Annotated in this window: 56 protein-coding genes and 2 pseudogenes (1 of these 58 cut by a window edge); 32 read left to right on the top strand and 26 right to left on the bottom strand. The window is 69.5% G+C overall.

Going from position 1 to position 53953, the window contains the following annotated elements; genetic code table 11:
- The 4 genes in view from Ahu01nite_RS02810 to Ahu01nite_RS02795 are tightly spaced (each overlapping or abutting the next) and all read right to left on the bottom strand, a layout consistent with a single transcriptional unit that may run on beyond the window.
- A protein-coding gene (locus tag Ahu01nite_RS02810; RefSeq protein ID WP_203834761.1) for a glycosyltransferase family 2 protein crosses the window boundary here: on the bottom strand, positions 1-821 show its 5' portion. It extends 274 nt beyond the left edge of the window; 821 of the gene's 1095 nt are visible here — the first part of the coding sequence; it begins with the start codon at positions 819-821; its stop codon lies off the left edge, out of view.
- On the bottom strand, positions 818-1681 hold the full coding sequence (locus Ahu01nite_RS02805; RefSeq protein ID WP_203834760.1) for a carotenoid biosynthesis protein: 864 nt from the start codon (positions 1679-1681) through the stop codon (positions 818-820). The genes Ahu01nite_RS02810 and Ahu01nite_RS02805 overlap by 4 nt, the downstream gene beginning before the upstream one ends.
- Positions 1668-2249 (bottom strand): GNAT family N-acetyltransferase, encoded by a 582-nt coding sequence (locus Ahu01nite_RS02800; RefSeq protein WP_203834759.1) that lies wholly within the window; start codon positions 2247-2249, stop codon positions 1668-1670. The genes Ahu01nite_RS02805 and Ahu01nite_RS02800 overlap by 14 nt, the downstream gene beginning before the upstream one ends.
- Positions 2246-2956, bottom strand: coding sequence for a monooxygenase (locus Ahu01nite_RS02795; RefSeq protein WP_203834758.1), 711 nt, complete (start codon positions 2954-2956; stop codon positions 2246-2248). The genes Ahu01nite_RS02800 and Ahu01nite_RS02795 overlap by 4 nt, the downstream gene beginning before the upstream one ends.
- 330 nt (positions 2957-3286) lie before the next feature.
- On the opposite strand from Ahu01nite_RS02795, the gene Ahu01nite_RS02790 reads away from it, so the two are divergent.
- Positions 3287-3871: a hypothetical protein gene (locus tag Ahu01nite_RS02790; RefSeq protein WP_239158603.1), complete on the top strand. Its 585-nt coding sequence runs from the start codon at positions 3287-3289 to the stop codon at positions 3869-3871.
- A gap of 86 nt (positions 3872-3957) precedes the next feature.
- Positions 3958-4161 carry a hypothetical protein gene (locus Ahu01nite_RS02785; protein ID WP_203834757.1) on the top strand — a complete coding sequence of 68 codons (204 nt, stop codon included), beginning with the start codon at positions 3958-3960 and terminating at the stop codon, positions 4159-4161.
- Here Ahu01nite_RS02785 and Ahu01nite_RS02780 read toward each other — a convergent pair.
- Positions 4158-5351 (bottom strand): MFS transporter, encoded by a 1194-nt coding sequence (locus Ahu01nite_RS02780; protein WP_203834756.1) that lies wholly within the window; start codon positions 5349-5351, stop codon positions 4158-4160. The two genes, Ahu01nite_RS02785 and Ahu01nite_RS02780, sit on opposite strands and share 4 nt — an antisense overlap.
- A 40-nt stretch (positions 5352-5391) precedes the next feature.
- Entirely contained in the window at positions 5392-5817 is a 426-nt protein-coding gene (locus Ahu01nite_RS02775; protein ID WP_203834755.1) for a MarR family winged helix-turn-helix transcriptional regulator, read from the bottom strand.
- Positions 5818-5867: 50 nt separating this feature from the next.
- On the opposite strand from Ahu01nite_RS02775, the gene Ahu01nite_RS02770 reads away from it, so the two are divergent.
- Both Ahu01nite_RS02770 and Ahu01nite_RS02765 read left to right on the top strand, forming a co-directional pair.
- Positions 5868-6788 carry an NADP-dependent oxidoreductase gene (locus Ahu01nite_RS02770; protein ID WP_203834754.1) on the top strand — a complete coding sequence of 307 codons (921 nt, stop codon included), beginning with the start codon at positions 5868-5870 and terminating at the stop codon, positions 6786-6788.
- Positions 6789-6806: 18 nt separating this feature from the next.
- Complete coding sequence (locus Ahu01nite_RS02765) at positions 6807-7418, top strand: DUF1345 domain-containing protein (RefSeq protein ID WP_203834753.1); 612 nt, start codon at positions 6807-6809, stop codon at positions 7416-7418.
- Here the strand turns inward: Ahu01nite_RS02765 and Ahu01nite_RS02760 are convergent.
- The gene (locus Ahu01nite_RS02760) at positions 7407-8213 is read right to left on the bottom strand and encodes an alpha/beta fold hydrolase (RefSeq protein WP_203834752.1); all 807 of its coding nucleotides are present in this window, start codon (positions 8211-8213) and stop codon (positions 7407-7409) included. The two genes, Ahu01nite_RS02765 and Ahu01nite_RS02760, sit on opposite strands and share 12 nt — an antisense overlap.
- A 25-nt stretch (positions 8214-8238) precedes the next feature.
- Here Ahu01nite_RS02760 and Ahu01nite_RS02755 point away from each other — a divergent pair, with 25 nt between their 5' ends.
- Genes Ahu01nite_RS02755 through Ahu01nite_RS02745 form a run of 3 tightly spaced genes read left to right on the top strand, consistent with a single transcriptional unit; the run spans position 8239 to position 10020 of the window.
- Positions 8239-8946, top strand: coding sequence for a TetR/AcrR family transcriptional regulator (locus tag Ahu01nite_RS02755; protein WP_203834751.1), 708 nt, complete (start codon positions 8239-8241; stop codon positions 8944-8946).
- Between the two features lie 4 nt (positions 8947-8950).
- Positions 8951-9418 carry a YbaK/EbsC family protein gene (locus Ahu01nite_RS02750; protein WP_203834750.1) on the top strand — a complete coding sequence of 156 codons (468 nt, stop codon included), beginning with the start codon at positions 8951-8953 and terminating at the stop codon, positions 9416-9418.
- Positions 9415-10020 carry a DUF6000 family protein gene (locus Ahu01nite_RS02745; RefSeq protein ID WP_203834749.1) on the top strand — a complete coding sequence of 202 codons (606 nt, stop codon included), beginning with the start codon at positions 9415-9417 and terminating at the stop codon, positions 10018-10020. The genes Ahu01nite_RS02750 and Ahu01nite_RS02745 overlap by 4 nt, the downstream gene beginning before the upstream one ends.
- 63 nt (positions 10021-10083) lie before the next feature.
- On the opposite strand, the gene Ahu01nite_RS02740 is transcribed toward Ahu01nite_RS02745, so the two are convergent.
- The 3 genes from Ahu01nite_RS02740 to Ahu01nite_RS02730 all read right to left on the bottom strand — a co-directional run bounded on the left by Ahu01nite_RS02740 (position 10084) and on the right by Ahu01nite_RS02730 (position 12725).
- Positions 10084-10431 carry an FMN-binding protein gene (locus tag Ahu01nite_RS02740; protein ID WP_307794507.1) on the bottom strand — a complete coding sequence of 116 codons (348 nt, stop codon included), beginning with the start codon at positions 10429-10431 and terminating at the stop codon, positions 10084-10086.
- 44 nt (positions 10432-10475) lie between these two features.
- Positions 10476-11813 (bottom strand): ferredoxin reductase family protein, encoded by a 1338-nt coding sequence (locus Ahu01nite_RS02735; protein WP_203834747.1) that lies wholly within the window; start codon positions 11811-11813, stop codon positions 10476-10478.
- A gap of 102 nt (positions 11814-11915) precedes the next feature.
- Entirely contained in the window at positions 11916-12725 is an 810-nt protein-coding gene (locus Ahu01nite_RS02730) for an SDR family NAD(P)-dependent oxidoreductase (RefSeq protein ID WP_239158579.1), read from the bottom strand.
- Between the two features lie 59 nt (positions 12726-12784).
- Between Ahu01nite_RS02730 and Ahu01nite_RS02725 the strand changes: the two genes are divergently transcribed.
- The 3 genes and pseudogenes from Ahu01nite_RS02725 to Ahu01nite_RS50135 form a co-directional block, all read left to right on the top strand.
- Positions 12785-14752, top strand: coding sequence for an APC family permease (locus tag Ahu01nite_RS02725; RefSeq protein WP_203834745.1), 1968 nt, complete (start codon positions 12785-12787; stop codon positions 14750-14752).
- Between the two features lie 57 nt (positions 14753-14809).
- Positions 14810-15130, top strand: coding sequence for a type II toxin-antitoxin system Phd/YefM family antitoxin (locus Ahu01nite_RS02720; protein WP_203834744.1), 321 nt, complete (start codon positions 14810-14812; stop codon positions 15128-15130).
- A 25-nt stretch (positions 15131-15155) separates the two neighbouring features.
- Positions 15156-15302: pseudogene (locus Ahu01nite_RS50135) on the top strand (DUF5959 family protein); the annotation flags it as partial.
- Here the strand turns inward: Ahu01nite_RS50135 and Ahu01nite_RS02715 are convergent.
- Entirely contained in the window at positions 15286-16443 is a 1158-nt protein-coding gene (locus Ahu01nite_RS02715; protein WP_203834743.1) for an epoxide hydrolase family protein, read from the bottom strand. The pseudogene Ahu01nite_RS50135 and the gene Ahu01nite_RS02715 sit on opposite strands and share 17 nt — an antisense overlap.
- A 2-nt stretch (positions 16444-16445) precedes the next feature.
- A complete protein-coding gene (locus Ahu01nite_RS02710; protein WP_203834742.1) occupies positions 16446-17033 on the bottom strand; it encodes a TetR/AcrR family transcriptional regulator in 588 nt (195 codons plus the stop codon).
- Positions 17034-17422: 389 nt separating this feature from the next.
- On the opposite strand from Ahu01nite_RS02710, the gene Ahu01nite_RS02705 reads away from it, so the two are divergent.
- A complete protein-coding gene (locus tag Ahu01nite_RS02705) occupies positions 17423-17887 on the top strand; it encodes a hypothetical protein (protein ID WP_203834741.1) in 465 nt (154 codons plus the stop codon).
- Between the two features lie 7 nt (positions 17888-17894).
- Here Ahu01nite_RS02705 and Ahu01nite_RS02700 read toward each other — a convergent pair whose 3' ends face one another.
- Positions 17895-18224, bottom strand: a complete 330-nt coding sequence (locus Ahu01nite_RS02700; RefSeq protein ID WP_203834740.1) for a winged helix-turn-helix transcriptional regulator — start codon at positions 18222-18224, stop codon at positions 17895-17897.
- 62 nt (positions 18225-18286) lie between these two features.
- Here Ahu01nite_RS02700 and Ahu01nite_RS02695 point away from each other — a divergent pair, with 62 nt between their 5' ends.
- Genes Ahu01nite_RS02695 through Ahu01nite_RS02680 form a run of 4 tightly spaced genes read left to right on the top strand, consistent with a single transcriptional unit; the run spans position 18287 to position 20673 of the window.
- Positions 18287-19117 carry an alpha/beta hydrolase gene (locus Ahu01nite_RS02695; protein WP_203834739.1) on the top strand — a complete coding sequence of 277 codons (831 nt, stop codon included), beginning with the start codon at positions 18287-18289 and terminating at the stop codon, positions 19115-19117.
- 10 nt (positions 19118-19127) lie between these two features.
- On the top strand, positions 19128-19952 hold the full coding sequence (locus Ahu01nite_RS02690; RefSeq protein WP_498370792.1) for a DUF72 domain-containing protein: 825 nt from the start codon (positions 19128-19130) through the stop codon (positions 19950-19952).
- Between the two features lie 18 nt (positions 19953-19970).
- Positions 19971-20294, top strand: coding sequence for a hypothetical protein (locus Ahu01nite_RS02685; protein ID WP_203834738.1), 324 nt, complete (start codon positions 19971-19973; stop codon positions 20292-20294).
- Positions 20263-20673: a hypothetical protein gene (locus Ahu01nite_RS02680; RefSeq protein ID WP_203834737.1), complete on the top strand. Its 411-nt coding sequence runs from the start codon at positions 20263-20265 to the stop codon at positions 20671-20673. The genes Ahu01nite_RS02685 and Ahu01nite_RS02680 overlap by 32 nt, the downstream gene beginning before the upstream one ends.
- Here the strand turns inward: Ahu01nite_RS02680 and Ahu01nite_RS02675 are convergent.
- From Ahu01nite_RS02675 to helR, 8 genes are read right to left on the bottom strand one after another with little or no spacing between them, the layout of a single operon-like run.
- A complete protein-coding gene (locus Ahu01nite_RS02675) occupies positions 20670-21308 on the bottom strand; it encodes a GNAT family protein (protein ID WP_203834736.1) in 639 nt (212 codons plus the stop codon). The genes Ahu01nite_RS02680 and Ahu01nite_RS02675 overlap by 4 nt on opposite strands.
- Positions 21305-22267 carry an SCO6745 family protein gene (locus Ahu01nite_RS02670; RefSeq protein ID WP_203834735.1) on the bottom strand — a complete coding sequence of 321 codons (963 nt, stop codon included), beginning with the start codon at positions 22265-22267 and terminating at the stop codon, positions 21305-21307. The genes Ahu01nite_RS02675 and Ahu01nite_RS02670 overlap by 4 nt, the downstream gene beginning before the upstream one ends.
- A 40-nt stretch (positions 22268-22307) precedes the next feature.
- A complete protein-coding gene (locus Ahu01nite_RS02665) occupies positions 22308-23201 on the bottom strand; it encodes a radical SAM protein (protein WP_239158577.1) in 894 nt (297 codons plus the stop codon).
- Positions 23156-23467, bottom strand: coding sequence for a hypothetical protein (locus Ahu01nite_RS50130; RefSeq protein ID WP_239158576.1), 312 nt, complete (start codon positions 23465-23467; stop codon positions 23156-23158). Before Ahu01nite_RS50130 ends, Ahu01nite_RS02665 begins: the two co-directional genes overlap by 46 nt.
- Before the next feature lie 16 nt (positions 23468-23483).
- Positions 23484-23888, bottom strand: a complete 405-nt coding sequence (gene sodN / locus Ahu01nite_RS02660) for a superoxide dismutase, Ni (protein ID WP_203834734.1) — start codon at positions 23886-23888, stop codon at positions 23484-23486.
- On the bottom strand, positions 23888-24406 hold the full coding sequence (locus Ahu01nite_RS02655) for a flavin reductase family protein (RefSeq protein ID WP_239158575.1): 519 nt from the start codon (positions 24404-24406) through the stop codon (positions 23888-23890). Before Ahu01nite_RS02655 ends, sodN begins: the two co-directional genes overlap by 1 nt.
- 56 nt (positions 24407-24462) lie before the next feature.
- Positions 24463-24915: a redox-sensitive transcriptional activator SoxR gene (soxR, locus tag Ahu01nite_RS02650; RefSeq protein WP_203834733.1), complete on the bottom strand. Its 453-nt coding sequence runs from the start codon at positions 24913-24915 to the stop codon at positions 24463-24465.
- Between the two features lie 17 nt (positions 24916-24932).
- Positions 24933-27068, bottom strand: coding sequence for an RNA polymerase recycling motor ATPase HelR (helR, locus tag Ahu01nite_RS02645; RefSeq protein WP_438874754.1), 2136 nt, complete (start codon positions 27066-27068; stop codon positions 24933-24935).
- A 256-nt stretch (positions 27069-27324) separates the two neighbouring features.
- On the opposite strand from helR, the gene Ahu01nite_RS02640 reads away from it, so the two are divergent.
- The 3 genes from Ahu01nite_RS02640 (at position 27325) to Ahu01nite_RS02630 (ending at position 30402) form a co-directional block, all read left to right on the top strand.
- Positions 27325-27840 carry a SigE family RNA polymerase sigma factor gene (locus Ahu01nite_RS02640; RefSeq protein ID WP_203834732.1) on the top strand — a complete coding sequence of 172 codons (516 nt, stop codon included), beginning with the start codon at positions 27325-27327 and terminating at the stop codon, positions 27838-27840.
- Positions 27837-29033, top strand: a complete 1197-nt coding sequence (locus tag Ahu01nite_RS02635) for a hypothetical protein (RefSeq protein WP_203834731.1) — start codon at positions 27837-27839, stop codon at positions 29031-29033. Before Ahu01nite_RS02640 ends, Ahu01nite_RS02635 begins: the two co-directional genes overlap by 4 nt.
- A gap of 97 nt (positions 29034-29130) precedes the next feature.
- Positions 29131-30402 (top strand): HNH endonuclease signature motif containing protein, encoded by a 1272-nt coding sequence (locus Ahu01nite_RS02630; RefSeq protein WP_203834730.1) that lies wholly within the window; start codon positions 29131-29133, stop codon positions 30400-30402.
- Positions 30403-30424: 22 nt separating this feature from the next.
- Here the strand turns inward: Ahu01nite_RS02630 and Ahu01nite_RS02625 are convergent, their stop codons facing one another.
- Positions 30425-30991: a TetR/AcrR family transcriptional regulator gene (locus Ahu01nite_RS02625; RefSeq protein ID WP_239158574.1), complete on the bottom strand. Its 567-nt coding sequence runs from the start codon at positions 30989-30991 to the stop codon at positions 30425-30427.
- Between the two features lie 117 nt (positions 30992-31108).
- Between Ahu01nite_RS02625 and budC the strand changes: the two genes are divergently transcribed.
- Both budC and Ahu01nite_RS02615 read left to right on the top strand, forming a co-directional pair.
- Positions 31109-31870: a meso-2,3-butanediol dehydrogenase gene (gene budC, locus Ahu01nite_RS02620; RefSeq protein WP_203834729.1), complete on the top strand. Its 762-nt coding sequence runs from the start codon at positions 31109-31111 to the stop codon at positions 31868-31870.
- 189 nt (positions 31871-32059) lie between these two features.
- On the top strand, positions 32060-33013 hold the full coding sequence (locus Ahu01nite_RS02615) for an alpha/beta hydrolase fold domain-containing protein (RefSeq protein WP_203834728.1): 954 nt from the start codon (positions 32060-32062) through the stop codon (positions 33011-33013).
- Between the two features lie 18 nt (positions 33014-33031).
- Here the strand turns inward: Ahu01nite_RS02615 and Ahu01nite_RS02610 are convergent, their stop codons facing one another.
- Genes Ahu01nite_RS02610 through Ahu01nite_RS02600 form a run of 3 tightly spaced genes read right to left on the bottom strand, consistent with a single transcriptional unit; the run spans position 33032 to position 36496 of the window.
- Complete coding sequence (locus tag Ahu01nite_RS02610; protein WP_203834936.1) at positions 33032-33661, bottom strand: TSUP family transporter; 630 nt, start codon at positions 33659-33661, stop codon at positions 33032-33034.
- Between the two features lie 38 nt (positions 33662-33699).
- On the bottom strand, positions 33700-34917 hold the full coding sequence (locus Ahu01nite_RS02605) for an MFS transporter (protein ID WP_239158572.1): 1218 nt from the start codon (positions 34915-34917) through the stop codon (positions 33700-33702).
- 7 nt (positions 34918-34924) lie between these two features.
- Positions 34925-36496 (bottom strand): NAD(P)-binding domain-containing protein, encoded by a 1572-nt coding sequence (locus tag Ahu01nite_RS02600; RefSeq protein WP_203834727.1) that lies wholly within the window; start codon positions 36494-36496, stop codon positions 34925-34927.
- 225 nt (positions 36497-36721) lie between these two features.
- On the opposite strand from Ahu01nite_RS02600, the gene Ahu01nite_RS52000 reads away from it, so the two are divergent.
- Genes Ahu01nite_RS52000 through Ahu01nite_RS02585 form a run of 3 tightly spaced genes read left to right on the top strand, consistent with a single transcriptional unit; the run spans position 36722 to position 39004 of the window.
- Complete coding sequence (locus Ahu01nite_RS52000) at positions 36722-37453, top strand: ArsR/SmtB family transcription factor (RefSeq protein ID WP_203834726.1); 732 nt, start codon at positions 36722-36724, stop codon at positions 37451-37453.
- A gap of 3 nt (positions 37454-37456) precedes the next feature.
- The gene (gene arsB / locus Ahu01nite_RS02590; RefSeq protein ID WP_203834725.1) at positions 37457-38563 is read left to right on the top strand and encodes an ACR3 family arsenite efflux transporter; all 1107 of its coding nucleotides are present in this window, start codon (positions 37457-37459) and stop codon (positions 38561-38563) included.
- Positions 38564-38602: 39 nt separating this feature from the next.
- The gene (locus Ahu01nite_RS02585; protein ID WP_203834724.1) at positions 38603-39004 is read left to right on the top strand and encodes an arsenate reductase ArsC; all 402 of its coding nucleotides are present in this window, start codon (positions 38603-38605) and stop codon (positions 39002-39004) included.
- Positions 39005-39011: 7 nt separating this feature from the next.
- Here Ahu01nite_RS02585 and Ahu01nite_RS02580 read toward each other — a convergent pair whose 3' ends face one another.
- Entirely contained in the window at positions 39012-39698 is a 687-nt protein-coding gene (locus Ahu01nite_RS02580; protein ID WP_203834723.1) for an SDR family NAD(P)-dependent oxidoreductase, read from the bottom strand.
- Positions 39699-39865: 167 nt separating this feature from the next.
- Between Ahu01nite_RS02580 and Ahu01nite_RS02575 the strand changes: the two genes are divergently transcribed.
- The 9 genes and pseudogenes from Ahu01nite_RS02575 (at position 39866) to Ahu01nite_RS02535 (ending at position 53859) form a co-directional block, all read left to right on the top strand.
- Positions 39866-40480: a TetR/AcrR family transcriptional regulator gene (locus Ahu01nite_RS02575; RefSeq protein ID WP_203834722.1), complete on the top strand. Its 615-nt coding sequence runs from the start codon at positions 39866-39868 to the stop codon at positions 40478-40480.
- An 838-nt stretch (positions 40481-41318) separates the two neighbouring features.
- Positions 41319-41777 (top strand): SAV_6107 family HEPN domain-containing protein, encoded by a 459-nt coding sequence (locus Ahu01nite_RS02570; RefSeq protein ID WP_203834721.1) that lies wholly within the window; start codon positions 41319-41321, stop codon positions 41775-41777.
- 289 nt (positions 41778-42066) lie between these two features.
- A pseudogene (imuA', locus tag Ahu01nite_RS51995) lies at positions 42067-42870 on the top strand (DnaE2-dependent mutagenesis accessory factor ImuA'); the annotation flags it as partial.
- A gap of 185 nt (positions 42871-43055) precedes the next feature.
- A complete protein-coding gene (locus tag Ahu01nite_RS02560) occupies positions 43056-44675 on the top strand; it encodes a DNA polymerase Y family protein (protein ID WP_239158571.1) in 1620 nt (539 codons plus the stop codon).
- A gap of 9 nt (positions 44676-44684) precedes the next feature.
- On the top strand, positions 44685-48023 hold the full coding sequence (locus Ahu01nite_RS02555) for an error-prone DNA polymerase (RefSeq protein ID WP_203834720.1): 3339 nt from the start codon (positions 44685-44687) through the stop codon (positions 48021-48023).
- 42 nt (positions 48024-48065) lie between these two features.
- Positions 48066-48476 carry an SSI family serine proteinase inhibitor gene (locus tag Ahu01nite_RS02550; protein WP_203834719.1) on the top strand — a complete coding sequence of 137 codons (411 nt, stop codon included), beginning with the start codon at positions 48066-48068 and terminating at the stop codon, positions 48474-48476.
- A gap of 100 nt (positions 48477-48576) precedes the next feature.
- Complete coding sequence (locus Ahu01nite_RS02545) at positions 48577-51891, top strand: S8 family serine peptidase (RefSeq protein WP_203834718.1); 3315 nt, start codon at positions 48577-48579, stop codon at positions 51889-51891.
- An 85-nt stretch (positions 51892-51976) separates the two neighbouring features.
- Positions 51977-52723 carry a methyltransferase domain-containing protein gene (locus Ahu01nite_RS02540; RefSeq protein WP_203834717.1) on the top strand — a complete coding sequence of 249 codons (747 nt, stop codon included), beginning with the start codon at positions 51977-51979 and terminating at the stop codon, positions 52721-52723.
- Positions 52720-53859, top strand: coding sequence for an alkaline phosphatase family protein (locus tag Ahu01nite_RS02535; RefSeq protein WP_203834716.1), 1140 nt, complete (start codon positions 52720-52722; stop codon positions 53857-53859). Before Ahu01nite_RS02540 ends, Ahu01nite_RS02535 begins: the two co-directional genes overlap by 4 nt.
- Positions 53860-53953: the final 94 nt, after the last annotated feature.

The following is a 53953-nucleotide window of genomic DNA, read 5'->3' as shown; positions in this document are numbered from 1 at the left end:
ACACCCGCACCGATCGGCGAGCCGAACGACGCCCACAGTGACTTGCTGTAGCCGTCGGCCAACTCCCGCCACGAGGAGTACATATGACATTCGGCGAGCCGCGAACCGTCCGCGAGTGCGATCCGGCCGCCGGCACGTTTGACCATTCGCGCAAGCCCGATGTCCTCGAGCACGTCGTCGCGGACAGCCTCGTGTCCACCGGCCCGCTCGTATCCGGCGCGATCGACGACCAGCCATTGCCCGCCGGCCGCCGCAAGCGAGGGCCTCGGCGACCGTTCCATGATCCGCACGGGCAGGAACGTGAGCCACGACCATTGCAGCAACGGCTGCACGAGCCGCCCGGCCCCGACGATCCCCGGGTACGGCGACAGCAGCGTGACCTGCGCGGACCTCAGCAACGCGACGCCGCCGGCCACCGCGTCGGGCGCGAGCACGACGTCCGCGTCGACGAACACGAGCACATCGGCGTCCGATGCCGCGGCGGCCAGTTGCGCGCAGGCGTTCGGCTTACCCAGCCACCCGTCCGGCAGCTCGGTCCCGCTCAGCAGTGTCACTTTGTCGCCCGCCAGCGAACGCACCACCTGAGCGGTTCCGTCCGCCGACCCGTCGTCGAGAACAAAAATCGACAGCGAGGGGACACCCCGCTGATCCAGCAACGCCTGCAGGCAGGGCGCCACCCGGTCAGCCTCATCACGCAGCGGCAGCAGCACGGCAACGCGCTCCGTGACCGCCGCGCCCCGAACCGGCCGTCGCAGCAACAGCGCGTTGACAAGCGTGTGCCCCGTCAGCGCGACCCAGGGCAGCAGCGCGAGCCACCTCATCGACGCCGCCTGGGGGGAGAATCAGGCTGGTCCGTCGCGGAGTCGGGCCGGTCTGTCGAAGACACGGGCCGCGGGGTCGTGGAACGCGGCAGCCACGTCGGGAAAGCTGCTTGAGCAGACCGGACAGCGAGCGGCAGAACGATGGCGCCCATGAGCACGCCGCCCCAGAGTGCGGACCAGGGCAGCCCGAGGAAGACCGCGTGGGCGAGCACCGACGAAGCGTACGTCCAGAACCACAGCGCGAGCATCGGAGCGTCCCGCCCGTCGGCGGGCACAAAAGTTCCCACGGCGAACCGCAACGCCGTCATCAGCAGCAGCGCGAAGCCGAGCCAGCCCGCGTAGTTCCCGATCGGGATCCCCGGCACGCCCGGCAGCGCGGGGGTCGGGGAGTGCCACGTCCAGTAGCCCTCGGCGACCATCTGCGGGTCCAGGAACAGATCCCAGGCGGCGAGCCCCAGCGCCGCGAGGACGATCCGGGCCGGGGTGCCGCGGGCCAGGCGCAGGGCCGCGAGCCAGGCCGGCCAGGCCATCCAGGTCCAGGCCAGCGGGATGATGAGGGGTACGCCGAGAAGTTTGGGACCGAGCTGGCCCGAGTAGTCGTACGTGCCGAACGGGAACCCCGTCGCGACGCCGATCGCCTCGACCGCGAAGCCGCCGAGTGTGGCTGTCGCGATCAGCGCACCTGCAGCGCGTACACCCCGGGTGGTGAACGCATGCGCGACCGAAAGCACATAGCCCAGCACAACGGTCGCCACCGTGCAGCCGGCGCGCACATCGCCACTGGTCAGCGGGTAGCAGATCTGCAGCAGGACCAGCGCGCCGAGCAGGCCCCAGTCCCTGAGCGTTCTAGATACCGACAATGCCCGGCGCGCCCTCGGCCCGGGCGCGCTCGGTCAGCGGCAGGTCGCGCCCGAGGATCGCGAAGGCGCGCTCGTCGCCGGGGAAGTAGAAGTTGCGCAGGACGTCCTCGAAACCGAAGCGCCGGTAGAGCCGCCAGGCCCGGGACTTCTGCTCGTCGGCCTCGGGTGTCGACAGGAGCACGGTGGCGCCGTCGGCCATCGACAGCAGCGCGCGCAACTGGCGGGCGCCGATGCCGTGGCCCTGCGCGGTGGGGCGTACGTGCAGCTCGACGACCTCGAAACAGTCACCCAGCCAGCGTTGCCGGTCGGTGTCGGGCAGCGCCGAACGCACCTGGTCGTGCCACCACTGCCCGGCCCCGGAGGCGTAGCCGTAGCCGAAGCCGGCCAGCTGCCCCTCGGTGGTCAGCGTCGCGACGGCCCGGAAACCGGCCCGGCGGACGTGGGCACCGATGTATCCGCGACGGGTCTGCAGCAGCTCGGCGCGGTACCCCATCGCCTCGCCGTACACGCTCACCACGTCGTCCAGCCGCCGGAGCATGTCGTCCGGCTGCCAGGGGACGAGCCTCATTGCTCTCCTTCCCGCCAGCCCAGCACGGCTTTGTCGCCGCTGATGTCCCGCACCGCGAACCGCGCGAAGAGGTCCTCCGCGTACCACCGGGCGACCGGTGTCCGCGCGATCACAGCGCGATGCTCCGGCTGACGGTACGCGAACGCGGTCAGGTCCGCCGCGCTGCGCCACACACTCACGGTCCCTTGCCAGCCCACGGGCGCCTCCCCGATGCCGAACCGGCCCAGCAACCCGGGCGCCGCCGCCAACTCCCGGGCAACCGGTGGCACAGCCCGCCAGAAAGTGAGGGCCTTCGAGGGTCGCAACCGGGCCCGGGTCAGAGCCAGGACCATGCCGTCAGTACGCCCCGGGCGGTGAGCGCCGTCGCCGAAAGGCAACCGCCGTGACCACTTCCCCCGGCTCATGATCGGGGTCAGCGTCACCCGGGCCCGCCCGGCAGCCACCCTGTCCCACGCCGCCCCCGCGGCGCCGAGCTCCTGATCGCCGCTGTCCGTCTCCCACGCGACAATCGCGGCGAACCGGGTCAGATCGGCGTCACCGGGCCCGAACCCGGTGCCCGTCCCCGTGCCGAGCAGCTTGGCGAAGCTCACGCCGGGGAGCCTCCGCAGCCGCTGCGGGTCGATCGCCATCCGCAGGAATGCCTGCCCCACGGCCCGTCGGGGCACCCGCCACACGTGCAGGGTGACCAGCGGCGGAACAGAACTCATCCCTGCACGCTACCCGGTGCGGCGTCGCCGGCCCCCGCGACGGAATTTCCCCGGACTGAAACACATTCACGTTCCTCTATCTTGACAGCGCCACTTTATCGGCGCACTCTGTCGCGGTCGGCAGCCGGGCAGGGTATTTGGCCCGCGGTGATGACGGTTAGCCATGAATGGTGCGGTGGTCGACGCGCGATACCGCACACCCTTGTGCCATTTCGGATGTGCAAAGTCCACATCACGCCATTTGAATCCGTCTCGCACCTTTCGCCGTTTCCGGGCTCGGGTCGCGGGCATCGACGTCGGTGACGAAATACGTCGATGAAAGGACTTTGCATGCGTACCGGAATGATCACCAAACTCGTCCTCGCCGGCACCCTCGCCCTGACCACGGTCGCCGTTGCCGGCACTCCCGCCGCAGCCGCTCCCAAGCCTGCCGCACCCGCGGCACCCGCCCGGGCCGCCGCCGGCACCCTGACCTCGACCGTCACCGGCACCACCGCCGACGGCGGCACGGTCACCGGCACCTTCGCCCCGGCCCGCTTCGCCGTCCAGAACGGCAAACTGGTCGCCATCGGCACCCTGAACAGCGTCCTCACCACCGCAACTGGCGAGGCCCTGGGCACGGCAGCCACCACCGTCACCATCCCCGTCCAGCTCCCCGCGGGCCAGTCCGCCGCCGCGGCAGCCCTCGTCTGCCCGGTCCTGCACCTGGTCCTCGGCCCGCTGAACCTCAACCTCCTCGGCCTCGCCGTCCACCTCAACACCGTCGTCCTCGACATCACCGCCATCCCGGGCGCCGGCAACCTCCTCGGCAACCTGCTCTGCGCCGTGGTCGGCCTCCTGGACGGCGGCCTCAACCTCCCGCTGAGCCAGCTCGCCCTCCTGCTCAACGCCATCCTCGCCGCCCTGGGCCTCTAGCCCCCGCCCACGCCGGCCGGCCCCGCACTCCCGGGGCCGGCCGGCGGCCCCACCTCCCGCGGGTTGGTCGCTCGTATGCTCACGCCGTGGCGGCTGAGGACATGAGCGGGGTCGTGGAGCGGTTGCTCCAGGCGTTGGCGGCACAGGTCGGGGTATCAGAGAAATGGCTGCGCGATACCGTCTCCATCGTGCGCTATGTCGGCGCCGACAATGCCGTTGACATCCAGCCGGTCCTCACCGAGGACTACGTGCTCGAAACGGTTCCCGTGCTCAACCTCAAGTCCGTCTAGCGTTGCCGGAACGTCACCGCGGTGGCGGCAGCGGCCAGGATGCCGAGGGTCATCGTGCCGACCGCGGTGACCAGCATCGCGGGGCGGGGGCCGAGGCCCGTGACCAGCAGGCCGCCCGTGCCCACCCCGACCGGTCCCGCGAGAATCATCACGGTCCGGCGGGCTGCCAGAACCTGGGCCCGATCAGCCGACCGCTGAAAAAGCACGATGGTGATAGATCCATAAGGCGCGTAAACGATGCCCGCGACCGCCAGGCCCGCAACGGAAACCGCGACCGGCGCCCCCAGTCCCAAGGGCAGAAATGCCGCCCCCACCCCGATCACAATCCCCGAAGCGGTGGGCCACAACGGCCACGCGCGCAAATATCCCGCGATCAGGCCACCGATCACCGCACCCCCGCCGAATGCCGTGAAATACCACGCGAGATGCGACGCCGGTGCGTGCAGATAATCGGAGACGTAGACCGGTAGTCCGACCTCGACCGGCCCGTACAGAGCGAAAAAACAGAACGTCAGCGCGAGCAGGGCGACCAGCTTCCGGTCCGCGAGCATCACCCGGAATCCCGAGCCGGAAGCCCGGAGATCCGCCCGCGCCGCCCACGGCATGCCAAAGCCGCAGAACAGAGCAAGCACCGCAAAGCTCACCGCGTCGAGGGCGATGACCGTCGACGCCCCGGTCCCCGCGATGACGGCGGCAGCGAGCAGCGGCCCGATCAGCACCCCGCCCTGGCTCAGCGTTGTCAGCAGGGCGTTCGCCGGCACGTGGTCGCGTTCCGGCAGTAGTTCCGCCATCAGCGTGTACGTGCCCGCCGAGCCCCAGGAGTGCAGCAGCGACGACACGGCCAGCAGGGCGACGTACACCCCGATGCTCAGTGCCCCGGACAGCGCGACGATCGCGATCGCGCCCAGCGCGACGGCCCGCAGGGTCGAGTCCCAGGTCACCAGCTGGGCGCCGCTGCGACCGCGCAACACCGATGCCAGCAGGAACGTGCCGAGTGCGCCGGGCAGCGTGTACGCCGCGACGGCGAGGGCCACCCACATGCCGTGCCGGTCGGGTGGGGCGATCTCGATCGCGAGCCAGCTCACGGCGACGGCGCTCATGCCGTCGCCGAGGGAGGACGCCGCGAAGCCGGGGAGGAGGCGTCGCATGCGGGGGTCGCGCAGCACCGGACCGTACGGTGATGACCTCATCCCAAGAATGTACAGTTTGTACGTTCCGGAGAGAAGGGGCTCAGTCTGATATGGACGCCCGGAGGGTCTTGAGGGTGGCTCCGAGCTGGTCACGCTGCGCCGCGGACAGCGGGTCGCCGAGCAGTGTGGCGAGATGACGGTCGAAGACCGCGCCGGCTCGGGCCAGGACCTTGTCGCCGGCGACGGTCAGTCTCAGGATCGACGAGCGGCGGTTGCGCGGGTGTGGCGTGCGGATGCAGAGGCCCGCGCGCTCCAGGCGGTCGACTGACTGGCTCGCGCCGCCGACCGTGATGGCGAGCGCGCCGGCCACCTCCTGGACCCGGCAGTCCGGGGTGGTGTCGATCACCATCAGGATGTTCAGGCTGCCCAGGGTCGTGTCGCACTCGGCGCGCAGGCGGGCGTCGAGCGTGTTCCAGAGGATCGTCTCGAAGCGGATCAGGTCGTCGAACAAGGCTCGGAGCTCCACGTTCGAAGAGTACCTTGCCGCTTAGGTTATTAGCGCTTAACATCTAAGCCATGAACAACCAGTCACGCGCCGTCCGCTTCGATCGCTACGGCGGCCCCGAGGTCCTGCACGTCGAGACCATCCCGACGCCCGTCCCCGCGGAAGGGGAGGTCGTTGTCGAGGTCCGCGCCGCGGGCATCAATCCCGGCGAGATCGGCATCCGCAGCGGCGCGATGCGCGACCGCTACCCGGCTACGTTCCCGTCCGGGCAGGGCAGCGACCTCGCGGGTGTCGTTGTTGCGCTCGGTGAGGGGGTCACCGAGTTCCGCGAGGGCGACGAGGTGCTCGGGTATTCGTGGCAGCGGTCCAGCCAGGCGACCCATGTCGCCGTCCCGGTGAGTCAGCTGATCATCAAGCCCGGGGAGCTGAGCTGGGAACAGGCCGGCGGGCTCTACGTCGTGGCGGCTACCGCGTACGCCGCGGTGCGGGCAGTTGATCCGCAACCCGGCGAGACCGTCGCAGTCTCCGCGGCCGCCGGCGGGGTCGGCACCCTGGTCGTGCAGCTGCTCCGGCGACGCGGCGTCGAGGTCATCGGCATCGCGTCGGCTGCCAACGACGAGTGGCTTCGGGAGCGCGGCGTCACCCCGATGCACTACGGCGACGACCTTGCGGAGCAGCTCGCGGACAGGAAGATCGACGCGTTCATCGACCTGTTCGGCCCGCAATACGTACGCCTCGCCGTCGACCTCGGCATTCCCCGCGACCGGATCGAGACGATCATCGCGTTCGCCCTCGCGCAGGAGCTCGGCGTCAAGGCCGAGGGCAGCATGCTCGCCTCCACCCAGGAAGTCCTCACGGAGATGGCCGGGCTGGTCGCGGATGGCAGCCTCGAATTGCTCGTCGCCGCGACCTATCCGCTCGACAGGGTCGCCGACGCCTTCACCGAGCTGGAGAAACGCCACACCCGCGGCAAGATCGTGCTGATCCCGTAACGGGGTATAAACGGCGGCATGAGAATCCTGTCGGCCGGCAAAGCCCTGATCTCCCTGCTGGCCGGGGTCGTCGCCGGGGTGCTGACCGCGCTGCTGGGCGCGCCGGGTCCGGCGCCGCTGGCCGGCCTGATCGTCGGCGCCGCCACCGTGCTCGCCTGGGTGTGGGTGGTCAGCTGGCCGCAGGACGCCGCCGGCACCAAGGCCCTCGCCGAGCGGGAGACCGGGTCGCGTGGCACGGATTCCGCCATCCTGGCCGCGGCGGTCGGTGGTCTCGCGGTGGTGATCAGCGCCATCGTGAACGCGAACGACAACAACGCCATGGTGATTCTCAGCGTAGTCGCGGTCGTGCTCTCCTGGGCGCTGGTCAACACCGTCTTCGCGTTCAAGTACGCGCGGTCCTACTACTTCGAGACCGACGGCGGCATCGATTTCAACCAGGACGCGCCGCCGTCCTACAGCGATTTCGCCTATCTGGCCTTCACCGTGGGCATGTCCTACGCGATCTCCGACACGAACTCCACCTCCACCGAGATCCGCCGGCTCGTGCTCGCCCACGCGCTGCTCTCCTACGCGTTCGGCACCGGCATCCTCGCCGTGGCGATCAACCTGCTCGCGAGCCTAGGGTCGTAGCTTTTCCAGGAACGGGACCAGGATCGGCAGAACGGCCGCCGCCTGCATCGCTCCCATGTGGTCGGCCTCAGGGATGATGTGTACGCCCCAAGCCCGCTCTGTCAGTTCCGCACCGAACTCGTGAATGGCGTCGGCCATCGACACCCGCGCGTTGTCCCACTTCTCGCCGTACTGAATCGTGTCGTTCTCCCCGATCAGCACCAGCCGCGGGATGTCGACCTTGTCGAGCGCGGCCCGCTCGTCGAAGCCCTGCAACGACTCGTAGAGCGTGACGTACTGCTGGGTCTGATCCGGCGTCAGCGTGAAATCCGCGGAATCCCAGTCACCCGGCTCGGCTGCCTGCGCCGGCGACTGCTTTTCCTCGAGGGACATTTGATAGGCAGTGCGCGTGACGTCGAGCATCGCCGCATAGGGGCCACCGAGCGGCGGAAATCCACCCATGGCCAGCGCGGTCAGCCGATCGGTGCGCAACGCGAGCTGCAAGCCGGCCAGCCCGAGCCACGAATACCCGTAGTACGCGAACCGTTCCACCCCGGCCACGTCGGCGATCGCGAGCAGATCGGCGGCCACCTGAGCGGCGTCGAGCGTACGCGGCTGGGGCTCGTCCCTGAGATGTCCCTCGTAATCGGCGGCGATCACCTGAAAGCCGGCGTCGACCAGCCCGGTGGCGAGGTTGTGCCCGAGGTTCGGGTCAGCGCCCCAGGCCCGCAGGTCGTCGGCGGCTTTCCCCTCCATCGTCGCGATGCTGACCGGCAGTAGAACGGCAGGTCCATTGCCCAGCACTGATACGTCCATGAAAACACTATATACTGTAAGGACTATGGATCACGAAGCCCACGTACGCCGCCTGTGGCGCCACCGCGGCACGACATTGCCCACGCCCCGCCGAGGCCCCCGCCAGCAACTCGACCTGGATGACCTCCTCGACGCGGGCATCGCGATCGCCGACGAATCGGGCTTGGCAGCGGTCTCCACACGCGCGATCGCGGGCCGCTTCGGGAAGACACCGATGGCGCTCTACCCGTACGTGGGAACGAAAGAAGAACTGCTCGCCCTCATGCAGGACCACGCCTGTGCCATGCCCGTCTGGACCGACCCGGCAACCACCCTGGCCGCCGACCTCCAGTCCTGGTCAGCCGCGCTCTTCGACGTGTACGTGGCGCACCCGTGGCTGGCATCCCGCCCCTGGTCCCAGGCCACCCAGGGCCCGTGCGAACAGGACTGGCTCGAACGCCTCCTGCGGATCCTCGCCCGCTGGCAGGCCCCCGAAACCCCCACGGTCACGATGCTCTACGCCACGATCCGCGCCTGCGCCGAAACCACCGCGTCCTACCTGCACATGGACCACCGCGGCATGACCGGCTGGCTCGCCCAGGCCGAAGAAACCGCCCGCCAGATCCCCGACTACGCCGACCGCTACCCACTGTCAACGTCGCAGCAGCCCGTCACCTCGAACTGGCAGGACGCACCCCGGGCCGCCCTCACCTCGGCTGTCGACCTGCTGGCCAAGGCCCTCCTGGCAAACTGACACCATGGAGAACCACCCCAACGTCCTCGCGGTCAAAGCCGCCCTTCCGCCGGCCTCCACCAGCCGCATGACCTTCTTCGGCGAAGGCGTCCACACCGCAGCCGCAGCCGCCGCAGCCCTGGGCATCGAGGTCGGCCAGATCGCCAACTCCCTCATCTTCAACGCCGCCGGCGAGCCGCTTCTCATCCTCACTTCGGGCGCCCACCGCGTCGACACGAAGAAGGTCGCCGCCGAACTGGGCCTCGAAAAGCTGGGACGAGCAACCCCCGATTTCGTCCGCACCCACACGAGCCAGGCGATCGGGGGAGTAGCGCCGCTCGGCCACCCGAAGCCCATCCGCACCCTGGTCGACACGGCGCTGGCTTCATACGAAGAGATCTGGGCAGCCGGCGGCGTCCCGCAGGCGGTCTTCCCGATCACCTACGCCGAGCTTCTGCGCATCACGGCAGGCACCGCCACGGTTGTTGCGTGACCTCAACCGCTGCCCGATACATCAGTGTTGGCGAAGACGGCCCCGATGGGCCTCGCTACATGAATCTGCCGAACGGCATCACCATGCCGACCAGGATCCAGAAGGAAAACTTCGCACGCGACCTGGGGCGTGACGCCCGCCAGATCACCGACGCGGAACTGCGAACGTTGCTCGAACCGGACCGCGTAATGGCAAACTGGCGCACTCGCTTGGTGTCCGCATATTTGATCGCGGTCGACCGCAGGACCCAGTTCCGCGACGCCATCGGTCGGCTCCTCCTTCAAGGTCGTACGGTCAGCGCCGGCTCGGGCTACTCCTTCGCCCTGGCCGCGTTCGGCACGGATCAGGACGCCGAGACCTTGGGCGCATACCTCGACAAGCACCTTCCCTTGGTAGAAGAACGCGACGCTCAACCCTGGGCACTCGGCGCGCTCATATACCTCGACCACCGGCTCGGCACCGATCGGGCGGAGCACTTCCTCGCTGACGGCATCTGGGAGCGCTGGGCCCAAGCGGCGCCGAATCAGGGCGACATCACGTCCTATTCGGAATCAATCGAGGAGCTCTGCGGCCTGTCGCAAGAGCCAGCAAGGTTGATATGAAAGCGGACTCGATGCGTTACCTTGCGCAGGCGTTGGCGTAGCTCTACTTGATGCGGGTGCGCTTCAGAAAGCGGCGGCGTCGAGGGCGGCTTGCAGTGACTGCTGGTAGCCCTTGCTGCTGTAGGTCGCGCCGGAGACCGTGTCGATTTTGGCGCTCTGGGCTGACAGGGCCATCTCCCGCAAGCGAGGGACCGCTGCGGCGTTGATTTGTTCGGTGCGCGGGTTGCCCGATGGCGTGGTCATCGCTGCGACGTCGGTGACTTTGCCGTTGGCTACGGAGATGCGTACCTGGATGGGGCCGTATCTGGTCGTCACCAGGGTGCCGTCGAAGGTTTTGCCTTCGACGGCGACCGGGGTGGAAGAAGAAGCCGGCGGGCTGGTCGAGGTGCGGTAGCTGAACAGTGCCACCACCACGGCAACCGTTGACAGTAGCCATAGAACGATTCGGCGCATCTTTACCAGCCGAACCGTTCGCGGTGGACCTGGGCGGAGGGGACGCCGGCTGTTCGGGCCGCCGAGCGGACCGCGTCCGTCCAGGGGTCCGGGCCGCACAGATAAAGGTCGTGGCGGGTGATGTCCGGCGACAGGACGCGGAGCGCTTCGGCGTCTGAATAGTCCGCGTATTCCGCAGGGAGCCACGAGCCGGAGCGGGCGCGGGGTCCGATCAGCGGGATCAAGCGGACGCCGCGTTGGGCTGCGAGCCATTCGATTTCGTCTAGGAAGGCGACTTCGGAGGCTTCGCGTGCGCGGTAGATCAGGGTTGCCTGGCCCTGGCCGTAGGGGAGATCCCACAGCAGCGCGAGCAGCGGCGTGATGCCCACCCCGCAGGCCAGCATCGTCACCGGGCCACCCCGATAGGACTCCGCGGTCAGACGGCCGTAAGGGCCCTCGATCAGCACCGATGTGCCCGGCGGAAGGTGGGCGACCCGGGAGCTGCCGTCGCCCAATTGCTTCACCGTGATCCGGAGCTGGTTGCCGTTCGGCGGCCCTGAGAGGGAGAACGGATTGCCGCGCGTCCAGCCTGGCCCGTCCAGGAAGCGCCATACGAAGAACTGGCCGGCGCGAACAGGGAGGCGTTCCAGGGCTCGGCCCCGCAGATATACCGAGACCAGGCCGTGCGCTTCCGGGACGATGTGATCGACGACGAGGCGGTGCCGCACAGTGCGCCACAACGGCCGGAGAACACGGAACACCACGACGCTGGAAGCGGCGAGGGCGTACAGGCTCCACCAATATGCTCGCGCGAGCGGATTGGCGATGAAGTCCGTGCCGGTCCAGATCTGGTGCGGTAAGGCGAGACCCACGCCCAGGTACGCGTACAGGTGCAGTAAATGCCAGGACTCGTAGCGCAAGCGGCGACGTGCCGTGCGTACTGATGTGATGACCACCAGGATGAGCGCGACCGTTCCGCCCAGCGCGAGCAGCATTCCGGGGTAATCGGCGATGAATGACGCGAACTGGGCGAAAAGAGAGCCGCCTGCCGCGTAGGAGTAGGTCGCCAGGACTATGTGGATCAGCAGCAGGTGAAATGACGTGAAGCCGGTCCAGCGGTGCCAGCGGGCGAGGGTGTCCTGGCCGAAAGCGCGTTCGACCATGGGAATGCGCGCCATGAGGACGACCTGGATGAGGAGCAGGTCCGCCGACCAGAGCGCCGCGAGCCGGCCGGCGGCACCGGTCCAGGAGTCGCCGAGATTGGTCGCCCACAAAGCCGTCACGATGAGCAGGCTCAAGGCCGCGGCCAGGCCCGCGGCGCCAGACCACCAGCGTGGGGTCGGGTTGACGCGGGGGAGCATGGGCGTCAACTTACAAAGGTAAAAGGGCTGGTGGCAGGGGTGAGTGAAGAAGGTAATGCCCGGGGCCATTAATGGTTATCGGGGGTATTCGGCGGCGGTCTCCTACAAGTTGACCGCCTGTGCGCTCGAGGTCCAGAGGCGGGCGGCGAGCTCTGGGTCGGTGACCCACTGTCGTGGTTCGGTTACCTTGCGGCCGACGTAGTAGGCGCCGGTCGTCAGTTCATTCGCCGGGGCCGTCGCCAGCCAGGTGAGCAGCGCGCCCGCCTTCTGCGGGGTGATCAGGAACGGCCAGATCTTGTAGACCAGGCGGGTTGCGGGGTCGGCGCCGAAGTTCGTGCGGACCAGGCCCGGGTGGAACGAGACCGACAGGATGTCCGGCCAACGGCGCGCCGCCTCCGCCGCGAACAGGATGTTCTCGCCCTTCGCCGCGCCGTAGGCCCGCCACGCGCTCCAGGTCTGCGGGTCGCCAATGAAGTCGTCCGGGTCGACGCGGGCGCGGCGGTGCGCGTCCGAGGAGGTGCCGATGATGCGGCCGCCGCTGAGCCGCTCACGCAGGAGGTTGGCGAGCAGGAAGGGCGCCAGGTGGTTGCTCTGCGCGGTCGCTTCGAAGCCGTCCGGGGTCACTCGATAGGACCCCAGCATGCCGCCGGCGTTGTTCGCCAGGACGTCAATCTTTTCGTACGCGCTGAGCACGTGCTCAGCTACCAACCGTACGTCCTCGAGGGTTTCGAAATCGGCCCTGACCTCGTCGGGCTCGGGGCCGGTCGCGGCCTTGCGGATCTCGGCCATCGCCGCGCCCAGCCGGCGGGGATCGCGGCCCACCGCAACGATCTGGTCACCCATCGCGGCCAGTTGCTTCGCCGCTGCCAGGCCCACGCCGGAGCTCGCGCCCGTGATCACGATGGTGCGCATATGCCCTGTCCTTCGCTCGCTGATGCGGGTGTCGTACCCATGGTGCATTCTGTCAACCGATGAGCTCCCAGATCGAAGTGCCGCATTCCGTGGCGATGCCCGACCCGGCCCCCGCACCCGCCCACCGGGTCACCCGCTGGCTGCTGGCCAACCGCGTCCAGCCCGTGGGGCCGGAGTCGCCCGAGACCGAGGGCCACCAGCAGCCGTGGTGGAAGGTCATGGCGCTGACCGGTGTCGACTACTTCTCCACCCTGTCCTACCTGCCGGCCATCGCCGCGCTCGCCGCCGGGGCACTGTCACCGCTGGCCACGCTGCTGATCGTCGCGCTGACCCTGCTCGGCATGCTCCCCATGTATCGCAGGGTCGCCCGGGAGAGCCCCAACGGCCAGGGCTCGGTCGCGATGCTCGAAGACCTGCTGCCCTTCTGGTACGGCAAGCTGTTCGTCCTCGTGCTGCTCGGTTTTGTCGCCACCTCGTGGATCATCACGATCACGCTGTCCGCCGCGGACGCCACCGTGCACATGTCGGAGAACCCCTACCTGCCCGGTGTCCTGCACGGGCACGCGGTGCTGATCACCGTCGTGCTGCTGCTGATCCTGGGCTTCGTGTTCCTGCTCGGTTTCAGCGAGGCCGTGAAGGTCGCCATCCCGCTCGTGGTGGTCTTCCTCGGGCTCAACGCGGTGATCACGGTCGTCGGGCTGATCGACGTGTTCACCGTCCCGGACGCGTTCTCGACCTGGCTGCACGGCGTCTCCGCGGGCGGGTTCGGCACGGTCTCGTCGGCGTTACTGGCGTTCCCCGCCCTGGTGCTCGGCCTCTCCGGCTTCGAGACCGGCGTCAGCATGATGCCGCTGATCGCCAGCACGGGGAAGACCGCGGAGGAGCGCCGCGAGTCCCGCATCCGCAACACCCGCAAGCTGCTCACCGTCGCCGCGCTGATCATGAGCGTCTACCTGCTGCTCACCAGCTTCGTCACCACCGTGCTGATCCCGCACGAGCAGTTCGAGCCCGGCGGCGCTGCCAACGGGCGGGCGCTGGCCTACCTCGCACACGACAAGCTCGGCGAGGTCTTCGGCACGACCTACGACATCAGCAGCGTCCTGATCCTCTGGTTCGCGGGCGCCTCCGCGATGGCCGGCCTGATCAATATCGTGCCCCGCTACCTGCCCGGTTACGGCATGGCACCGGAATGGGCCCGCGCGGTGCGCCCGGTCGTGCTCGTCTACACCGCGATCAGCGTCGGCATCACCATCGCGTTCGGCGCCGACGTGAACGCGCAGGCCGGGGCATATGCGACCGGCATCCTGGCCATGATGGTCTCCGGTGCCGTCGCCGTCGCGATCTCCGCCTTCCGCCGCCGGCAACGCGGCGCGGCTGCGGGCTTCACCACCCTGACCCTGATCCTTCTGTACGCCCTGGGCGACAACATCATCGAAAAGCCCGACGGCATCGCCATCTCCGGCGTCTTCATCGCCGGCATCATCGTGGTCTCGCTGATCTCCCGCGTCACCCGCACCACCGAGCTGCGCGCCGACCGCATCGAGTTCGACGAGCTCGCCCGCGCCCACATCGCGGCCTCGATCGCCTACGACGGCGAGCTCAACATCATCACCAACCGCCGCCAGGCCGGCGACGAAGCCGAGTATTACGCCAAGGAACGCGAACAGCGCGGCATGAACCCCGTCCCGTCCGGCGCCGACGTCCTCTTCCTCGAGATCGAGGTCGTCGACCCGTCCCGCTTCAGCAACGTCCTCGTCGTCCACGGCATCGACGTCGACGGCTACCACGTCCTGCGCGCCCAGAGCCCGGCCGCCCCGAACGCCATCGCCGCGATCCTGCTCGCCCTGCGCGACGCGGCCGGCGTACGCCCCCAGTGCTATTTCGAATGGGCCGAAGGCAGCCCCCTGGTCCACCTCTTCCGCTACCTCCTCCTCGGCCGGGGCGACACCGCCCCGGTCGTCCGAGAAATCCTCCGCCGCACCGAACCCGATCCCGCCCGCCGCCCCGGCATCCACGTGGGAGGCTGACGACACCCCGTGGCCGTCCGGAGCCGGCGGCTGAGCGGGGCAGTACATTTCCAAGGCATGGACTACAAAGTTCCGGTTACCCAGGCCCGCGCTGCCTTCGCGGACCTGATCAACCGAGCGGTCTACGCCAGCGAGCGCATCGTGATCACCCGCCACGGCAAACCCATCGCCGCCCTCATCTCCGCCGCCGACCTGGAACGCCTCCAGCAACTCGACGCGGCCGCCCAGCCCCCGGCAGAGCAGCCCCCGGCCCAGCAGCCCCCGGCCCAGATCGTCCGGCTCGGCGGCGGCGTGGTCGGCGGCAGTGCTACCACCCGGCCCCTCATAGGCCAGGACCTCGGCCTCGCCGCCCAGGACCGAACGCCACCGACCCGCTGACCATGCGGGGCACGGCAGCCGTGACTGCCCCGACGTTGAGGTCGAGGACGAGGTCGTCTCGATGGTGACCGTTGTGGTCCCGATCGCGCTGCCGGACGGCTGGATCGACGCGCAACGCGGGCACCTCGCGGCCGTGCTGGCCGCTCATCGTTTTGTCAGCGGAGGTGGGTGAAGGTGGCGCGGACGGCGGCGGTGAAGCCTTCGGGTTGTTCGAGGGCGGTGAAGTGGCCGCCGGCGGGAAGTTCGTCGAAGTGGACGATGCTGGTGTAGCGGCGTTCGAGCCAGCGGCGGGACTTTCGTACGTGTTCCTTCGGGGACATGGTGAAGCCGGTGGCGACGGTGGTCGGGGAGTCGACGGTGGCCGGGGCGGACCAGTTCGAACGGGTCATTTCCCAGTACATGCGGGCTGTTGAGGCGCCGGAGTTGGGCAGCCAGTAGAGCATGATGTCGTCGAGCATCTCGTCGAGGGTGAACGTGGCCTCGGCGTTGCCGGGGGTGCCGCAGGTGTCCTGGAGCAGGGCGTAGATCCAGGCGGCCTGCCCGACGGGGGAGTCCGCCAGGGAATAGCCGATCGTCTGGGGGCGCGTCGACTGCTGTTTCGCGTACCCGGAAAGGTTGTCCCAGAAGTATTTTGCGCCGGCCAGCATGGCCTGTTCGTCCGGTGTGGCGTCGGCGATCTCGTCCGGGGTGGGGCCGAACATCGCGAAGTTGAGATGCATCCCGACCAGGCCCGCGGGGGCGCGGCGGGCGATCTCGTCGGTGACCGCGCAGCCCAGGTCGCCGCCTTGGGCGCCCCACCGGTCGTAGCCGAGGCGGTCCATCAGGGTGATCCAGGCGTCGGCGGTCCGGCCGGGGCCCCAGCCGGTCTCCGCGGGCTTGGCGGAGAAACCGAAACCGGGCAGCGTCGGAATGACCAGGTGGAAGGCGTCGCGCGGGTCGCCGCCGTGGGCGGCCGGGTCGGTGAGCGGGCCGATTACCTTGCGGAACTCCAGGACCGAGCCGGGCCAGCCGTGCGTCATGATCAGCGGTAGCGCGCCGGCCTCGGGGGAGCGGACGTGCAGGAAGTCGATGTCGAGGCCGTCGATCGTGGTGCGGTACTGACCGAGCGCGTTGAGTTCCGCTTCGCAGGCGCGCCAGTCGTACTTGTCGCGCCAGTGCTCGACGAGCGCCTGCAGCTTGTCCTGTGTCGGGCCCTGGCTGGTGTCGGTGACGGTGCTGCCCGCCGGCCAGCGTACGGCGGCGAGGCGCCGGTGCAGGTCGGCGAGGTCCTCGTCGGGGACGTGCAGGGTGAACCGTTCGATGGTTCCGGACATGGCTACTCCTTGGAGAACAGCGGAAGCAGGATCTGGTCGACGAAGGCCTGCTGCTCGTCCGGGGCGGGTGGTGCGCCGCCGAGCATCGTGCGCAGGAAAAGGTGGGCGACCGTCAGGCCGACCACTGTGGGGCCTCGGGCCTCGTCGACAGCTTCGCCGCGGGTGACAGCTCTGCGGCAGATGGTCTCCCCGTCCTGCCGGCTGCGCTCGTCGATCTGGCCGCGCACGATGTCCCGCAGGGCGGGGTCGGCGCGGATGGCCTCCACCAGCGCGAGCAGCGACGGGCCCCCGTCGGACCCGTCGAACGTCGCGGCGATGGCGCTCACGACGGCGACGAGGTCACCTCGCAGGCTGCCGGTGTCGGGCAGCTCGGTGACACCACCCTCGGCGTGCCGGCGCAGGGCGTCGGCGACGAGCTCAGCCTTGCCGGGCCACTTGCGGTACATCGTCGCCTTGGACGCGCGGGCGCGGGCCGCGATCGCGTCGACCGTGACCCGCTCATAACCGATCTCGGCGACCAGCTCGACCGCGGCGTTCAGGATCGCCTGCTCGCGGGCCGGGCCACGCGACGGGGACCTCACCGGTTCCATGACCACCTCCGTATGTGAACGGTACAGTACAGTTCACAAGTCAGCGCCACGGCGGCACGGTTGCGCCCCGGCCTGAGTCGCGGGGGAAGGCGGTGGTCAGGGTCAGGCTCAGGGTGACGACGACGGCCGCGGGACATCACCCGAACATGGGGGGACCGGCGCCCGGGCACATGGAGAATGCGCAGCGGGCTACTGCGATCGGGTGGCCGGGGCCACGGCGGTGTACCCCGGGGCTGACCAGTGTTGATGGCTTGTATGAGACTTCTTCGATGCGATTTAACGGGGATATCAGGAAGAGCGTCGCGATCGCGGCCATGACATTGATCTGTGCGGCTGCCTGTGGTGGCGCGACGAAGGAAGCTGAGAGCAGCCCAGCGAGTAGCCCCGCTGTGGTGCAGTCCAGCGCGCCTGCCGTGGCCGCCGTTTACCGGGCGCCGAAGAAGGCGTGCGACGGCGCTGACACCGCCACGATGGATGCGAAGCTGACAAATCGCAAGATTCAGCGCGAGGACGTCACCACGACGAAGCTGTCGACCATGGCGTCGTGCACGCTGGCGTACAAGAACAACATCGTGATCATCCAGATGGAGGTCTACGCGGACCCGATCGCCAACATCATGTTCGACGGGTTCAAGAAGGCCGAGGCGAAGAGCAGCACGCTGACCGACATTCCGGGCCTGGGCACCGGCGCGTATTCGTACGTCGACGAGCTGACCGGACCGCACGTGGCGGCGTGGGACGGCAATCTCTACATCACGATCGTCATCGGGACGCTCTTCGGGGAGCCCGACCCGGCCGCCGCCGACCTGCTGCCTCCGGTGGTCGCCGCGACGATGACCAAGCTGCGGGGCTGATCGCGGCTCACGATGCTGGGGAGGCCGCCCATTCGCAGATCGCGGCGAGCGGCTTCTCCAGGGTCCGGCCCAGCTCGGTCAGGGAGTATTCGACGTGCTGCGGGGGTGTTTCCTTGAGGACGCGGCGCTCGACGAGGCCGTCGCTCTCCATGCCGCGCAGGGTTTCGGTGAGGACCTTCTGGGTGATGCCCGCGACCCGGCGGCGCAACTGGGCGGGCCGTTGCGGGCCGTCCATCAGCGCGTAGAGGAGCAGGACCCGCCATTTCGACGCGAGCCGTTCGAGCGCCTGGCGCGTCGAGCAGCTTTCTTCGAGGACGTCCGGAACCCGCAACGACATGCCGAAGGGTACCGCGAAGTGCCTTCTGTCCGTCGTCCCGCGAACGCCCTAGCGTCGACGCCATGGACGTCACTTTTACCGCCGAGGGCATCACCCTGGCCGGCGATCTGCAACGGGCCGGGGACAAGGCCGTTGTCCTCACCGGCCCGTTCACCGGAGTGAAGGAACAGGTCGTCGGAACGTACGCAAAGCGTTTGAACGAAGCGGGACTGACGACTCTGGCCTTTGACCATCGGGGGTTCGGGGAGAGCGGCGGACGCCGTGCTCACGAGGACAGTCAGGGCAAACTCGCCGACCTGCGCGCCGCGGTCGGACTGCTCGGGGAATACACCGGCCGGATCGGGATCGTCGGTGTCTGTCTCGGCGGTGGATATGCGTTGCGGGCCGCGGCGACCGATCCGCGAATCGGTGCGGTGGCCGGGATCGCGGGCGCCTACAACAGCCCGGCCCGGTTCAGTGCGGGCGACCCGGACGGTTACCGGCGGGCGATCCGTTCCTTCATCGAAAAGTACGACGAGGAGCTGCCCGCGGTCGCGCCGGACGGCGGGCCGGCGGCTATGGGAGGCGCCGAACCGTACGCGTACTACGGCACATCCCGGTCAGCGGCGAAGCATTGGGAGAACCGGGTGACGTACGGGTCGCTGCATTCGCTGATGACCTTCGACGCCCTCGGCGCGGCCCCGTTGCTCGCCGCGACGCCCCTGCTGATCGTGCACGGGCGGACCGACGACTACTGCTCCCCGGAGCTCGCCGAAGCCGCATATCAGCAGGCCACGGGTCCTAAGGAGATCCGCTGGCTGGACGCCGGGCAGCACATCGACCTCTACGACAACGAGCCCTACGTGACTCAGGCCGCCGACGCCGCCGCGGAGTTCCTGCACCGCCACCTGTAAATTTCCAGGCATGCGTTTGCATGTCGGATGCGCGATGTGGACCCACAAGGCGTGGCAGTTCTCGGAGCCGCAGGAACGGTTACGGTCCTACGCGCAATGGTGCAACGCGGTCGAGGGGAACACCACGTTCTACGCGACGCCGTCCCGGGAGACGGCGGCGTCGTGGGCGGGGCAGACGGACCCCGATTTCCGGTTCGTGGTCAAGCTGCCGAAGACCGTCACGCACACCCTGCGCCTCGCCAATTGCGAAACCGAGATGCGGGCGTTCCTCGACGCGATCGAGCCGCTCGGCCCGCGGGTGCACGCGCTCTGGGTGCAACTGCCGGGCTCGTTCACTCCCGCTGACGTCGACACTCTCGGCCGTTTCCTGCGCAGGCTCCCCGACCGTTATCGGTACGCCGTAGAGGTCCGCGACCGCACTTTCTTCGCCGATCCGGGGCCCCTCGAGGAGGTCCTCGCCCCGGTCCACGCCGAATGGGTCCCCTTCGACACCACGGCGTTCTTCCGGACCCCGCCGACGAGCGACGCCGAACGCGACGCGTGGACGAAGAAACCACGAATGCCGTTACGGGACGTCGCTCTGACCGACCATCCGATCGTCCGTTATCTGGGCCGCGACTCCGTGGAGCGTACGGTCGAAGGCTGGCAGCCCTGGGTCACCGTCATCGCGCAATGGCTGCGCGAGGGCCGCTCCCCGACGATGTTCATGCACACCCCCGACAACGTCGACGCCCCCGCGCTGGCTAGGCGTTTCCACGACGAGGTGCGCTCCCGCGTACCCAATCTGGAACCGCTGCCGGAACCCACCCTGCCCGAGCCGACGACGCTTTTCTGAGGTGCTATTTTCCCGCGCATGCTCTCGCGGGGAATGCCGGCAGCGGTCAAGGAAACAATGGGGCGGGCCTACACGGCCTTCGAAGCCGAGGACTGGCCGCTGGCCGGGGAGCTGCTGGCCACGGCCGCGCCGTCGCTGACGGGGGAGACGGCTGCCGCCACGTGGTTCGATGCCGCGCTGGCGTACAAGTTCGCCCGGGACTGGCCTCGCGCGTACGAGATGGGAAAGATCGCGGTCACGCACGTGCGCAGGGGAGCGCGAGGTGGTGTGGGCGCTGCGGCTCTGCCCGGCGCGCGCCCGGGTGATCAGTGTGCCGTTCGACCCGTCCCGCCGCTTCGGTGAGGTGGTCGTGCACGACGGCGCCCCCCACGGTGAGCGGACGACCGGCGATCTGACCGTCCCGGTCTTCGACGAGCTCGTGCTTGCCGAGGAATCGCCGCTCGCCACCCTGTCGGTGCTGGTGAACGCCGACCAGCCGGCCGATCTGCACGACCTGCGGGTCGCGTTCTCCCGGCGCAGCCTCGGCATCGAGATCCTGGCGAGCCGGGTCGACCTCTGCACCTGCTGCAGCGAGTCCTCGATCCGCCAGGAGAGCCGTGACTATGCCAACGAGCAGCAGCTTTTCCTCGGCGCTACGCAGGACGACGCCCGCTCACTGCTGGAGGAATGGGCCGGCGCGGCCCCGGCAGCTCGCACCTGGGCGAACCTGCACCTGGCCTAAGGCACGTATTCGATGACGGTTACGGGGGAAGCGGTGATCCAGCCGAGGGTTTCGTAGAGGGCGCGGCCCTCGTCGGTGGCGACGAGGATGCCCGCGCTCGCTGCTGGGGCGACGTGGGCGGTGAGCAGGGTCATCGCGGCCCGGCCGAGGCCGCGGCGCTGGTGGGCGGGGAACGTCTCCACCCGGTCGAAGACCACGATCGGGGCGGCGATGCCGGCCTGAGCTTTCGCGGCGACCTCGCCGTCGGCCGCCCGGATGACGACCTTGACGGCGCCGGTCCCGTTGTCGTCAAGTCGCGCGGAGTAGCCGTCGGTCGGGGGCCCGAGGGGCAAGGATCCGAGAGGCGAGGCGTCGAGGTGCCGGTGCATCAGGTGCCCGGAGTGGCGCCGCTCCCAGCCCGCGGGCAGGTGGGGGATGACGTCGTCGGGGGCGGCGCTCACCTTGATCCAGGTGTGCGGCTCGGCCTTCGTCCCGGTGACCCGGGGCACGTCGGCGCTGTCGTGCAGCAGGTAGCGGGCCGCTTCCCGGGGGACGCCGGTCGGGATGAACCAGCCGCCCGCCCGCGGCACCGGTGTCGGGGCACTCCGCGACACCGCCCACCCACGCGCCCACCCCGCCATCAGATCCGCGGTCACAGCTCCGCCGCCGAGGGCCGCTCCGCCGCCGGGAGCCGTTCTGCCGCCGAGGGCCGCTCTGCCGCCGGGAGCCGCTCTGCCGCCGGGAGCCGTTCTGTTTTCGGCGGTCGGATGCCCAGGGTGGAGACGCCGGGGAGGACGCCGGTCTTGACGATGGTGGTGGTCAGTGGGGCGGCGAGAGTGACAAGGCGGCGGGTGGCTTCCGGGCCGAGCGCTTCCCACGGTGACTCGGCCAGGGCGTCCGTCGTCCGCTCGATCTCGGCGCGGGTCTCGTGGGCGAGCGGGGTGGCCGTGCCGTCCGGGTTGAGCCAGCCCCGCGCGGTGAGCCGTTCGGTGGCGGCCTGCCATTCCTCAGGGGTCCACTCCCGGCTGCCGAACGTCGTCACCGGGGCCGCGCCGATCGCCGCGAACGACACCAGCGACTCGCAGCCGTCGAGGCCCGCGGTGAGCAGGGCTGCGACGTGGCCGTCACCCCGATGCTCGCGCAGGACCATGGACGCCTGCCAGAGGGCGAGATGCGGTTCGTCGGGCCAGGGCAGGTCCTGGTTGGCGGCGGCGAGGACCCGGCCGGTGGTGTCGCAGGCCTCGGCGGCGGTGCGGGCCAGCTTCGCGGCTTCCGCCAGTGCCGCGCTGCCGATCTCGTCACCCCATACCGTACGCAGAGAGCTGTCCACTGCCCGCAACCTGCTCGCCAACGCCTCGCCAGCAGACGCGACCTCCCAGGCGGCGGGCACATACCGCGCGACCTTCGCGGGCGAGAAGCTGTAGAACGAGGCCGTGACCAGCCCCGGCCCGGCCGCCCCGAGCGGCGCCGCCCGCCACGCGAAGTAACTCTGCCAGCGGTCCACCGGGTCGTAGCCCGCCGCGGCCGCCTCCGCGCCGGCCTCGGGGGCGTAGTAGAGCAGGGCGTGCACCGGCTCGAGCAGCATCCACATCCGGCGCGGCAAGGAACTAGTCATCGTAAAGATGCTAGTGGCATCACGTGCCCGCAGTAAAGAATCAGTCGCTCGGCGTAAGGCTGCTCGGCGTAAGACTGTCCATGAAGGAGCTGACGGAGAAGACGGCGTTGCCGGGGCCGGCCGGGCCGTATCCGGGCGGGCTGGATAGGCCGTTCGCCTCCATGGTCGCGCGGTAGACCTCCAGCAGCCGGACGTGGTATTCGAGCGGCGCGCCCTGCGGGTTGGCCTTGCCGAGCGGGGTGGTCGGCTCCGGGCACCAGGTGGTGAAGCGGGGCGTGATGCCCCGCGACATGAAGTACTGCAGGCCCTCGGCGGTGGAGTCGATCGCCTCGTCGACGCTGGTGAAGCCGTGCGGGGCGGCCATCTCGACGCCGGCGACGAAGTTGGGGATGACGTTGCGGGGGCCGAAGACCTCGGCGGATTCGAGGATGCGGCGGTGCCATTCCTCGCGGCCGACGTACCTTTCCTTGCCCGGGCAGTAGAGCTCGAAGAGCTTCTTGTCCCACACCTCGTAATTGGGGTGGTAGATGCGGATCCCGTAGTCGTGGAAGCGTTGCACGTCGGCGCGGGGCAGCGCCTGGGCGACGACCTTGCCGATCCAGCGGCCGGGGAACCGCTCCTCGATCGCCTGGGCGTACTGGCCGTAGAAGTCGGCCTCGGTCTTGCCGCCGACGTGCGAGGTGATGCTGCCGCCGGTCAGGGTGTACGCCTGGGAAGCCTTCGCGGTGTCGTACTTGTCGATGATCTCCAGGGCTTCCAGGATCTCGTCGACGGGCTTGACGCCGGTGTAGGGCCGGCCGGCGGCCTTGTGCTGGCGCCAGTTGTGGTTGATGTCGCAGTACTGGCATTCCTCTTTGGCGCCGAAGTACTGGCAGACGCGGAACGCCGTCAGGTAGATGAGATAGCCCCACTGGATCGTCGGGGAGACCTCCATGACCTGCTTGCCGTTGGACAGCCGCCGGTGAGCACGATCTCCTCCGGCGGGCGGCGCAGCGCGGCGGTGCCCAGCTCCGGCAGGGTCCGGTGGTCGAACGAGAAGATGAAGTACGACTTCGGCTTCACGTCGCCGTGCTCGTTGTCGGTCAACGCCGAGTCGTCGAAGGCCAGCCCGCCGCGGAGCAGATCCTCTTTGATGACCGCTTCGCGCGGGACGTGGGGGAAGCGACCCATCAGGCCTTCGACGAGCTCGGTGCGCTGCATGTAACGACTCCTAGGGTTACGCCTGCTTGGTTTCCCAGAAGATCTTCGAGATCTCCTCGATCTTGCCGAGCAGCTGTTCCGCCACGGCCGGGTCCGCGGAGCCCTTGGCGCCGCCGGCGCCGGCCAGCTTGGTCGCCTCGTTGAAGAGGCCGTTCAACCGAGGGTACTTCTCGAAGTGCGGGGCCTTGAAGTAGTCGGTCCACAGCACCCACAGGTGATGCTTGACCAGCTCGGAGCGCTGCTCCTTGATGATCAGCGCCCGGGTCCGGAACTCCGGGTCGGTGCTGGCCTGGTACTTCTCGGCGATCGCCTTGACCGACTCGGCCTCGATGCGGGCCTGCGCCGGGTCGTAGACGCCACAGGGCAGATCGCAGTGGGCGCTCACGACGGTGCGCGGGCGGAAGAAGCGTGACGTACGCATCAGGATCCTGTTCTTTCCGGGGTCAACGTGGTGAAGGGCAACGTGATGAACTCTCGGGCATGGTGGATGAGCCGGCCGTCCTCCGGCCCGTGGAACACGTCGAGCACCTGCGCGACCACGATCGTCGAGTCGCCGACGGGCACGAGCTGCAACGGCGCGACCCGCATGGCGGCGAGCGCGTCGGGCAGGATCGGTTCTCCTGACGGCAACGTGCTCCAGCCTTGTTCGGGAGTGAAGCGCGCTCCGCCCGTACGAGCAAAATCCCTGGCCAGAGCCGCATGTTTCGGACCCAGCAGGTGCACGACGAAGCTTGCTGCCTGGAGCAGTTTCCGCGCCGACGGAGTGCCCATGACGGAAAACGACAGCGCCGGGGGACTGACCGACACCGACGCGACGCTGGAGGCGGTCAGCCCCACCGGACCTGCAGGGGAGGCCGCGCTGATGACCGCCACACCCGTCGGATACCTGCGGAAGGCACCCTTGAGCCGCTCGCCGATGTCGTCCATGACGTGATCCACGGGGGTGACGCTAAAACTTCAACCGGGCTTGAAGTCAACAGCGGCCCTCTCGAAAATCAACAGCGGCTTGCTTCTTCCAGCCGGACCGGGCCCTGACCGCGGCGGGCGAGACCGTCCTCGGGGTTCATCAGCGCGCACGACCTCATGGAGAGGCAGCCGCAGCCGATACAGCTGGTGAGCTGGTGTTCCAGGTTCTCGATGTAACGCCGGCGGCCCTCCAGCTCGCCCTTCCAGGCCCGCGAGACACGCTGCCACTCCTCCTGGGTCGGCGCGCTGTCCGCGGGCAGGGTGGCGAAGATCTCGGCGACGCTGGTGAGATGGATGCCGAGCCGCTTGGCGACCAGGATCAGCGAGATGCGCCGCAGCATGTGCCGGCGGTAGAGCCGCTGGTTGCCACCGTTGCGCTCGGCGGTGATCAGCCCCTTGCTCTCGTAGAAGCGCAGGGCCGACGCCGACACCCCCGTGCGGTGCATGACCTCGCCGACAGTGAGACGGTCCTCCGGATCCATCCGCGCACGATAGAACCTCAACCTTGGTTGAGATCAAGGATGATCAGCTGTTGCGTCGCCCGGGTCATCGCGACGTAGCGGTCGACGGCTCCGTACCGCTCCGGATCGACGAGGATGACCAGGTCGAACTCGAGCCCCTTCGACAGTTCGGGGGTCAGGTACCGGACCCGGGCGGTGTCCTCGCCGCCGTCGGCGCCGATCACGCAGGCGACTCCCTCCGCGTGTGTGGCCAGCCAGGATTCGAGGATCGAGGTCAGTTCCGAGACCGATGTGTGTACGACGGGAAGCCCACTGTTCCTGATGGAGATCGGCACGTTGGCGTCGGGGAGCGCGGCCCGGATGACCGGTTCGGCCTCCGCCATGATCTCCGCGGGCGTGCGGTAGTTGATGCTCAGCGTCGCCAGCTCGACCCGGTCCAGCCCGATCCGCTCCAGCCGCTCGCGCCACGACTCCGTGAACCCGTTCCGGGCCTGGGCGCGGTCCCCGACGATGGTGAAGCTGCGCGACGGGCAGCGCAGCAACAGCATCTGCCACTCGGCGTCGGTCAGCTCCTGCGCCTCGTCCACGACGACGTGCGCGAACGGCCCGGCGAGCAGATCCGGGCTGGTCGTACGCAGTGCGGCCTCGTCGACCATCGAACCCTGGATGTCGCCGCCGCGCAGCATCCCGTGCATCATCGTCAGCTCGTCCTCGCCGTCGACCTCCACCGCGAGCAGGTCGTCGACGACCCGGGACATCCGCGCGCGTTCGGCGGCGACGGCCGCGTCCTGACGGCGCCTGCGCCGGGACACCTCCGGGTCGCCGAGCCGTTGCCGGGCGGCGTCCAGCAGGGGGAGGTCCGGCACTGTCCAGGCCCGGGGGTCGGCGCGCTGCAGGGTGCGTACGTCCTCGGGGCTGAGCCAGGGCGCGCATTTACGCAGGTAGGCGGGCACCGACCACAGATCCGCGACGAGGTCGGCGGCGTCGATCAGCGGCCACGCCCGGTTGAACGCGCCGAGCAGCTCCTCGTTGCCGCGCAGCTCCCGCTCGTCGCCGTCGTACTTGTCCATCAGGATCGCGATCAGCTCGTCCCACACCTGGTCGCGGGCCTCGTTGTGCGCGGTTCCGGGTGCCGGGGTGTCGAACGCCTCGGCCCAGTCGGCGGCGGTCAGGCGTACCTCGGACCAGTCCGTCGAAACCGTCATGCCCTTGGCGGGTGGCTCCTCGTAGAACCGGACGGCCGCCTCGATCGCCTTCACGATGTCCGCGGACGACTTCAGCCGGGCCACCTCCGGATCCTTCTCCTCCGCGGCCGCGGCACCCTGCGCCACGAGGTCCCGCAGGGTGCAGGTCTGCACGTCGTCCTCGCCGAGACTGGGCAGCACGTCGGCGACATAGTTCAGGTAGGGCTGGTGCGGGCCGACGAACAGCACGCCGCCCCTGCGCGGGCCGAGCCTGGGATCGGAATACAGCAGGTACGCCGTACGGTGCAGTGCGACAACGGTTTTCCCCGTGCCCGGCCCGCCGTCGACGACGAGCGCCCCGCTCGACCCCGCCCGGATGATGGCGTCCTGATCGGCCTGGATGGTGCCCAGCACGTCCCGCATCCGCGCCGACCGGTTGCTGCCCAGGCTGGCGATGAACGCGGACTGGTCGTCGAGCGCGGCCGCGTGCCCCTCGAAACCTTCGGCGGTGAAGACCTCGTCCCAGTAGTCGGTGATCCGGCCGCGGGTCCAGCGGTAGCGGCGGCGGCTCGCCAGCCCCATCGGGTTGGCGTGGGTCGCCCCGAAGAACGGCTCGGCCGCGGGGGAACGCCAGTCGAGCAGCAGATGCCGCCCCGCACTATCGGTCAGCCCGAGGCGCCCGACGTAGACGGGCTGTGGGTTTTCCTGGGCGACCATCTGACCCAGGCACAGATCAAGACCGAAACGCCGGAGGGTACGCAGCCGCGCGGTGAGCCGGTGAACCTCCATGTCCCGGTCCATCGCCTGCTGACCCGTGCCACCGGGCGCCTTCCGCTCCGCGTCGAGCCGCTCGGACAACTCGGTCAAGCGCTCGCTCATGCTCTCCGTGATCGCCGCGAAATGGTGCTCGTCGCGGGTGATCAGCCTCGGGTCGGCCTTGGCGTTGTCGGGCAGATCGAACGCGCTGGTCGTCACATCAACCACGGGCAGGCTCCCATTTGCGTAGATTTCCGGCTTCGAACGACGATTCTGCGGCATGACGGGGGTCTTGCCACAAGCCCCGGGGTGCGATATACGTTAAAGAGGGCGAGGAGTGCGTACACCTCCAGCTCTTCTGGTTTCCGGCTTTTCCGGTCTCCGGCTCTTCCGGTCTTGTGGAATTCTCCCGTGCGCTACAACCGATTCGCGGCGGATCGCGTCGGTGGTTCGTGACATGCGACGGGAGTGCAAATGACTGGCAGAACCGATGAGTGATGGGGACCCCGAGGGGTTTGCCGCCTACGTCCGCGGGCGGGCGGCGACGTTGCGACGTTCCGCGTATCTGTTGTGCGGGGACACCCACCAGGCCGATGACCTGGTGCAGGAGGCGCTGACCACCGTCTACTCGAAGTGGCGGCTGGTGTCGCGCGCGGACAACGTCGACGCGTACGTGCAGCGGATCCTTGTGCGGACCTTCATCAACGAGCGGCGGCGTGGCTGGTGGAAGGTGCGGCTGTTCGGCAGTACCGCCCCCGACCTGCCCGAATCCGGGCCCGGCGTCGAGGAGCGGCAGGTGCTGCGCGCGGCGCTGTCCCGGCTCACCCCCGGCCAGCAGGCCGTACTGGTGCTGCGCTTCCTGTGCGATCGCAGCGTCGCGGACGTCGCCATGCTGCTCGACTGCTCCGAAGGGAACGTCAAATCGCAGACCAGCCACGCCCTCACCGCCCTCCGCAAGATCCTCGGCACCCGCCAGCCGGAAATGACCCTGAAGGGAGCCCGATGAGCAACAACGACGACGCCCGCGCCCTGCTCGGCCCGCTGGCCGGCGAGCCCGCCGGCGCGCAACGGCTCGACCTCACGGAGATCATCCGGGCCGGCGACAAGCGCCGCAGGACCCGCACCTGGGGCACCACGGCCCTGGCGGTGGTGGCCGTGGCGGCGGTGGGCGCGGGGACGGCGGTCTCCGTGCGGAACGCGGCGCACACGAGTGGCGTACCCATGTCCTCTCCCAGCGCCCCCTCTCCCAGCGGCTCTGCACCCGCGCCGGACCGGTCACCCGCCCCGGTCGGTGCCGAATGCCGCAGCGCGTTCCTGCCGGGACCGACCACCGTGGTGCACGCCGTTGACCACACCGGCCGGTACGTGCTGGAGGAGCAGAAGAGCAGCGGCGGCAAGGTGAAAGCGGTCGTATGGCGGGGCGGCGCGAAGGTCTCCGAGGTCACGCTGCCCACGTTCACGGACGCGAGCTACGCGCTGAACGGCAAGGGCGATTTCGTCGTCACCATCACCTCCGCCACGGGCCGGACCACGCCGTACGTCTACGCGGACGGGTCGTTGACCGCACTCAAGGGCGGCAACGGAGTCGCTGTCGCAATCACCGACAACGGCCGGATCGCAGGCTCGCAGCAACCCGGCTCGGCGGTCGTCTGGCAGAGCCCCGACGCCGAGCCCACCAAGCTGGCACTGCCGGACGGCTACTACGCCAGCGGGGCGGACGGCATGGACGAGAGCGGCACCGTCATCGGCTACCTCCAGGGTGGCGGATCGACGAAGGCGGCGCTGTGGCTACCCGACGGAAGCGTCCGGGAGTTGCCCGCACCGGTCGGGCGCGACGAGCGTTCCCTGACCGGGATCGCCAACGGCTGGGCCGTGGGCTCGGACACCGTCCCCGGCCAGGGCTTCGTCACCGGCTTCCGCTACAACGTCGTCACCGGAAAGTCCGAGGAACTACCCGCCCAGTTCGGCGCCCCGCAGGTGGCGGGCGGCGAGGGAAACGTGATCGGCCTGTACGACGACGCGAAGACGTACGTATACCTCAACGGTGTGGCTCGTCCCCTCGGCCGGGCCCCGGTCGACGGCCTCCTCGGTGCCCTCGGCATCAGCGACGACGGCAGGACCGTAACCGGCAGCATCCACATCTTCACCCAGAAGGGCGACCGGAACAGCGGCCGCGCCGTGACCTGGACCTGCGACTGAGCCTCGCGCGGCCCTCGGTTTTCAGTGTCGGATTCCAGTCCCTCCAGGGGGCTCTGCGCGGCTGAAACTTGTCGTACAGGTGTTCTATTCTAGGTTCATGTTGGCTCGGTTGGAGCAGTTGAGCAAGGAGGCGGCGGAGCTCGCCGCTGCTCCGTTGTGGCCGCTGTCCGACCATGATGTGACTGGCATGCTGCATGCTGCGCATCATCTTGCGCAGGTCGCTACGGTGCTGCAGGCCCGGCTGGTCCGGCAGGCTTGCAGCCGGGGTATTCCTGCGGCGCAGGGGCATCGTTCCGCGAAGGGCTGGCTGCGTTCGGTGCTGCTGGTTGATCCGCAGCCGGCTCGGGAGTTGGTTGCTCATGCTGATGTGCTGCAGCGTCCTGTGATCGGGCAGGCCGTTCTTGATGGTCGTGCTGATCTGCGTCAGGCTGCGGTGATCGCGGAGACTCTTGATGCTTTGCCGGACGATCTCGCTCTCACCGATGGGGCGGCGGATACGTTCGCGATTGTGGAGCAGGCCGAGGTTGTTCTGCTCGGTATGGCGGGGGAGTTTCCTGCCTACCAGTTGCGTCGTGTCGGGGAGCGGATCCTTGATCATGTCGCTCCGGAGATCGCTGATCAGGCCGCAGCGGCTGCACTGGCCCGGCAGGAGGCCCGTGTTCATCCTCGGCGTGGTTTCACTATGTCGTTGCCGGTCAATGGCATGGTCCGGTTGTCCGGGGCGCTTGGTCTCGAGGACGCTGCAGTGGTGCAGGCTGCCTTGCATCCGTTGTGCGAGCCGGGCCCGGAGGACAAGCGGACCCCGGCGCAGCAGCGGGCGGATGCGCTGATCGAGATTTCCCGGCTGGCGTTGCGGAGCACCGAGCTGCCTGTCGACGGTGGTGAGCCGCCGCAGTTGTCGGTGTCAGTCGCTTATGACCCGCTGGCTCGGGCTTGGGGTGTCGGTACGACCGATACTGGGGTGCGGGTGTCGCCCGAGACGGTGCGCCGGTTGGCCTGTGACGCCCGGATTCTTCCCATTATTCTGGGCGGTCAGGGTCAGATCCTCAACGCTGGTCGCCGCCGGCGCCTTGCTACCGGGGCTTTGCGCCGCGCTCTGCATGTGCGTGATCGTGGTTGTGGGTTTCCGGGGTGTGATCGGCCGCCGCGGTGGGCGGATGCGCATCACGTCTGGCATTGGGCGGATGGCGGGCCCACGAATCTGGACAATCTGGTGTTGTTGTGTGTGCGGCACCATAAGGTTCTTCACGATCCGAGAGCGGGCTGGCGGATCCGGTTCGGTCCTGACCGTCGCCCGGATTTCATCCCGCCACCCGACGTCGACCCTTACCAGAAGCCCTGCCGCAACCAATACCACCAACGCCAGTAGACCCGGCCACGCCCGCCTGCCGCTACTTGAGGGCGTTGGAGGCTAGGCGGAGGTCGGTGAAGGCCTGGTCGAGGTGGGTGTGGAGGTCGTTCGTGCGGTCGGCGGCCCAGCGGCGGACGGCGATTGCGTAGGTGTCCATGCCCACCTGGGCGCACAGGGCGGCGAGTTGGTCGGTGGTGCCCCGGGCCTGGAGGGCTTCGGTGAGTGCGCCGACCAGTGCTGCGTGTTTGGCCAGTGCCCGCTCCTGTAGCGCCGGCGTCGCCATGATGACCGGGCGGCGGCGCTCGGTGACCGGGAGGTTTCGCTCGATCAGGGGCACGGCCTCGTGGAAGGCGGCCCGCAGGGTGGGCAGCGGTCTGGTGCCGGCCGGCACCGCGGCGACTGCTGCGGTGAGCAGGGCGAGGAGCTCGGCCTGGCCGTCGAAGAAGACCTCGCGCTTGTCGGTGAAGTGGCGGAAGAACGTCCGCTCGGTGACGCCGGCGCGGGCGGCGATGTCGCCGGTCGTCGTCTTGTCGTAACCGCGCTCCAGATAGAGCTCCAGTGCGGCCTCCTGCAGCCGTAGCCGCACCTCTTCACCGTTGCGTGGCACGAAGCGACCCTAGCACAAAAGTCAGTCACTGACGTTTCATTGCGTCAGTGACTGACTCGTTGTACCGTCAGTTTCTGACATGACGTTGTGTCAGTCACTGACGATAAGAAGGCTTACATGGAGCAACGTTTCCTCGGCAGGACGGTCGTCGTCACCGGAGCGAGTTCCGGCATCGGCGACGGCATCGCCCGCCGGTTCGCGGCAGAAGGGGCCAACCTCGTCCTCGCGGCACGGCGTAAGGACCGGCTGGACGCCCTCGCTGCCGAGCTCGGCACCGACCGCGCGCTCGCCGTGGCCACCGACGTCACCAGCCAGGACGAGGTGCGGGCGATGATCGACGCCGGCGCGGCCCGGTTCGGCGGCATCGACGTCCTGGTGTCCAACGCCGGCCTCGGGCTCGCCAGGGAGTTCGCCGAGACCACCCTCGCCGACTGGCGACTGATCATGAGCACGGACGTCGACAGCTGCTTCTTCGGTGCGCAGGCGGCGCTGCCGTACCTGAAGGAGAGTCGCGGCAGCATCGTGCAGATCGCCTCGGCCTCCGGGCTCGGTGGCGACCGCCGGCTCACCGCCTACAACGCGGCCAAGGGCGCGGTCGTGAACTTCACCCGCGGGCTCGCCTTCGACCTCGGCCAGTACGGCATCCGGGTCAACACCGTCGCCCCGTCGCTGACCGGCCCGGAAGAGCTGGCCGACACGTACGCGGACATGATCGAACGCTTCAACCAGCGGCGCGCCCTCGCCGGCTTCAGCACCCCGGCCGACGTCGCCGCCGCGGTCAGCTTCCTGGCCTCCGCCGACGCCCGCTTCATCACCGGCACGATCCTGCCCGTCGACGGCGGCATCACCGCCGGCAGCGGCCAGCCTTCGCTCTTCTAGGGACCCCAGCTCTCTATCTGAGGACCCCAACCTTTTCTGAGGACCCCAGCACTTCTGAGGACCCCAGCTTTCTTCGGGGGGCACAGCCTTTCCCGGGGGCACAGCCTTTCCGCGGGCACAGCCTTTCCCTGAGGGCCTCGGCTCTTGCTCTTCTGAAGATCTCAACTCTCTCTTTTAAGGACCGTTCTCATGCCTGGAATTATTGACGCGCTCGACCCCGAGCTCGCCGCCGCGTTCGCCGCCCTGCCCAAGGCCGCCAACGGCACGCTGCTCGAACTCTCCGACATCCCAGGGCTGCGCGCGCAGCTCCGCGCGTATTCGGTCCCGGCCACACCTGATCCCCGGGTTGTGATCGAGACGCTGCGGATTCCGCGGGGCGACGGGACCGAGCTTGACGTTGTTCTGTATCGGCCCGCTGATGGCGGGCACGTTCGCCCGGGGCTGTTGTGGTTCCATGCCGGTGCGCAGGTTCTTGGGGAGAGCGCTCGCGACGATGACGCCTACCACACGGGGCTGGCTCTTGATGTTGATTGTGTGCTGGCCGCTGTGGTTTACCGGCTTGCGCCGGAGACGGCGGCGCCTGGGGCGGCTGAGGACGGCTGTCTCGCGTACACATATCTTGTTGCTCACGCTGCTGACCACGGGATCGACCCGGACCGGATCGGGCTTGCCGGTGCCAGTGGGGGCGGGGCGCCGGCCGCGGCCACCGCTCTCATGGTGCGTGACCGGGATGGGCGGCAGCCGCGGTCGTTGTCGCTGCTCTACCCGATGCTCGACGACCGGCTCGACACACCGTCCAGCCACGAACCCGCCGCCGAGGTGGTTTTCGCGCGCCGGGACATCCAGCTCGCCTGGGAGGCGGTGCTCGGCGGGCGGGAGGACGTCCATCCGTACGCTGCCCCGGGGCGGGCCATCGATCTTGCCGGTCTGCCGGACACCTTCATCGCTGTCGCCCAGTTCGACCTGCTCCGCGACGAGGGCATCAACTTCGCCGGCCGGTTGCTCGCCGCGGGCGTCCCGGTCGACCTGCATCTGTACGCCCGCGCGTTTCACGCCTGGGACCGGTTCGCCGCGAAGTCGGCCCTGACTCATTCCTTCGAACAGACCTGGCACACCTTCCTGCGCCGCAACCTGCACAGCTGACCCGCACAGCTGACCCGCTCAGGCGATGCTCTGGGACAGGTAGAGGACTGCGAGTGCGGTGGCCAGGCCGCCGAGCAGGAGTCGCAGGGTGCGTTCGGGGAGACGTGGCTGCAGGCGTGCGCCGAGGTAGCCGCCGATGAGGCCACCGGCGCCGCAGAGCAGGCCGAGCGTCCAATGTGGGGCGATGTCACCGGTCGTGGTGAACGCGAGCAGGCCGTAGGTGAGTGCACCGGCGATCGACGTGAGGAAGGTGCACGCCAGAGCCGCCGGGGCGATGATCGTCATGGGGGTGCCGCGACCGGCGAGGATCGGGCCGAGCAACGAACCGCCGCCGATGCCGTAGATTCCGCCGACGGTGCCGACCGCGAGACCGAGACCGAGAACGGTACGCCGGGACAACGGTTGCCGGTCCCGGGTGCCGGGGTGAGCTGCGCGAGCGATGAGCCAGACCCCAAGGGGCAGCAGCACGACGGCGACAACAAGGCGGAAGACGCGGGGCCCGGGAATGGCGAAGACCCGGATGCAGGCGCCGAGAACAACACCGGGCAGGGTCCCGGCGAGCAGAAGCCGGGCCAGCGGTCCGGTGAGGCCACCGGCCCGGCGGTAACGAGCGAGCGCGCCGGGACCCGCGATCATGGCCGCCACCATAGCCACCGGGACGCCGGTCCGGATCGCACGATCCGGGATCACGTGGTCCGGGCCGCCGCGATGCAGGTTGCCGCGACGGCGCAGCTGAGCGCAGCCGCGCCGAAGACGAGCAGGTAGTTGCCGGTCGTGGCGTGCAGGGCGGCGGCGCCGAGGGGTGCGGCGGCTTTGGCGAGCGTCATCGGGACCACGAGGGTTCCGGCGATGGTGGCGTAGCGGCGGGTGTCGTAGCGGGCGGCGATCAGGACAGGCTTGGCGATGGTGGCGACGCCGAATCCGATCCCGAAGACGACGATCCCCGCCACGGCGGCGCCGGTGTGGCGTCCGGCCAGCGGCAGTGACATCGCGGCGGCTGCTTGGAGAACGAAGATGACGGCGACCACGGTCGTGGTGCGGAAGCGTCGTTGCAGGCCGGTCGTGATGAGTCGCCCGGTCACCGAGAGGACGCCGAGCAGCCCGGCCGCGGTCGCGGCGAAGGTGGCGCTGTGGCCCCACGCCGTGAGGGCAGCGACCAGGTGGACGGTGAGCGCCGCGATGGCGGCGGTGTGGGCGGTGAATCCGACGGCCAGCAGCCAGAAACCGCCGTCGGTCAGAACCTGCCGGAGCCCGGCCGGCCTGCTGATCGGTGCTGGTTTTCGTGGTGCCGCGCGCACAACCAGGAGGTGCGGCGGCACGGTCAGGAACTGGACCAGGGCCAGCGCCAGAAGCGCGGTACGCCAGCCGTGCTGCTCGACGAGCCAGCCGGTCAGAGGCAGGAAAATGGTACTGGCGAACCCGGCGACCACGGTCAGTACCAGCAGCGCACCGGAGCGGGTGGCGGGAGTGTGCCAGGCGATGACGACGGCGAACGCGGCCTCGTAGAGGCTCGCCGCGGCGGCGGCGCCTATGCCGATCTGCACGGCGTAGAGCTGCCACAGGGTGCCGACCTGGGACCAGGCGACGAGCATCAGGGTGCCGAGCAGCGATCCGGCGGTCATCAGGGCGCGGCCCCCGTGGTGGTCGAGCCACCGTCCCGCGGGCACGGCCAGGGCCGCGGATACCAGTACGGAGACGGTGAAGGTGCCGGTGACCGCCGTGGTCGTGGTGTGCAGGTCGCGGGCGAGCGGGGTGAGGAAGACCGCGAAGGCGTAGTAGAGCGTGCCGTAGCCGACGGTCTGGGTGATCGCGAGGGCGGCGACGATGCGGCGGGCGTGGCGCTGGTGCGCGGCGTGATGGCCGCCGGCCTCGCGATCGGCGGCCACCGTGGGCGGTGAGGTCACCCGCGGGTCAGCTGCAGCAGCCGCCGGCCTGGTTGTCCTGGGCGTTGCCGCCGATGGTGACCAGGGTCAGTGGCGCTGACAGCGGGCCGCCGGATATTCCGGTGGCCTGTCCCCGGCCGGCGGGCTCGGGTTCGGCGGCCGGGGTGCCGCAGCAGCTGCCTCCGGCGGCGATGGTGTCGTCGCCTTCGACCGGGTTGCTGGTGCAGACGCCGGTTTCGGGCAGGTCGAGCTGGACGTCGCGGGCGGCGGTCCAGTCACCGGCGAGGGCGGCGACCACGGAGCGGGCCTGCTCGTAGCCGGTGGCGAGCAGGAACGTCGGGGCTCGGCCGTAGGACTTCACCCCGACGGCGTAGAAGCCGGGCTCGGGGTGGGTGAGCTCGTCGACGCCGTGCGGCGGGACGGTGCCGCAGGAGTGCTCGTTCGGGTCGATGAGCGGGGCCAGGCGGCGGGTGGAGCCCAGGGTCGGGTCCAGGTCCAGGCGTAGTTCGCTGACCATCGCGTGGTCGGGGCGGAAGCCGGTCGCGGACACGACGCGGTCGGCGGTGACCGTGCGGTGCCCGTCGGAGACCTCGACGCTGGTCCCGGCCGGGGACAGGCGCTGGATACCGAAGCCGGTGAGCAGGGTGATCGTGCCGTTGTCGACGTGCGCGCGTAGCCGGGTGCCGAGTGCGCCACGCGCGGGCAGGGCGTCAGCTTCGCCACCGCCGTAGGCGCGGGTGGGGTCGGTGGCGCGGATCGCCCAGGTGACGGTGGTGCCGGGCTCCTGTGCGGCGAGGTCGGTCAGGGCGAGCAGGGTGTTCGCGGCGGAGTGCCCGGCGCCGACGACCAGGGTGCGGCGGCCCGCGAACCGGTCCCGGTCGCGGCCCAGGACGTCCGGCAACGCCGATTCCACGTACGCGGAAATGTCGCTCTCGCCGTGGGCGGGGATGCCGGCGGCGCCGAGCACGTTGGGGGTGCCCCAGGTGCCGGAGGCGTCGATGACCGCGGCGGCGAGGATGTCCTCACCGTTCGCGAGGCGCACGAGGAACGGGGTGGTGTCACGGCCGGCGGTCCGGACGCGGTCCAGGCCGAGGCGGGTGATCGCGACGACGCGGGCGCCGTAACGCACGTGCGGCTTGATCGCGGGGAGGTCGGCCAGGGGCTGCAGATAGTCCTCGGCGAGCTGAGCGCCGGTGGGCAGCTTGTCGTCGTCGGGGCGCACCCAGCCGGCATAGGTGAGCAGCCGGGCCGCGGCGCCGTCCATGGTGAACCGCCAGGGGGAGAACAGGCGGACGTGGCCCCATTGGCGGACGGCGGCCGCGGGGTGCTCGCCGGATTCGAGAACCACGAAGCCGATGCCGCGTTCGGTCAGGTGGGCGGCGGCTGCAAGACCGACCGGGCCCGCCCCGACGACCACCACGGGCAGCGACGGGTCGGCGTGCTCGATCGGGGATCCGTCCGCCCGGGCAACAGTCGTCACGTTGTCATCAGTGCCCGCTGATGCGTCATCGGTGCCGGCGCAGCATTCGGCGCCGGCGTCGATCGCCTCAGTCGCCGGGGTGCAACACTCGGCGGTGGTGGCGTCCGGGTTCTCGCTCATCGATCGGATCTCCTCGCATGGTGGTCTGCGGATCTGCGAAAGCTGAATGTGCAGGTCAACCAAGCGCTTCGGTGAGAGGCGGGCCAGGCGGGAGCGGGTCGGGGCTCCCGTCGCCCCGGCGAGGCGGACGGCCCGGGCATCATTGCCGCCTGATGCTTACCTAGATTTTGGTCGAACTGCTTTCCCTACCTTGCAATGCGGTTAGACCACTGTCAAGCTAAACGCATGTCTGTTCTTCCGGTCGTCGACCTCGCGGGTCCGGGATGCTGCCCATCCCTACAGGTGAAAGCCCTGGCCACGCAGACCGCGGGCCAGCTGGCGCCGATGTTCAAAGCCCTCAGTGACCCGATCCGGTTGCGGCTGCTGTCGCTGATCGCCTCCACCACCGAGGTGTGTGTCTGCGATCTGACCGACGCGTTCGAGGTCACCGGGGCCACGATCTCGCATCACCTGCGAGTGTTGCGCGAAACCGGACTGGTCGACGTCGAGCGCCGCGGCACCTGGGCCTACTACCGGGTCAAGCGGGAAGCGCTGGACCTGCTCGGTGGGCTGCTCACCGGGCAGGCGCAACCGCAGGACCAGAGCCGGTCCGCGGTCGCGGGCCAGCAGGCGCAGGCTGGACCGGCGCCGGTCGCCAAGATACATCAGGATGATCTGATATCAGCGAATCCTGATGTGGTGCGGTTGCTGGGCGACCCGCTGCGGGCGCAGATCGTGCGGATCCTCGCCGCCGGCCCGGCGACCACCTCGCAGCTGGTCGCCGACACCGGTGCGAAGCAGCCCAACGTTTCCGGGCACCTCAAGCAGCTGCGCGAGGCCGGCGTGGCCGTGCCCGAGCCGCGGGGACGCTTCACCTACTACCGGCTCGTGCCGGAATCCCTGCAGGGCGCCGCCCTGCACCTCGCTGATCTGGCCGCCGACGCGCGTACCCACTCCGACACCTTCCGGGACTGCTGACCCATGACCAGTGCTTCCGCGGCCGGCGATGCCTCGCCGGCGGTCGTCGGGCGCCTGTCGCGCCTCGACCGGTTCCTTCCTGTGTGGATCGGCCTGGCGATGGTCGCCGGCCTGCTGCTGGGACGGCTCATCCCCGGCCTCGACACCGCGCTGGAAGCGGTGAAGATCGGCGGGATCTCCCTGCCGATCGCAGTGGGCCTGCTCATCATGATGTACCCGGTCCTCGCGAAGGTCCGTTACGACCGCCTCGACACCGTCACCGGCGACAAGCGGCTGCTGATCTCGTCGCTGATCATCAACTGGCTGGTCGGCCCGGCCGTCATGTTCGCCCTGGCCTGGATCTTCCTGGCAGACCACGCCGAGTACCGCACCGGGCTGATCATCGTCGGGCTGGCCCGGTGCATCGCCATGGTCATCATCTGGAACGACCTCGCCTGCGGCGATCGCGAAGCTGCGGCCGTACTCGTCGCCTTGAACTCTTTCTTTCAGGTTGTCGCCTTTGGTGTTCTGGGCTGGTTCTACCTGACGGTCCTACCCGGCTGGCTCACCCTGTCCGGCGCCGAACTGCAGGTCTCCGGCTGGGACATCGCCCGCAACGTCCTGATCTTCCTCGGTATCCCGCTGCTCGCCGGGTTCCTCACCCGCCGCTTCGGTGAGAAAGCCAAGGGCCGCACCTGGTACGAGGAACGCTTCCTGCCCAAGATCGGGCCGGTCGCCCTGTACGGGTTGCTGTTCACCATCGTCATCCTGTTCGCCCTGCAAGGCGACGCCATCACGAACAAGCCGTGGGACGTCGTGCTGATCGCGGTGCCGCTACTGGTCTACTTCGCGATCATGTGGGGCGGCTCCTACGCCCTGGGCAGGGCCATCGGCCTGAACTACGAACGCACCACCACCCTCGCGTTCACCGCCGCCGGCAACAACTTCGAGCTGGCCATCGCCGTGGCCATCGGCACGTTCGGTGTCACCAGCGGCCAGGCTCTGGCCGGCGTGGTGGGCCCGCTCATCGAGGTGCCGGTGCTGGTCGGCCTGGTCTACGTCAGCCTCGGCCTGCGCCGCCGGTTCTTCGCCGGTCCGGCAGCGGTGCCGGACGTCATGGAGCGGATATGACGACCAGCCTCGCCCTCCGAGAAACCACCAGGAGAGACCATGTCTGACAAGCCCAGCGTTCTGTTCGTCTGCGTGCACAACGCGGGCCGGTCCCAGATGGCCGCCGGGTGGCTGCGGCATCTCGCGGGGGACCGGGTCGAGGTCCGGTCCGCCGGCTCGGAGCCCGCGGACCGGATCAACCCCGCGGCCGTCGAGGTCATGCGCGAGGCCGGCATCGACATCACGGATCAGACCCCGAAGATCCTCGAGTACGACACCGTGCAGTCGTCCGACGTCATCGTCACCATGGGCTGCGGCGACGCGTGCCCGTACTTTCCCGGGAAGCGTTACGAGGACTGGAAACTCGACGATCCGGCGGGCAAGGGTGTCGAGTCCGTGCGCCCGATCCGCGACGAGATCAGAGCCCGCATCGAGGCGCTCCTGGCGGATCTGATCCCCTGATTCGCGCTTACCAGTTCAGGGTGCCGAGCTCGTCCTGCAGGGTGCCGGTCGGGCCGTCTGGGTCGAGAGTGGCCAGGCGTACGACGACCTTGGCGCTCTCCGTTGCCGGGCGGCCGATGCCGAAGGCGGCGGTCATGTCGGTGGCGGTGGTGCCGGGCTCGACGGCGTTGAACTTGATGCCGGGCTGGGATTTGGCGTACTGAACGGTGAGCATGGTGGCTGCTGCCTTGGATGCCGCGTAGAGCGCGAGGGGCATGCCGGATTCCGGTCGTCCGGGGTTGGTGACCGCCCAGAAAGATCCCATGCTGCTCGACACCGTGACCACCGTGGGGTTCGAGGACTTCCGGAGCAGGGGCAGGGCTGCCTCGGTCACCCGGACGATGCCCACCGCGTTGGTGTCGAACGCCCGCAGGGCCGCCGGTCCGTCGACGGGTCCGTCGGCGAGGATGCCCGCGTTGTGCACCAGGACGTCGAGCCGGCCCTCGGCGGACTCGATAACTGCCAGTGCGTTGCTCACCGACGCGTCGTCGGTCACATCGAGGGGTACGGAGTGGGCGCCCAGTTCCGCCGCTGCCTTCTCGCCGCGCTCGGCGTCCCGGGCGCCGATGTAGACGGTGTGGCCCTGCTCGAGGAGCTGTTTGGCGGTCTCGAAACCGATGCCCTTGTTGGCGCCGGTGATCAGTGTGACGGTCATGCGTCTCCTCCGTTGCTGCTCGTGCTGTTTTGTACCGCTCAGCTTTGCTGTTTGTACCGCTCGGCTTTGCTGTTTTGTACCGCTCGGTTGGACGTCACCGTAACAGGTTTTGTATCGATCGGTTGGTGGGCCGGGTCACGATTTGTACCGAGCGGTAGGCTGGGCTCATGAGCACCGAGACGCCTGCCGTCGGACGACCGCGCGCCTTCGACGAGGAGGCCGTTCTTGCCCGGGCCACGGAGGTCTTCTGGCGGCACGGGTACGAGGGTGCGTCGCTGAGTGCGCTCACCGGCGCGATGGGCATCAACCGGCCGAGCCTTTATGCCACTTTTGGCAGCAAGGAACAGCTGTTCCGGCGTGCCTTCGCTCGCTACCACGAGGACAAGGTGGCCAACGCTCGGACGGCGCTTGCGCAGCCCACTGCGTACGGTGCGATTGAGGCTTTTTTGCGCTCCAGTGCTGACGGTCTCACCGCCGGCGACCATCCCGCGGGGTGTCTTTCCATCCAGGGTGGGCTGGCCTGTTCGCCGGAGAACGGGCGCATTTCTGAGGTGCTGGCTGCGGGGCGCGCCGAGACCGAGGCTGCGCTCGAGGAGCGGATGTCCCGCGCGGCGGCTGAGGGGGATCTTCCGGACGGGGTGGATGCGCGGGCTTTGGCGCGGTTTGTGATGACCCTCAGCGAGGGGCATGCCGTTCATGCCGCTGCGGGGGCGAGTCGCGAAGAGCTGCAGGCCTCGGTCGACATCGCCCTGCGGGTGGTCATGAGTCCTGTCCGGGGCTAGATCGACTTCGCCCTGCTCTCGCCCTGTTTTCGCCCTGTTCTTCGCCTCTGGCCTCCGGTTGATCTGTGCGACGGATCGCACGTTGCTTTTTTGTCGGAGGGGGGTGTTACTCTCTGGAGGAGTTAGAACGAGTGTTCGATTCGTTCGAACGGCTGTTCCAGTCGGTGGCCACCTTGGGTGGGCGCCTCGGGGCAGGCGCCGGGCAGATCGAGCGGTCGGGCTGACCGACCGGGAGCCGAGTTTCGCGGCGACGCTCCCACGGCACGGCGCCCGCGAAGCGCCGCGCCAGGTCCCGGGCATTCGCGGGCCCGGGCCCGTCCACCAGGCAGGACCGTCGTCCGCCGCCCACGACCCCCGGGCAGCGGACGACGGACCCGCCGGCGAAAGCCCGGCCGGGTGTGGTGTGGGGAAGCTTCACACCCGGCCGGCACCCGCTGTGCCTTCCTCCGCAGCGGATCGATTCGACCAGCACGTCGGATGCGACACACGCGAGGAGAAAGCCATGGGGAGCAACCCGCCACCGGTGTCACCTGCTGCGCCCGCGCTCTGGGAGGCAGGCACCTGGGAGTCCGCCGCCGGGGAGTCCGCTGCCGGGGAGTCCGCTGCCAGGGATTCCGGCGCCGCCGTTCCATCCGTGCCCGCTGCTTCTGCCGGGCTTGCTCAGGTGCGTGTTGATTCCGCCAGGCCTGTGCAGATGGCCGTTGATCTCTCTGCGGCCGGGCGGCCTGTTGCTGCCCCTTCCGTGCCTGCTGAGCTGGACGCCGTTCCGGTCTTTTCCGTTCCGGTTTCCTCTGTGCCCTCGCCTCGGCGAGCTCCTCGTGAAGGGGCGGTCTATGGGATGGCGCATGCTCCTACTGCGGGGGCGCTGGATGCTCCTACGGTTCCGGCGAATCTTCTTCCCAACCGGACTCCTGCCCAGTTGCTGGCCATCGCTCACGGGGGGCTGGTGGAGGCGGGGCGGACCCGGCCGGACGGGCTTCGGTATGCGGCGGCTCATCTTGCCGCTCTGCGGGCCGCGGCTGCTGTGCTCGCCGCCCGGGCGCGGCCGGCGGCGCCCACCCGGCGTAACCAGGTGACCAGTGTGTGGTCGTTGCTGGTGCTGGTGGCTCCCGAGTTCGGTGAGTGGGCTTCCTATTTCGCGCTGGGGGCCGGCAAGCGCGCGGCTGCCGAGGCGGGGATACCCCGGGTGGTGACCGCGCGGGAGGCGGATGACCTCCTGATGGCGGCGGAGAACTTTGTGGCGCAGGTCCAGTCGGCGCTGGGAGTGGCGTACCAGCCCCGGCTCGAAGCCGCCTAGTCGCGGCGATACCCCCGGCCCGCCGGCGACGGTGGGAGGTGTGGGAAGCGGTGCGGGTGGCTGCTTTCTGGCGTGCTGACTACCGCCTGAAGGTCATATTGGGTGGTTTTGTTCAGTAGGGCGGGTGGATATGGCCGGGCGGATGGTCGGTGGGGCTTCGGCGCTTGCCGAGCTTGTCCGGCCCGCGGGGGCCGTTGACGACGGGGGGACGCAGCGGGTTCTTCCCGTTCTTCCGGCGCTGGGGAATCTGCTTCCGTGGCGGGGGCTCCGGCGGGGGAGCACTGTCGCCGTGGGAGGCGCCGGGGAGCGGGAGTGGGCCAGGGCGCGGGAGTGGGCCGGGGCGCAGGGGCCGGTGGTTCCTGGGCAGGCGGCTTCCGGGCAGGCAGCTCTGGGGCAGGCAACTCCCGGGCAGGCGGCTCTGCGGCAGACCGTGGCTGGGCAGACCGCGGCTGGGCTGGCTGCGGCTGGGCTGGCCGTGGCTGGGGGGCGAGTGGGGGAGGTTTCGGGGAGCGGGGGTGCTTCGCTTCTGCTGGCGCTTCTTTCCGCTGCTTCGAAGGCGGGGTCGTGGTGTGCCGTGGTGGGGGTTCCCTCGCTGGGGGCGCTGGCTGCGGCGGAGAGCGGGATTGCGCTTGATCGGCTGGCGTTTGTGCCTAACCCCGGGCCGGAATGGCCCACGGTGGTCGCTGCGCTCATCGATGGGGTTGATGTTGTTGTTCTTGCTGCTCCGGGGCGGGTTTCCGCGGGGGTGGCCGGGAGGTTGGCGGCTCGGGCGCGGCAGCGGGGGTGTGTTCTTGTGCCGTACGGGAGCTGGGATGGTGCCGATGTCACCCTGCAGGTCACCCAGGGGCGCTGGGAGGGGCTCGGGGATGGGCATGGGCGGTTGCGGCGGCGGAAGGTCACCGTGGTGGCTCGGGGGCGGGGGGCTGCTGGGCGGCCCAAGGAGCTGACCATGTGGATGCCGGCTATGGCGTCGGGGGTGGCGAGAATCCCGCCGCCGAACCACGCGAAGCCCGCAGCAGTAGGCGTGCCCACTGCCGCAACCGCGAACCCAACGGCTGTGCCTGCGGCCACCAAGCCAACGGCTGTGCCTGCGGCCACCAAGCCAACGGCTGTGCCGGCGGTCGCGAGGCCAACGGCTGTGCCTATGGCCGCGAAGCCGGCGGCTGTGCCAACGGCTGTGCCAACGGTCGCGAGGCCAACGGCTGTGCCTGCGGTCGCGAAGCCGGCGGGTGTGCCTGGGAAGGGTGTGGGGGCGGGGTTGAGTGTGGTGGGGCCGGGGTGAGTGTGCGGACGTTGGTGGTGTGGTGTCCGGATTGGGCGGTTGCGGCGGCGGAGATTGTGGAGGGGGTTTCGGCTGCGGGGGCGGTTGTTGTGTTGCGGGGGAATCGGGTTGTTGCCTGTTCGGAGGCGGCTCGGGCGGAGGGGGTTCGGAAGGGGTTGCGGCGTAGGGAGGCGCAGGGCCGGTGTCCGCAGCTGACCGTTGTCGAGGATGATCCGGCGCGGGATGCGCGGGCGTTCGAGCCGGTGGTGGCCGCCGTGGAGGAGGTTGCTGCGGGGGTTGAGGTGGTGCGGCCGGGGGTGTGTGCCGTGGTGGCGCGGGGGCCTGCGCGGTACTTCGGTGGGGAGGAGCTTGCGGCTGAGCGGATCATCGAGCAGATCGCGCAGGCGTGCGGGGTGGAGAGCCAGATCGGGATCGCCGAGGGGGTGTTCGCGGCGGGGCTGGCTGCGCGGGACAGCAGAATTGTTGAGGCTGGGCGGACCAGGGAGTTTTTGGCCGGGATTCCGGTTGAGGCGCTGGAGCGGCCCGAGTTGGGCGATCTGTTGAAGCGGTTGGGGATCAGGACGCTTGGGGGGTTTGCTCAGCTGCCCAAGGGTGATGTGTTGAGCCGGTTCGGGTTTGATGGGGCGCTGGCGCATCGGCTCGCGGCGGGGCTCGATCATCGGCCGCTGGCGGTGCGGGAGCCGCCGCCGGATCTGCAGGTGACCGGGTTCTACGAGGACGAGCCGTTGGAACGGGTCGACGTGGCGGCGTTCGCGGGGCGGATGCTGGCGGAGAAGTTGCATGACCGGCTGGCGGCGTACGGGATGGCTTGCACTCGTTTGGGCATTGAGGCCGTCACCGCCGACGGCCTGGAGTTGCAGCGGGTCTGGCGGCATGACGGGCTGCTCACGGCGGCGGCGATCGCGGAACGGGTGCGGTGGCAGCTGGACGGGTGGCTGAACCGGGCAGCCCGCAACAAGACGGCGAAACCGGCCGCGGGGCTGATCCGGCTGCGGCTGGTGCCTGACGGGGTGATCGTCCATCTCGGACTGCAGCCGGGGCTGTGGGGGGACGCCGGCGCCGAACGGGAGCGGGCGCATCGGGCGTTGAGCCGGGTGCAGGGGCTGCTCGGGCCCGAGGCGGTGCTCACCGCGGTGGCGAGCGGGGGACGGTCCGCCGACGACCAGATCCGGTTTGTCCCGTGGGGGGACGAGCGCGTGGCGGCTCGGCCGGGCGCTCACGTCGTACCCATCACAGCCGTTGATTGTGAAGTGCGGGAAGAGGAAGTGCCGGTCAAAGCTGGGCAGGGGCCGCAGTGGCCCGGCCGGCTGCCGGTGCCCACGCCCGCGCTGGTTCTTCCGCGGCCGGAGCCGGTCGTGGTGCTGGATGCCGGTGGGGCGCTGGTGGGGGTGAGTGCGCGGCTCGAGCTGACCGGGACGCCCGGGTTTTTGCAGCTGGAGGGGAGCGGGCGGGCGGAGATCGTGGGATGGGCGGGGCCGTGGCCGGTGGATGAGCGGTGGTGGGCGGCGGGAGAGGCGCGGCGGCGGGCGCGGTTCCAGGTTGCCGTGGCGGACGGGCGGGCCTTTCTGCTGTCGCTCGTGGCGGGGCATTGGGCGATCGAGGCGGTCTATGACTGAGGACGAGCGATGAGTTTTCACAATCCGCGGGTGTCGTGGGGGGAGCTCGAGGGGGCGCTGTCCGGTAAACGGCATCTGCGGGTGGTGGATCCGCTCGCGGTGGACGGGGACGGCGGGGATTCTCCGGCGTGGAGTCGTAAGCGCGAGCCGTACGAGGCGCCTGCGCTCATCCGCGCGCCCGCGAAGGACAAGTACGCGGAGCTGCACTGCCATACCAACTTCAGTTTTCTCGACGGCGCGAGTCATCCCGAGGAGCTGGCGGAGGAGGCGGCGCGGCTGGGGCTGACCGCGCTCGCCGTGACCGATCACGACGGGTTCTACGGGGTGGTGCGGTTCTCGCAGGCGGCCCGGGAGCTGGGGCTGCCCACGATCTTCGGCGCGGAGTTGTCGCTGGACCTGGCGAAACCGCAGAACGGCGAGGCCGATCCCGAGGGCCGTCATCTGCTCGCTCTCGCGCACGGCCCCGAGGGGTACGCGCGCCTGGCCCGGACGATCTCGCGAGGTCAGCTGGACGGGAAGGAGAAGGGCAAACCCGCGTACGGTGATCTGGAACAGATAGCGGAGGTCCTGCGCGACCACGTCCTGGTCCTGACCGGTTGCCGCAAGGGCAGCGTCCCCCGGGCACTGGCCTCGGAGGGTGTGACCGGTGCGGCGCGGGAGCTGGACCGGCTGGTGGATCTGTTCGGGCGCGGGAACGTCGTGGTGGAGCTGACCGCGCACGGCGACCCGTACGACGACGACCGCAACGACGTGCTCTACGAGCTGGCCGGCAGCCGGGGCCTCGAAGTGGTCGCGACCGGCAACGTGCACTACGCGACCCCGGGCCGGCGCCGGCTGGCCACCGCGCTGGCCGCCGTCCGGGCCCGGCGCAGCCTCGACGACATGGACGGGTGGCTGCCCGCCGCCGGGACAGCGCACCTGCGCAGCGCCGCCGAGATGAAACGGCGGTTCGCGGCGTATCCGGGTGCGGTGGAGAACGCCGCGATGTACGGCGAGGACCTGGCGTTCGACCTGAACCTGGTCGCGCCGCGGCTGCCCGCGTTCGAGACCGGGCCGGGGCACACCGAGATGAGCTGGCTGCGGGAGCTGACCATGCGGGGCGCGCAGGAGCGTTACGGGCCACCGCAGGCGCATCCGAAGGCGTACGCGCAGCTGGAGCACGAGCTGCGGATGATCGAGGAGCTGGACTTCCCGGGCTACTTCCTCGTGGTCTACGACATCATGAAGTTCTGCCGGGACAACAGGATCTACGCGCAGGGGCGGGGCTCAGCGGCGAACTCGGCGGTCTGTTACGCGCTGCGCATCACCAATGTGGACGCCGTGGAGTACGACCTGCTGTTCGAGCGGTTCCTGGCGCCGGAGCGGGACGGGCCGCCCGACATCGACGTGGACATCGAGTCGGACCGGCGCGAGGAGGTGATCCAGCACGTCTACGGCAAGTACGGGCGGGAGCACACCGCGCAGGTGGCGAACGTGATCTCGTACCGGCCCCGGTCGGCGGTGCGGGACATGGCCAAGGCGTTCGGGTTCTCGCCGGGGCAGCAGGACGCGTGGAGCAAGCAGATCGACCGGTGGGGCAGCGTCGCCACGCTCGACGTGCAGGACATCCCCGCGCACGTCGTCGACTTCGCCAACCAGGTGCAGAGTTTCCCGCGGCATCTCGGCATCCACTCGGGCGGCATGGTGATCTGTGACCGGCCGATCATCGAGGTGTGCCCGGTGGAGTGGGGGCGGATGCCGGGCCGCACGGTGCTGCAGTGGGACAAGGACGACTGCGCGGCGATCGAGTTGGTGAAGTTCGACCTGCTGGGGCTCGGGATGCTGTCGGCGCTGCACTACGCGTACGACATGATCGAATCTGATCTTGATATCGGCACCATGCGGCTGGACGATCCCGAGGTCTACGAGATGCTGTGCCGGGCTGATTCCGTCGGTGTTTTCCAGGTCGAGAGCCGGGCGCAGATGGCTACCTTGCCGCGGCTCAAGCCGGACAAATTCTACGATCTGGTCGTCGAGGTGGCGCTGATCCGGCCGGGGCCGATCCAGGGTGGATCCGTGCACCCTTATATAAGACGAAAAAACGGACTTGAGGAACCGAGCGTCCCGCACCCGCTGATGGCCAACGCGCTCGCGAAAACCCTGGGCGTGCCGCTGTTCCAGGAACAACTCATGCAGCTCGCCATCGACGTCGCGGGGTTCGACCCGTCCGAGGCCGATCAGTTGCGCCGTGCGATGGGATCAAAAAGGTCCGCGGAAAAGATGGAAAGAATAAAGCGGCGACTGTATGAGGGGATGGCGGAACGCGGCATCGTCGGAGAACTCGCCGACGACCTGTTCGTGAAGCTCTCGGCGTTCGCCAACTACGGATTCCCGGAGAGTCACGCGATGAGTTTCGCCTACCTCGTGTACGCGAGCGCGTGGCTCAAGCGCTACCACCCGGCACCGTTCTGCGCGGCCCTGCTCAACGCGCAGCCGATGGGTTTCTACTCGCCGCAGTCGCTGGTCGACGACGCGCGCCGGCACGGGGTGGAGGTGCGCCGCCCGGACATCAACCTCAGCGGCGCGGCGGCGGTCCTGGAGTCCACCCCGTCGACCCGGTGGGGTTCGGCCGGGCGTGAACCGCCGCACACGTGGGGGTTGGGCGGGCCGGCGGTCCGGATGGGGCTGGGCAGCGTACGGTCGCTCGGCGAGGAGCTGGCGAAGACGATCGAGCAGGAGCGGCACGAGCACGGCGCATACCGGGACATGGCGGATCTTGCCCGGCGTACGGGCTGCTCGGCCACGCACCTGGAGGCCCTCGCCACCGCTGACGCCTTCGCGGGTTTTGGTCTATCGCGTCGCGAGGCGTTGTGGGCGGCGGGGGCGGCCGCGCAGGACCGGCCCGACCGGTTGCCGGGCACCGTCACGGGCACCACCGCACCGGTCCTGCCCGGCATGGGCGACGTGGACAAGCTGGTCGCGGACGTGTGGGCGACCGGGCTCTCCCCGGACGCGCATCCGGCGCAGTTCATCCGCGGTGAGCTGGACCGGCGGGGTGCGCTGGCGATCAACCGGCTGGGCCGGGTCGAGGCCGGCACACGCATCCGGGTCGGTGGCATCGTCACCCACCGGCAGCGCCCGGCGACGGCGGGCGGGGTTACGTTCATCAACCTGGAAGACGAGACCGGCATGCTCAACGTCACGTGCTCGCCGGGGCTGTGGCAGCGCTACCGCCGGGTGGCCCGGACCAGTTCGGCGCTGGTCGTGCGGGGGCTGCTGGAGAAGACCGAGGGCGTGCTCAACCTGGTGGCGGATCGGCTGGAGGCCCTCACCCCGCCGGTGACCCCGGCGTCTCGCGATTTTCGGTAACATGACCGTATATGTCCCTTTTTGAAGATGGGGGAACGGGTCATGATCCGCACACTCGGGCTGTCGGCGGTGCTGGTGCTCGCCACGGCGTCACCCGCGATCGCGCACTCCGCGGCTTCGTCCGCGCAGCCTGTGGTTTCGTCCGCGCGGCCCAAGCAGAGCGAGCTTGAGGTGAGTTATCTGGCCGACGCGGGTTACGCCGCGGCGGTGGTCCTGCGCTGTGATCCCGCCGGTGGGCCGCATCCGAAGAAGGGCAAGGCCTGCAAGGCGCTCGCCAAGGCGCACGGCGATCCGGGCAAGATCAAGCCCACCAAGGCCATGTGCACTATGGAGTACGCACCGATCACCGCGGCTGTCAAGGGTCAGTGGCACGGCAAGAAGGTTGACTGGTCGAAAACCTATGGCAATCGATGCGAGATGGAGCGCGCGACCAGCGTTTTGATGCTTTTCTAAGTCTCTGTCGGGTTTCTTGCAGAACGACGCGAAACCCTCTCCTCATCGTAAAGCGTCTATCCCTGTGACCGGGGCGGTCCCGGTCCATGGGGGAGGACGCATGCGTCGATCAACCCTGCCCGCGCTGGTAGCGGGCATCGTCACCGCCGGCACCCTGGTGGGTGCCGCACCAAGCTCCGCAGCACCCGCGTCATCGTCACCAGCAGCTTCTCCTGCAGCCTCTCCGGCGGCGGGGCAAGGCACATCGGTCACCCTGATCACCGGGGACCGCGTCACCGTCACCAAGAGCGGCGCCACCTCCGTCCAGCCTGGACCGGGGCGTGCCGGGATGCGCTTCATCAGCACGAAGACCAAGCAGGGCCGGTCCGTGATCCCCGCCGACGCGCTGCCCCTGCTGCGCGCGGGCCGCGTCGACCAGCGGCTCTTCGACGTCACGTCACTGATCGCCGGGGGCTATTCCGACGAGCTTCCGCTGCTGGTCGCGTACCCGAAGAGCAAGAATGCGGCTCCGCCGACTGATAGTCCAGGCTTGGGTAGCAGCAGAGCAAAGGCGGCGACTTCCGTCGAGGGCGCGCGGGTGACGCGGGACCTGCCGGTGGTCGGGGCGCTCGCGGTCCGTGCCAACCTGCAGGGCCGTGCGGGGCTCTGGAAATCCCTGACCACGGGTACGCAGTCAGCGCGCGCCCTGAGTGCCGGTGTCGAGCACATCTGGCTCGACGGCACCCGCAAGATCAGCCTCGACGTCAGCGTTCCGCAGATCGGTGCGCCGGCGGCGTGGCAGGCAGGGCTCGACGGCACCGGCGTGAAGGTCGCGATCCTCGACACGGGCATCGACGCCACCCACCCCGACCTCGCCGGGCAGATCGCCGAGTCGCAGAACTTCACCACCGCGCCCGACACCGACGACACGGTCGGCCACGGCACCCACGTCGCGTCGACCATCGCGGGCACCGGTGCCGCGTCGGGCGGCCGCTACCGCGGTGTCGCACCCGGCGCGAAACTGGTCATCGGCAAGGTCTGCGGCGACCAGTTCTGCGAGGAGTCCGACATCCTCGCCGGCATGTCCTGGGCCGCGGGCAAGGCGCCGGTCATCAACATGAGTCTCGGCGGCGGTGACACCGAGGGCATCGACCCCCTCGAAGCCGCGGTCAACGATCTCACCGCCCAGTTCGGCACGCTGTTCGTGATCGCGGCCGGCAACTCCGGCGGTGACGCCACGGTCGGCTCGCCCGCCACCGCCGACGCGGCCCTCGCGGTCGGTGCGGTGGACCGCGACGACCAGCTCGCCGACTTCTCCAGCCGCGGCCCGCGGATCGGCGACAACGCCATCAAGCCCGAGATCACCGCCCCCGGCGTCGAGATCGTCGCGGCCCGGGCGGCGCACGACCAGATCGGTGGCCCCGCAGCGCTCCCGCAGTACTCGAGCCTCTCCGGCACCTCGATGGCGACGCCGCACGTCGCCGGCGCCGCCGCGATCCTCACCCAGCAGCACCCGGGCTGGAGCCCGCAGCAGCGCAAGACCGTCCTCATGGGAGCGGCCAAGCCGACCGCGGGCGTCAACGTGTACGGCCAGGGCGCCGGCCGCGTCGACGTGGCCCGCGCGATCACCCAGCAGGTCGCGGTCCAGGAGGGCACTGTCAGCTTCCAGGGCGGTCTCTGGCCGCACGACGACGACCAGCCCGAGACGAAGACGGTGACCTACCGCAACGACGGGCCCGACCCGGTCACGCTCACGCTGGCGCTCTCCGCGCCCGCGGCGGTGTTCAGCGTCGCCGACACCACCCTCACGGTGCCGGCCGGTGGCACCGCGACGACCACGGTCACCGCGGACACCAGCGCCGACGTGGCGGACGGCTTCCACAGCGGCTACCTCACCGCGACCGGTCCCGGCGGGCTCAAGGTCGAGGCCCCGGTCGGCGTGTTCCGCGAGCCGGAGAGCTACGACGTCAGCTACGAGATGATCAACCGCGACGGCACCCCCGCCGAGAACGGCTACGCGGTCTTCTTCAACCTCGACACCCTCGCCTTCTACGACATCTACGGCGCGGGCGGCAAGAAGCGGCTGCCCAAGGGTGACTACGGCATCTACTCGTTCATCGGTGAGGTGGACACCGCCCTGCTCGCGGACCCGCGGCGGACCATCGACGGGCCCGGCACGGTCAGCATCGACGCCCGGGTCGCCAAGCCCGTGGCGATCACCAAGCCGAAGCCCGAGGCGCTCACCACGCTGCTCGCCGCGAGCGCCGACTGGCGGGGCGACGACTACGGGATCGGCGCCGGGGCGCTCGGCGACGAGACCTATCCGGTGTTCACCGGGCAGCTCGGCGATCGCGTGCCGGCGGCGGGATTCAGCAGCTCGATCAACGCCGGGTTCGCGAAGCCCGACGCCGCGGGGTCGGTGCGCAACAGCCCGTACACGTATGACTTCGCCTGGTTCAAGGACGGCGTGATGTTCGACGGGCTGACCAAGACGGTCAAGACCCGCGAGCTGGCCACCATCAAGGCGAAGTATGCGACCGAGGCGACCGGGGCGTACGGCGTCAAGGGCAACTCCGCCCAGAACGCCAACGGCGGTGGCTGGTCGGTGCTCATCCCGTTCGACCTGCCGTTCCAGCGCACCGAATACGTGAACACCGAGAAGGGTGTGCAGTGGGCCGGCGACTTCTACCAGGAGCTGCCGCCGCCGACCGAGGACGACTGGCCGGTGGACGTCAGCGCCTCGTTCGAGCCGGCGACGGCGTTCAAGGCCGGTCGCACGTACCGTCAGGAATGGAACAAGGCCGTCTTCGCACCCAGCGTGGCCAAGCCCTCCTACCCGTACGACTACGTGACCCGGGTCGGCGACACCATCTACGCCCAGCCGCCCACGCACGGTGAGGGCCCCGGCCGCCCCGGCTTCTCGACGCTGGACTCGGCCAAGCTCGCGCTCTACCGCAACGGCACGCTGGTCTCCGAGGCCGACGCCGAGTGGGGCGAGTTCGCGGTGCCGGCCGCCGCCGGTGACTACCGCCTCGAGCTGACCGCGACGCGCAGTGCGCCGCACACGCTGTCCACGAGCGTCGCCGCGACGTGGACGTTCCGGTCCGCGCACACCGACGGGGAGGCGCCGGTGCGGCTGCCGCTCTCCACGGTCCGGTTCAACCCGGCGCTGGACGAGCACAACACGGCCCGGGCCGGTAGGGCCCTGTCCATCCCGGTCCACGTCGACCAGCAGGTCAAGGCGCGGGTCGGCGCGGTCACCGTCGAGGCGTCGTTCGACGACGGGCAGACCTGGCGGCGCGTGCCGGTCAGCGGCTCGGGTGCCGACCGGGTAGCCGTGGTGCGCAGCCCGGGCGGTGCCGGGTTCGTGTCGCTGCGGGCCTCGGTGCGCGGGGCGGTCACGGAGACCGTCATCCGGGCGTACGCGGTCAGATAACACTGAGTGAGGGGTGTGGCGGGCTCAGGCTCGCCACACCCCCGCTCGTCATACCCGGCGTGCCCGGGGCCGATACGCTGCCGACGTGGACACCGCATCGACGCGTACCCCCCGACCGCCCGTCACCGTGCGCACGGCCGCCGTCTGGGCTGTGCTGCGCCGAGAGCTCGATCGGCACGCCGGCCGGGAGCTGACCGTGCTCGACGTGGGCGGCGGCACCGGCGGCTTCGCCGTCCCGCTCGCCGAGCTCGGTCACACCGTCACCGTGGTCGACGCCAGCCCCGACGCCCTCGCCGCCCTGACCCGCCGGGCCGCCGACGCGGGGGTGGCCGGCCGGGTCCGCGCCGTGCAGGGCGACGGCGACGCGCTCTCCGGCCTGGTCGAGCCGGGCAGCGTCGACCTCATCCTCTGCCACGCCGTCCTCGAGTTCGTCGACGACCCCGCGCAGGTGGTCGCCGCGATCAACACCGCACTGCGCCCCGGCGGAACGGTCAGCCTGCTCGTCGCCGGACGGGCGGCCGCGGTGCTCGGGCGGGCCTTCAACGGCAACCTCGCCGCCGCGTCCGCGCTGCTCAACGACCCGGACGGGCGGGCCGGGCAGCGCGACAACGTGCGCCGGCGTTACGACGCGAGCAGTGCCGCGGCGCTGCTCGGCGAGGCGGGGCTCACGGTCGAGGAGACCCATGGCGTCCGGGTCCTGGCCGATCTCCTGCCCGCCGCCGTCGTCGAGGGCGACCCGCAGGTGATGCTGGAGCTGGAGCTCGCCCTCGCCTCCCGGCCCCCGTTCCGCGACATCGCCTCCCAGCTGCACGTCTTCGCCCGGCGCCCATGACACTTCCCGACCCGTTCACGATCGTCCGGCCCGCGTATGGGAGCGGCAGCCTCGCTGATCTGCTGCCCAGCATCTCCGCGGTGCTCGGCGTGCCGGGGGCTGTCGATGTGCTCGGGCTTGATCTTGAGGGGATCGACCGGGTCGCTGTGCTGCTTGTCGACGGGCTCGGGGCGTACCAGATGCAGGAAGCCTCGCTGCACGCGCCGATCCTGGGGCAGTGGGCCGGACGCACGCTGACCTCGGGTTTTCCGTCCACGACGCCGGTCAGCCTGGCCACCCTCGGCACCGGGACGCCGCCGGGGCAGCACGGGATCCTCGGCTTCACCGTGCGCAGGCCCGACGGCAGCGTGCTGAACCACATCCACTGGGGCAAGGACCCCGACCCGGCCACGTGGCAGCCGATGCCGACGCGGTTCGAGCTCGCGCGGGCCGCCGGGGTGCGGTCGACGCTGGTCACCAAGCCGTCGTTCCGGGGGAGCGGGCTGACCGTCGCCTGCTATCGCGGTACCTCGTTCGTCGGGGCGGATGATCCGCAGGCGTTGTCGGAGGGGATGCTGCGCGCTCTCTCGGAGCCCGGGATCGTCTACGGGTATCACCCCGACCTCGATCATCACGGGCATGGGAGCGGGGTCGGGTCGCCGGAGTGGATCGCCGCTGCCGTGGGGGTGGGGGAGTTGATCTCGCGGGTGGTCGCGGGGTTGCCCGCCGGGGCCGCGCTGTTCGTCACGGCTGATCACGGGCAGCTGAACGTTCCTGCTGATGGGCGGCTTGATCTTGCTGCTGATCCGGTGCTGGCCGCGGGGGTTGTCGGGGTGGCGGGGGAGCCTCGGATGCGGCATCTGCATGTCGCTCCTGGCGCTGGTGCCGATGTTGCCGCGGCTTATCGGGCTGTCCTGGGACAAAACGGACTTGTCATGACTCGGGAGGAGGCTGTTGCTTCCGGGTTGTTCGGGGCGGTGTCGCCGGGGCATCGGGAGCGGATCGGGGATGTGGTCGTCGCCTGCCTAGGGACCACCGTTCTGACCGCTGGGGGGTGGGAGCCGCCTTCCGTCGCGAAGCTGGTCGCCTATCACGGGTCGCTCACCGCGATCGAGATGACGGTTCCGCTGCTCAGCTTTGTCGCCGGCCCTCGCTAGCCGCAGCCCGCAGCCCGCAGCCCGCAGCCCGCAGCCCGCAGCCCGCAGCCCGCAGCCCGCAGCCCGCAGCCCGCAGCCCGCAGCCCGCAGCCCG

This window comes from Winogradskya humida (assembly GCF_016862215.1).
In the GTDB taxonomy this organism is placed as follows: domain Bacteria; phylum Actinomycetota; class Actinomycetes; order Mycobacteriales; family Micromonosporaceae; genus Actinoplanes; species Actinoplanes humidus.
Note: the sequence above shows the minus strand (reverse complement) of the source record. Positions and strands in the feature narration are given on the sequence as shown.

Bases quoted from the DNA above. Each gene is read 5' to 3' on its own strand.
- Ahu01nite_RS02690 (WP_498370792.1), top strand. From the start codon at position 19,128: ATGCGTTTGCATGTCGGATGCGCGATGTGGACCCACAAGGCGTGGCAG.
- soxR (WP_203834733.1), bottom strand. From the start codon at position 24,915: ATGGATCCGGAGGACCGTCTCACTGTCGGCGAGGTCATGCACCGCACG.
- Ahu01nite_RS02710 (WP_203834742.1), bottom strand. From the start codon at position 17,033: ATGGAACCGGTGAGGTCCCCGTCGCGTGGCCCGGCCCGCGAGCAGGCG.
- Ahu01nite_RS02685 (WP_203834738.1), top strand. From the start codon at position 19,971: ATGCTCTCGCGGGGAATGCCGGCAGCGGTCAAGGAAACAATGGGGCGG.
- Ahu01nite_RS02535 (WP_203834716.1), top strand. From the start codon at position 52,720: ATGACACTTCCCGACCCGTTCACGATCGTCCGGCCCGCGTATGGGAGC.
- Ahu01nite_RS02790 (WP_239158603.1), top strand. From the start codon at position 3,287: ATGCGTACCGGAATGATCACCAAACTCGTCCTCGCCGGCACCCTCGCC.
- Ahu01nite_RS02630 (WP_203834730.1), top strand. From the start codon at position 29,131: ATGTTGGCTCGGTTGGAGCAGTTGAGCAAGGAGGCGGCGGAGCTCGCC.
- Ahu01nite_RS02700 (WP_203834740.1), bottom strand. From the start codon at position 18,224: ATGTCGTTGCGGGTTCCGGACGTCCTCGAAGAAAGCTGCTCGACGCGC.
- Ahu01nite_RS02725 (WP_203834745.1), top strand. From the start codon at position 12,785: ATGAGCTCCCAGATCGAAGTGCCGCATTCCGTGGCGATGCCCGACCCG.
- Ahu01nite_RS02585 (WP_203834724.1), top strand. From the start codon at position 38,603: ATGTCTGACAAGCCCAGCGTTCTGTTCGTCTGCGTGCACAACGCGGGC.
- arsB (WP_203834725.1), top strand. From the start codon at position 37,457: ATGACCAGTGCTTCCGCGGCCGGCGATGCCTCGCCGGCGGTCGTCGGG.
- Ahu01nite_RS02580 (WP_203834723.1), bottom strand. From the start codon at position 39,698: ATGACCGTCACACTGATCACCGGCGCCAACAAGGGCATCGGTTTCGAG.
- Ahu01nite_RS02715 (WP_203834743.1), bottom strand. From the start codon at position 16,443: ATGTCCGGAACCATCGAACGGTTCACCCTGCACGTCCCCGACGAGGAC.
- Ahu01nite_RS02765 (WP_203834753.1), top strand. From the start codon at position 6,807: ATGAGAATCCTGTCGGCCGGCAAAGCCCTGATCTCCCTGCTGGCCGGG.
- Ahu01nite_RS02610 (WP_203834936.1), bottom strand. From the start codon at position 33,661: ATGGTGGCGGCCATGATCGCGGGTCCCGGCGCGCTCGCTCGTTACCGC.
- Ahu01nite_RS02635 (WP_203834731.1), top strand. From the start codon at position 27,837: ATGAGCAACAACGACGACGCCCGCGCCCTGCTCGGCCCGCTGGCCGGC.
- Ahu01nite_RS02800 (WP_203834759.1), bottom strand. From the start codon at position 2,249: ATGAGGCTCGTCCCCTGGCAGCCGGACGACATGCTCCGGCGGCTGGAC.
- Ahu01nite_RS02665 (WP_239158577.1), bottom strand. From the start codon at position 23,201: ATGGAGGTCTCCCCGACGATCCAGTGGGGCTATCTCATCTACCTGACG.
- Ahu01nite_RS02720 (WP_203834744.1), top strand. From the start codon at position 14,810: ATGGACTACAAAGTTCCGGTTACCCAGGCCCGCGCTGCCTTCGCGGAC.
- Ahu01nite_RS02570 (WP_203834721.1), top strand. From the start codon at position 41,319: ATGGCGCATGCTCCTACTGCGGGGGCGCTGGATGCTCCTACGGTTCCG.
- Ahu01nite_RS02760 (WP_203834752.1), bottom strand. From the start codon at position 8,213: ATGGACGTATCAGTGCTGGGCAATGGACCTGCCGTTCTACTGCCGGTC.
- Ahu01nite_RS02695 (WP_203834739.1), top strand. From the start codon at position 18,287: ATGGACGTCACTTTTACCGCCGAGGGCATCACCCTGGCCGGCGATCTG.
- Ahu01nite_RS02730 (WP_239158579.1), bottom strand. From the start codon at position 12,725: ATGCGCACCATCGTGATCACGGGCGCGAGCTCCGGCGTGGGCCTGGCA.
- Ahu01nite_RS02615 (WP_203834728.1), top strand. From the start codon at position 32,060: ATGCCTGGAATTATTGACGCGCTCGACCCCGAGCTCGCCGCCGCGTTC.
- Ahu01nite_RS02750 (WP_203834750.1), top strand. From the start codon at position 8,951: ATGGAGAACCACCCCAACGTCCTCGCGGTCAAAGCCGCCCTTCCGCCG.
- sodN (WP_203834734.1), bottom strand. From the start codon at position 23,888: ATGCGTACGTCACGCTTCTTCCGCCCGCGCACCGTCGTGAGCGCCCAC.
- Ahu01nite_RS02640 (WP_203834732.1), top strand. From the start codon at position 27,325: ATGAGTGATGGGGACCCCGAGGGGTTTGCCGCCTACGTCCGCGGGCGG.
- Ahu01nite_RS02555 (WP_203834720.1), top strand. From the start codon at position 44,685: ATGAGTTTTCACAATCCGCGGGTGTCGTGGGGGGAGCTCGAGGGGGCG.
- Ahu01nite_RS02780 (WP_203834756.1), bottom strand. From the start codon at position 5,351: ATGAGGTCATCACCGTACGGTCCGGTGCTGCGCGACCCCCGCATGCGA.
- Ahu01nite_RS02795 (WP_203834758.1), bottom strand. From the start codon at position 2,956: ATGAGTTCTGTTCCGCCGCTGGTCACCCTGCACGTGTGGCGGGTGCCC.
- Ahu01nite_RS50130 (WP_239158576.1), bottom strand. From the start codon at position 23,467: ATGCAGCGCACCGAGCTCGTCGAAGGCCTGATGGGTCGCTTCCCCCAC.
- Ahu01nite_RS02735 (WP_203834747.1), bottom strand. From the start codon at position 11,813: ATGCTCCCCCGCGTCAACCCGACCCCACGCTGGTGGTCTGGCGCCGCG.
- Ahu01nite_RS02770 (WP_203834754.1), top strand. From the start codon at position 5,868: ATGAACAACCAGTCACGCGCCGTCCGCTTCGATCGCTACGGCGGCCCC.
- Ahu01nite_RS02755 (WP_203834751.1), top strand. From the start codon at position 8,239: ATGGATCACGAAGCCCACGTACGCCGCCTGTGGCGCCACCGCGGCACG.
- Ahu01nite_RS52000 (WP_203834726.1), top strand. From the start codon at position 36,722: ATGTCTGTTCTTCCGGTCGTCGACCTCGCGGGTCCGGGATGCTGCCCA.
- Ahu01nite_RS02600 (WP_203834727.1), bottom strand. From the start codon at position 36,496: ATGAGCGAGAACCCGGACGCCACCACCGCCGAGTGTTGCACCCCGGCG.
- Ahu01nite_RS02575 (WP_203834722.1), top strand. From the start codon at position 39,866: ATGAGCACCGAGACGCCTGCCGTCGGACGACCGCGCGCCTTCGACGAG.
- budC (WP_203834729.1), top strand. From the start codon at position 31,109: ATGGAGCAACGTTTCCTCGGCAGGACGGTCGTCGTCACCGGAGCGAGT.
- Ahu01nite_RS02550 (WP_203834719.1), top strand. From the start codon at position 48,066: ATGATCCGCACACTCGGGCTGTCGGCGGTGCTGGTGCTCGCCACGGCG.
- Ahu01nite_RS02545 (WP_203834718.1), top strand. From the start codon at position 48,577: ATGCGTCGATCAACCCTGCCCGCGCTGGTAGCGGGCATCGTCACCGCC.
- Ahu01nite_RS02670 (WP_203834735.1), bottom strand. From the start codon at position 22,267: ATGACTAGTTCCTTGCCGCGCCGGATGTGGATGCTGCTCGAGCCGGTG.